Source organism: Acinetobacter pragensis (assembly GCF_001605895.1).
Taxonomy (GTDB): Bacteria; Pseudomonadota; Gammaproteobacteria; order Pseudomonadales; family Moraxellaceae; genus Acinetobacter; species Acinetobacter pragensis.
The window spans coordinates 1-57,671 of the sequence record NZ_LUAW01000015.1 but is presented as its reverse complement, the minus strand read 5'-3'; the positions used below and the strand labels follow the sequence as shown (position 1 = coordinate 57,671).

Below are 57,671 nucleotides of genomic sequence, written 5' to 3'. Positions count from 1 at the left end.
GCTGTATGAAACTATGGGTTTTGTCAAAGATGATGAATTTCAGACCTATCACTGTTTCTTAAAATAATATGCTGTGAATGAACAGCTCTCATTTCTAAATTCATCCGCCATACACCGCAACTGCACTGTTTCAACTGCGGCTATATAATTTTCATATTTTACTTTTAGAGCTGTTTTAATTTTCTCTGACTTTGGCCAATTCAATATCCTGATCGTTTAGATAACACCATTCTCCTTCGGGCAAATTCTTTAAATGCGCCAAATTCAGCTGGCCAATTTGCGCGCGGTGCAACTGATCAACCTTATTGCCGACTGCCGCCAGCATGCGCTTAACTTGATGATAGACGCCTTGGTGCACTGTCATTTGCAGCCGGCGCTCTTCGAGGCATTGCACATCTGTCGCAGCAAATATGCCTGTTTCATTACGCAGCGCTACGCCCTGCTCCAGCTGAGCCACTTGTTCTGCGGTGACAGGATCCGCTGTGTGCATTTGATAGACTTTAGCCACATGCTTTTTAGGATGCGTCAATGCCTGCAGGAATTGACCGTCATCAGTCAGCAGCAGCAAGCCTGTTGTATCTTGGTCTAAACGGCCGACACATTGCAGCCCTCTGTTCATCAATGCATCATCAAATAATTCAAATACACTGAAATGATGTGTCGCTTGGTGTGAACACTCATATCCCTTCGGTTTATTTAATGCGATATAGACTTTTTCGCGATAGGTATAGCTTTTACCATAAACTGAAAATTCCAGCGCATGCAGATCTGCTTTGTATTTTAAATTATCAATTATTTCGCCATGAATTTGAACAGCGCCGTTTTTAATAAGCTGCTGGCAGTATTTACGCGAACCAAAACCTTGCGATTGCAGCATTTTTTCCAACAGCATATTGATACATCTCAAAATATTACGAAAATTCTCAGGCCATTCTAAAGGATGCCGCTTAGAAACCCAATGTCCAGCCGCATTAATATGCATTTTCGGTAGATATCTTAGAGAGCAATATTCAGTGATTTACCAGCAATCCCGCCTAAATCGGCTATAATCCTCGTGATGATGTAAAACTTTTGATAATGCGATGACACTTTCCAGCTTAGATTTAAACCTGATTGTTTTACTGATTTTATTGGCTTGCGGCATTTTCAGCCACAATACGGCCATTACGGTAGCGGCAGGTGTTTTAATTGTTTTCCGCATTACCCCGTTAAGTGAATATTTCCCTTTTCTGCAGCAGCATGGCCTGAACATCGGCATCATCATTTTAACTATTGGCGTACTCACACCTATTGCGAGCGGAAAAATTCCAGGTGACGCAATTTTAAAGTCATTCCTCAGCTGGAAATCTTTGCTGGCCATTACTATTGGCCTTGCAGTCGCTTGGCTTGGCGGACGAGGCGTTAAGTTAATGTCAAATCAGCCTGATATTGTCGCCGGTTTGCTCATTGGCACTGTCGCCGGTGTAGCGCTTCTACGCGGTGTGCCTGTAGGGCCTTTAATTGCTGCCGGCATATTGTCCTTATTAATAGGCATTGGACAGTAATAAGGCTTTAAAACAGCTTTGAGGCAATACAGCTGTTAATTCTTTATAGAACAAAGCCTAGCAAGGAGTAAATTGAACTTTGCTCCTTGCTATTACTGCAAAGTCTGCGCAGCCTAATTAAGCTGCAAGACGTTCCTCAATCGGCACCACTTTACGCAGTTCCGGACCGGTATAGTCCGCACTCGGGCGGATGATCCGGTTGTCTGCGCGCTGCTCCATCACATGCGCGGCCCAGCCCGTAACACGGCTCATCACGAAGATTGGCGTGAACAGCTTGGTCGCAATATCCATGAAGTGATATGCCGAGGCATGGAAGAAGTCTGCATTGCAGAATAATTTCTTCTCGCGCCACATCACTTCTTCACAGCGTACAGATACCGGATAAAGTACCGTATCGCCAACATCTTTCGCCAAACGCTCAGACCAGATTTTGATGATGCCGTTGCGCGGGTCATTGTCTTTATAGATCGCATGCCCAAAGCCCATGATCTTTTCTTTGCGCTCCAGCTTGCCCAGCATTTCACGCTCAGCTTCTTCCGGTGATGTCCAGTTTTCAATCATTTCCATCGCCGCTTCATTCGCGCCGCCATGCAATGGACCGCGCAGTGAACCAATCGCGCCAGTAATGCACGAATGCATATCTGAAAGTGTTGATGCGCATACACGCGCTGTGAATGTTGACGCGTTGAATTCATGCTCTGCATACAGAATCAGCGATACATTCATCACCTGCTCATGCAGTTCATTCGGCTTTTCACCGCGAAGCAGGTGCAGGAATTGCGCGCCGATTGAATCGTCATCGGTGTTTTCTTCAATGCGCACGCCGTCATGGCTGAAACGGTACCAGTAGCAGATGATGGCAGGTAAAGTTGCCAAAATGCGGTCCGCGACGTCCTGCTGTTCATCAAATGATTTTTCTGTTTCAAGATTGCCCAGCATGGAGACGCCTGTGCGCATCACGTCCATCGGGTGTGAATCTGCAGGAATGCGTTCCAGCACTTCTTTCAGCGCTTGCGGCAATTGGCGCAGTGATTTTAATTTTGCCTTATAGGCTGTCAGCTGTTCTGCTGTCGGCAATTCGCCAAAGAAGATCAGGTATGCGACTTCTTCGAACTGGCAGTTTTCCGCCAAATCCTGCACGTCATAACCGCGGTATGTTAAGCCTGCGCCGCTTTTTCCTACAGTTGAAAGTGCTGTTTTCCCTGCCACTTGTCCGCGCAGCCCTGCGCCGGTGAGTACTTTTCCTTCAGCCATTTTAATTCTCCATTTTGAATTATTTATTTAAACAGTTTATCCAGTGTATTTTCAAAGGTATGGTAATCCAGAAATTCATACAGTTCCTTGCGCGGCTGCATGATGTCAAGAACGTTGACTTGGGTGCCGTCCTTGCGGATGGACTGCATCACCTCCAGCGCGGCTTTCTGCATGGCGCGGGTGGCTGACAGCGGGTACAGCACCATGCGGATGCCCTGCTCGCCCAGCTCATCGACGGTGTAGTACGGGGTATCGCCAAATTCGGTGATGTTCGCCAGCACAGGCACGCCGACTGCATCGCAGACAGTTTTGTACATGGTGATGTCGGTCATCGCTTCGGCAAAGATCGCATCCGCACCGGCTTCGACGCAGGCGCAGGCGCGGTCAATCACGGCCTGCAGGCCTTCTTTCTGCAAGGCGTCCGTACGCGCCATCACCACAAAGTTTGAATCTGTTTTTGCATCAACCGCGGATTTGATGCGGTCAACCATTTCCTGCTGCGTCACGATTTCTTTGTTCGGACGGTGGCCGCAGCGCTTCTGCGCAACCTGGTCTTCAATATGTACAGCAGCGGCGCCGGCGGCGATCATTTGCTTGACGCTGCGCGCGATGTTGAATGCGCCGCCCCAGCCGGTGTCGATATCGACCAGCAGCGGGGTGTCTACGCGTTCTGTGATACGGCGGACATCTTCTAAAACGTTATCCAGACTGGTCATGCCTAAATCAGGCAAGCCATAAGAGTAGTTCGCGACACCGGCACCCGAAACATAAATGGCTTTGTAACCCACCTGTTTGGCCATCATGGCTGCATAAGCGTTGACTGTACCGATGATTTGTAATGGTTTTTCCACTTCTAGAGCTTGTCTAAATCTTAAACCTGCAGACGTTTGTTCTGTCATATTCCTTTCCACAGTGGTCACTTTATTTGTTGAGGCTTGAGTATACTCATAATTATTCCGCCCGCTATGACCCATTAGAATTTTTACTCTAAAACTTTAGTCAAATATTTTTGAAATATATAATATTATTTCGTTACAGCATGATTGTCTTTTGCACTGCGATGAATGCAGAATCCTGCGCAAACTTTTGCTATAATTTCAAGAGATTTTTTATTTATAGATTATATTTCCCTCATATATGCAAGATTTAGCTCAGTTAGAACCAATCGCCCGTGACCTGCCGCAAACCAAACGCGGTCATGAACGTTGTGTTGCGCTTTTAGAAAGCGCAACAGAGCTATTTCTGAAATTTGGCTACGAATCTGTTTCTTTAGACGACATTGTGAACCATGCTGGCGGATCCAAAGCTTCTATCTATAAATATTTCGGCAGTAAAGAAGGCTTATTTAAGGCTATTTGCGATTACCGCCGCGACCAATTTTTCAAAGATATCTGTCAGCCTTTTGATCCAAAGCTTACAGATTTGCGCAACTACCTCATCAGCACCTTATTGAATTTTCAAAAAAACTTAAATCAGCCTGAAAAAGCCGCGTTTATGCGCTTGGTTTTAGAACAAAGCCAGCGCAATCCTGAGTTAGCCCGCCATATTCATGAACAGGGCCCGAAACAAATCCAGCTGGCCATTGCCAAAGCGCTCGAAAATGCGCACAGCAAAGGAATTCTGTATTGTGAAAACCCACTATTTTCAGCCCAGTTCTATTTTGGGATTTTACGGAATTTAGAATGGAAAATATTAATGGGGCTTCCAGCAGAAGAATCTGATCAAGAAAACATCAAATACATTAGCTATTGTGTAGATCACTTCTTGGATGGGCATCAAAAGCCATAGTTTTTTTGCAATTTTACGCATATTTGGTATAGAGTATTCGATTCTCCTTTTCTTAACCAACCAACAACTAATTGTTGTTTACTTTTTTGATTCAGCAATTATTGTGGAGTAATCATGGCTCTGCGTCACTTTCTTACTTTACGCGATTTATCGACTTTAGAACTTAACCAAATTGTGCAGCGCGGTATCGAGCTGAAGCGCAAACAGCACAACAATGAAGTATTCCAGCCATTCGCTGGTAAAGTGATGGGGATGATTTTTGAAAAATCGAGTACCCGTACCCGTGTATCGTTTGAAGCAGGCATGAGTCAGTTTGGCGGCAGCGCAATCTTCCTATCATCACGCGACACGCAATTAGGCCGCGGCGAACCCATTGAAGATTCTGCCCGCGTAATTTCAAGCATGCTTGATATTGTGATGATCCGTACCTTTGGTCATGACATCGTAGAACGCTTTGCATCATATTCGAAAGTGCCGGTCATCAATGCTTTAACAGATGACCACCACCCTTGCCAGCTGCTTGCGGATATTCAAACGTATGTAGAGCACCGCGGTTCAATCGAAGGCAAAACGGTCGCCTGGATTGGCGATGGCAACAATATGTGCAACTCTTATATAGAAGCGGCGCATATGTGGGACTTTAAATTAAAAATTGCGTCACCTAAAGGTTACGAGCCAAAACAGCAGTTCCTTTCTGAATTTGCCCATTGTGTGGAATTAGTTGGCTCTGCTGAAGATGCGGCGGTAAATGCAGATTTGATTGTAACTGACGTTTGGGCAAGCATGGGTCAGGAAGAAGAGCAAAAAATTCGCGAAAAAGCGTTTGCGGATTATCAGGTGAATGAACGCCTGATGGATTTAGCGCACACTGACTGCCTATTCATGCATTGCCTGCCAGCCCATCGCGGTGAAGAAATCTCAGAAAACATGCTGGACCATAAAAATGCCGTGGTTTGGGATGAAGCAGAAAATCGGCTGCATGCACAAAAAGCGCTGGTTGAATTTTTAATTAACGAAAATCTAAAAAAAGACGCATAATTTAATGCAATAAAAAAGCGCCTTCGGGTGCTTTTTTATTGCCAATCTCGATATAATAAAAACCATAATTTTTATAAGTGATTTTAAAATGGATTTAAAGCAATTGCTTCTTGGTTTCGGGTTATCCATTGTTGCGGCTCAATTAATAGCAGCGCCTACTGAGCTGGATCAATACTTACAGAAAAAGCAGATTTTAGACAGTCACTATAAAATTCAGAACAGCCAAGCCTTAAACGATGTTTTAGATGTTCTCAGCGATGAAGACTCAAGGACTTTACCTTTTCAGGTCGATCAAAACATGCTGATGGAAAAATATCAAATGAATGCCCAGCAAATTGATATTGAGGGCATCATCACAACCCCAGATTTTTCACAATTTGAGCAAAGTATCGGAACAGCTGAAGTTAAAAAATTAATGAAAAAAAATACATTGCAAAACTGCCACTTATTATTTGAAAACCAATTTCAGCGCAGCAACCCTTATGCCGTGAATATGAAGCTGGCATCAGAAAAACAAGTCTATCAATACATTATTAAAAATACAGAATGCGCATTTTGACTTGCACCATCAACTTTCAATTCGAAAAAAGCCTCTCAAAATAGAGGTTTTTTTGAATTCTCTAACCACCCGAATACCGCTCAATTTAGCGGATCAAGCCCTGAGGCTGCAAAATAATCATTAATGCGCCGCAAATTACAACTGCCCCGCCCAGTAAATCCCAGCGGCTTAAGCTGACATGATCAACAAACCGAAGCCACATCAGCGCACTAAAGATATAGATCCCGCCGTAGGCTGCATAAATCCGCCCTGATGCGGCCGGATGCAGGGTTAACAGCCAGACAAAAGCGGCCAGCGCCAAAATTGTCGGAACCCAGAGCCAATGCGATTTACCTTGATTTAATATTAAATATGGAAAATAACAGCCAAGAATTTCCATCACTGCCGTTATTAAAAATAAAACCAAGGTCATGAGAACCTTGCCAATTTGAATATCCATAATGTCTCTAAAAATTAAAATGCTTTAAGCCACGCATTCAATATCGCAATGAATAAAGCAAAGCAGCTAAAATGAATACGATACAAAAAACCCGTGTAAACACGGGTTTTTATAAAAGTGATAAGAATTAAGCGGGTTCAGCTGTTTGATCCTCAAACACTTCGAGTTTCAAACCAACAGCCTTTCCATTCTCTTTTTTCACAGAAACAGCCACATTACCGCCATGCTCTGCTAACTCACCAAACAAGATCATCTCTGCAAGCGGTTTCTTCAAATGCTCCTGAATCAAGCGCTGCATAGGACGCGCGCCCATTAAGCGGTCATAGCCATTTTCAGCCATCCATTCGCGCGCGCTTTGGTCTACTTCAAGAATGACTTTTTTATCATCCAGCTGTGCTTGAAGTTCTGTTAAGAACTTATCGACCACATTTTCAATCACTGTTACAGGCAAGGCCTTAAACTGAATCACACCATCTAAGCGGTTGCGGAATTCTGGCGAGAATGCTTTTTTCATTGCATCCTGATTATCATTGCTGTTGTCCTGTTCTTTAAAGCCAATGCTGATGCGGGAAATGCTTTCTGCACCAATATTAGTTGTTAAGACCAAAACCACATTACGGAAATCTGATTTCCGGCCATTGTTATCGGTCAAGGAACCATGATCCATAATTTGCAGCAACAAATTAAAGACGTCTGGATGCGCCTTTTCAATTTCATCCAAAAGCAATACACAGTGCGGATTTTTATGAATGGCGTCCGTCAATAAACCGCCTTGATCAAAACCGACATAACCCGGAGGCGCACCGATTAAACGCGATACTGCGTGGCGTTCCATATATTCTGACATATCGAAACGCACCAGCTCTACACCCAGCAATTTAGCCAGCTGCTTGGTGACTTCAGTTTTACCGACACCTGTAGGGCCAGCAAATACAAAACTGCCGACTGGTTTGTCAGGTGATTTCAGGCCTGCGCGTGACAATTTAATGGCTGAACCCAGCGCTTCAATGGCTTCGTCCTGACCAAAGACCACACGTTTCAAATCCCGCTCAAGATTTTCCAATACAGTCTTATCATCTTTAGATACAGTCTTCGGCGGAATCCGCGCAATTTTTGACACAATATCTTCAATGTTTTCAACTGTAATAGCCGTATCATCCTGCTCCGCTTTCAAGCGGCGCTGCGCACCGGCTTCATCAATCACGTCAATGGCTTTATCCGGTAAGAAACGGTCATTAATGAATTTTGCAGATAGTTCTACGGCTGAAACCAATGCTGAATCTTCATATTTCACATGGTGAAACTCTTCAAACTTAGATTTTAGGCCGCGCAGGATATCAATCGTTTCCGAAACAGATGGTTCACTGATGTCAATTTTTTGGAAACGGCGTGACAATGCATGATCTTTTTCAAAGACTTGACGGTATTCTTGAAAGGTTGTCGAGCCAATGCAGCGCAGGGTTCCATTTGCCAGAGCTGGTTTAATCAGATTCGAGGCATCCATGGTGCTTCCCATGCTTGAGCCAGCGCCAATGATCATGTGAATTTCGTCAATGAATAAAACAGCTTCTGGTTTTTTCTTCAAGGCATTCAGTAATTGTTTTAAACGTTTTTCAAAATCACCGCGGTATTTGGTTCCTGCCACTAATGCGCCAATATCAAGGCTGTACACTTCAGCATTTTCCAAAGGTTTAGGCGCTTTACCGTTCACAATCAGCCATGCCAAACCTTCGGCAATAGAAGTTTTCCCTACACCCGGGTCACCCACCAGCAGCGGGTTATTTTTGCGGCGACGGCATAAAATCTGGGCGGCGCGCTCAATTTCTTTTTCGCGGCCAATAAGCGGGTCTGTCTTGCCCTTTTGCGCTTCAGTATTTAAATTGGTTGTATACAGCTCGAGAGGCCCAGCATTTGCTGAAGATGCAGTTTCACCATCCAGCTCTTCAATTTCCTCTTCCTGCTGCACTTCATCTTTACGTGTGCCATGCGAAAGATACTGAGTTAAAGTCAACCTGTTGATCTGATGACGCTTCAGCAAATATACCGCAAATGAATCGCGCTCTGAGTACATAGCAACAAGAATATCCGCACCTTCAACTGTACGGTCGCTGCCGCTTGATTGAACATGAAAAATTGCACGCTGTAAAATACGGTCAAAACTTTCTGTAGGATGAGGCGCCTGATCACTGTTTTCACCAAGCTTAGGTGTATGCTGTTCTACGTACTCTTCGAGTTCTTTTCGAAGTACGATAATGTCTGCACCGCATGCTTTTAAAGCATTTACAGCAGAGTCGTTATCAAGCAAAGCCAATAATAAATGTTCTACCGTCAAAAACTCATGTCTCTTTTGACGAGCCATGCTGACAGCCAAACGTAAGGATACTTCTAATTGACGACTGAGCATGCAACCCCCTTAATCTTTGGGCTCAATCTGACAAAGCAATGGATGGCTTTGTGACCGAGCATAATTATTGACCTGGTTTGCTTTCGTCTCCGCAATATCCCGCGGATAAACCCCTGCAACACCTTTTCCTTCATAGTGTACAGTTAGCATTACTTGAGTAGCTTGGTCAAGATTCATTGCAAAGTATTGTTGTAAAATTTCTATTACAAAGTCCATTGGGGTGTAGTCGTCGTTCATTAAAATAACAGCGTACATAGGCGGGCGCTTTAATTCCGGCCGCGCAGTCATCACGGTCGTGTCTAAATCTCCATCTTCATGCGTTTCATTGCTCAAGCGCGGGCTGATGTGCCAATCCACTATTCCAGTTTCATAGAATGAGTCTTTAATGTCAGATAAACTCATTTGACGCTTATTACTTCGCATAAGATTCTTGTTTCACACTTCAGTTTGAGTTTGCTTCAGTTTGGGGAATTTCTGAAAGAAGAGAAGATTGATTCTCTACCGCAGCACCCTTAGACCAGCTGAAACGACGGATCACCTGTTTTCCAGCGCCATTTAAACGCACTTCAATAAAGTCTGGATTAAAGCCTTTCGGCAATGTCCAGCGGCCTGTCAGGCGCTCATTATTTTCAAAATTAAAGTTTTTATCTTCCATTGGAACAGTCAGCACTTCAGTGCCCTGAATTAAGCGCAATTCCGCACTGCCTGAAGCATTGCTTTTGCTTGGGCTGACTTGCATTAAGTCCAACTGATATTCAAAGGCATTGTCCGGCAGCGGTTTAATGGCCAAATGCTGAACCGCCAATGCAATGCCGCCGCGCTGACGCAGCACTTCGCGGTATAGCACGCCGATGTTCTCGGCCTGTGCCTGCGCATCGCGGGATTTATTCACTTCCAGAAATAAATCATTGGAGTTGCTGACCGCAACATCACGTTCTTGAATGGCAGTATTCAGGCTTTTATTCAATACGGCAAGCTCTAATTTTTGCTTTTTCACAACTTCAACCAGCTGCTCCGCATCTGCATCATAACCCACCACTGTCAGGCCTTGACGGTGCCCAACTGTGTAGCCCAGCAAACCGCTGCTCAAAATTAAAACAGCTGCGCCAATCGCCAATGGCATATTGGTTTGCAAAAACGGTTTTTTTTCGCTGGCATTGTGCTGTGGCGCAATCTGTGAGTCTGAATTCTGCATCATCATCTCTTGTTTTGATTTATTCAAAGCACACATTTAAATCTAAATCCAAATGTGTGTGAAGCATTTAAACGTTTCTTATGGTAATAAACCGATGCCTTGCAAGCCTGCGTTTTCTGCAAAGCCGAACATCAAGTTCATATTTTGCACAGCCTGACCAGCAGCGCCTTTTACTAAGTTATCTTGAGCAGCAAGAATCACCAGCTTTTTCGGCTGCGGCTTATACAGTGCAATACGCAATTGGTTCGCACCGCGGACTGAACGGGTTTCAGGTGAACTGCCAGCCGGCATCACGTCAACAAACTGTTCATTGGCATAAAATTCTTCATACAGGCTTTGTAAATCGGCTGCTGCGCCCGCATCCGTCAAATCAATGTAAATGGTGCTGAGCATGCCGCGGATCATTGGTACTAAATGCGGTACAAACAGAATTTCGTTAAACACACCTTTTTGACCAGAGATATTTTCCAATGCTTCTACAATTTCAGGGTGATGGCGGTGGCCTGCAACACCATAAGCTTTAAAGTTGTCTGCATTTTCAGAATAAATCATGCCGAGGCTGGCTTTACGGCCGGCGCCTGAAACACCTGATTTTGCATCAATAATAATGCTTTCAGGTTTCACTAATGCGTTAGCTTTCAAAACTGGCGCTAAGCCCAGCTGTACTGTCGTTGGGTAACAGCCGGGGTTGCCAATGACATCCGCTTGCTTAATTTGTTCACGGTTCAGTTCTGACAAGCCATAAACAGAGTCTTTTAAAATATCTGGACAAGCATGTTCTAGGCCATACCATTTTTCAAATTGTTCTAGATCCTGCAAACGGAAATCCGCTGCTAAGTCGATGACTTTGGTGTTTGCCGCTACAAGCTCTTCTGCATGTTTCATTGCTACACCATGCGGAGTCGCAAAGAATACAGCATCACATTTTTTTAATTCATCGATGTTCAAATCTGAATACTGGAGATCGGTATGCCCGCGCAAGCTTGGGAACATGTCATCGACACGGCGTCCATTTTCAGTACGCGAAGTTAATACTTTCACTTCCGCATTTGGGTGTCGCAGCAAAAGACGCAATAATTCAACGCCTGTATACCCTGTACCGCCGACAATACCTACTGAAATCACGCTCATTACCTCTATTCAAAGTATCCATTTAATGACTGCATAGTATGACAGGAAGTTGCGGTTTTCTGAACTGTTTTGCTTGGTTTAATCTTTTTATTTAGTTTTCCTTGTGTTTGAAAAATCATTCAGTATTCGCTCTTAATATTTTTATACTTGTTGAACACCAATATTTCGCACAATTCGGCACTTCTATCATCGGTAAAATATGAACTAAAGTAATTATCAGAGAATATCATTTCAATTTTTAAAAATAATCTAGCCATTGGGTCCACAATATTTTTAAGTATAATTTAGTTCATTAAACCAAATACGCACACTTAAAAACTACTATGCTTTATATCATCGGCGTAATCTTACTTATTTTTATTATCCTTCATTACAAACTATATCTTGCAGAAGCATTTACGGTTGAATATCTCTTCTTTTCAATACTTATTTTAATAATTTTTGTCTTAATCAAAAGCTACCGCATTTTGCATTAATTTTTTTCAATAAAGAATTGACCTCAGACATTAGTCCACCACCACGGCATTGGACTGTTCTTCAATGTTTTCCGATGCAGCTGAAAATTCACATCATGCTTTTCCACCTCCACCCAAAAATGTGGACTATGATCAAAATGCTTGGTATGCGCCAACTCGTGTACAGCTACATAGCGTGTGATTTCCTGCGGGAAAAGCACCAACCCACTATTCAACATAATGTCATGCTTAGCTGAGCAACTACCCCAGCGGGTTTTAGGCTGGCGAATAGTACATTCACCATAACACAAGCCAATCTCAAGACTTAACTGCTGTAAAAATACAGGTAAATACTGCTTCGCATAAGCAATGACAAAACTTTTTACATACTGTTCAGGCTGTCGATCACTGATATAAAGCTGATGGTTCTGCTCATCTAAGATAAATGAGTTTTTTTGCGTTTTATAAATAACCTTTAAAGGCTGTTCTAAATTGAACAGTTTTAATTCAGCAGGTAAACTTTTATCTCGCTGGCCTGCTTTTTCCTGCTGCTTTTGCCACGTTTCAATCATCCATTGTTCTGATTGTTTTAAAAATTCCTGTATCTGACGCTGTGTGCAAAATTGTGGCACGGTTAATTTAATTTGCGTCGGCTCTACACGCAGCCTTAAACGTGTGGCGCGTAATTTTCGGGTGATTTGGATTTCTGGAATGTTTTGGGTCATTTATTCTTTTATTAAAAGCTATCAACAATGCATAGAATTTAACTTTGAACAGTTTTCAAAAATATACTGGAAGTTCCTTCTCCCTCAGGGAGAAGGTTAGGATGAGGGAGCTTTTAAAAGAAACCTCTCCCTAACCCTCTCCTAAAAAGAGAGGGAACTTACAAAATTAAACCGCTGTACGCTCTTCAATACCGTTATCTGTCGCTACCACAGCAATATCCGCTTTGTTCAAAGCAAAAATACCGTTGCACACAACACCAGGAATATTGTTCAAGGTTTTCTCCAGTTCCAGCGCATTTAAGATGTTGAAGTTATGCACATCTAAAATTACGTTGCCATTATCTGTCACCACGCCTTCACGGTAAACTGGGTCACCGCCAAGCGCGACAATTTTACGCGCAACGGCTGAACGCGCCATTGGAATCACCTCTACAGGTAAAGGGAAATCATGGCCCAGCTGATCGACCCATTTAGAATCATCTACAATACAGACAAATTTCTTTGCAATTGAAGCCACAATTTTTTCACGTGTTAAGGCTGCGCCGCCGCCTTTAATCATGTGCATATGGCGGTCAATTTCGTCAGCGCCATCGACATAGGCGTCCAGACCGCCGACACTGTTCATATCTACAACTTCAATGCCTAATTTTTTCAAGCGCTGTGCAGTGGCTTCAGAACTGGCGACTGCCGCTTCCAGTTGCAATTCCGGCAATAATTCAATGAGGAAGTTTACTGTACTTCCTGTACCTACACCCAAAATTCCGCCCTTAGGCAAATGCTTCAATGCAGCCTTTGCGACAGCTTGTTTCTTTTCATCTTGGGTAGCATACAGACTCATAACTTGGCTCAACTATTTTTTGACATTTGCTGCTGATTTTACAGCCCAAATGTACGGGGGTTTGTTACAATGAACGCTTATTTTAAACTGTTAGATGGAAAATTAACATGCTGTCTCGTTTGGTTCGACAAATATTACAGGCAACGGTGTACGACGTTGCAATCGAAACTCCACTCGAAGCAGCGCCACGAATTAGTGAAAAGCTAAATAATAACATTCGCTTCAAACGCGAAGATTTACAGCCTGTCTTTTCTTTCAAATTGCGCGGTGCCTACAACCGTATCAGCCAATTGCCGAAATCTCAGTTGGAACGTGGCGTTATTACTGCTTCCGCAGGCAACCATGCGCAAGGCGTGGCCCTATCTGGTAAAAAGCTGGGTATTCGCGCCATTATCGTTATGCCAAAAACCACACCGGATATTAAAGTTCAAGCCGTTAAACGCTTAGGCGGTGAAGTTGTACTGCATGGCGACTCATTTGATGTTGCCAATAAATATGCGATTCAATGCGCTCAAGATGAAGGCATGACCTTTATTCCGCCGTATGATGATGAACTCGTGATGGCTGGCCAAGGCACGATCGCCAATGAGATTTTGCGCCAATGGCGTGATGTTGAATATGTCTTTGTTGCTGTCGGCGGCGGCGGTTTAATTGGCGGCGTAGCCGCGTATTTAGGTGACGTTGCGCCGCATGTCAAAGTCATTCCTGTGGAATATGATGAATCTGCCTGCTTAAAAGCAGCCTTTGAAGCTGGTGAGCGTGTGATCTTGCCTTCTGTCGGCTTATTTGCAGATGGTACAGCGGTTGCTCAGATCGGCGAAAAACCGTTTGAAGTGATTCAGCTGCAAAAATCAGATAACTCTGGCCCAATTGTTGAGCGTGACGTTGTGCTCGTCAATACTGATGAAATTTGCGCAGCCATTAAAGATACCTTTGATGAATGCCGCAGCATTGTCGAACCATCAGGCGCGATGGCATTGGCGGGCATTAAAAAATATGCCGCTGAGCATGGCTTAGAAGGCAAAAATATGGTGTCGATTGTTTGCGGCGCCAACATGAACTTTGACCGCCTGCGCTACATTGCTGAACGCACTGAATTGGGTGAACGCAAAGAAGCTATTTTTGCAGTGACCATTCCAGAAGAAAAAGGTTCTTTCTTAAAATTCTGCCGTGCATTGCAAGGCCGCAACATTACAGAATTCAACTACCGCGCCAGCAATTCCAGCGCAGCGCAAGTCTTTGTCGGCATCAGCCTGAAAGGCGGTGAAAAAGAACGTCAGGACATTTTTGAAACATTAAAATTTCAATATGACGTCGATGACTTATCTGATGATGAAGTGGCTAAACTGCATATCCGCTATTTGATTGGCGGCCATGCCGATATCGAAAATGAACGCTTATTCCGCGTGGAATTTCCAGAGCGCCCTGGCGCTTTGCTGACATTCTTAGAGCGTCTTGGCCCAACACATAACATCACTTTATTCCATTACCGTAATCACGGCGCAGCCGAAGGCCGTGTATTGGTGGGTATGGAAGCAACTGATGCCAAACAGAACCCTGACGGTTTAATTGAAACATTGGAAAGCATTACATATCCATATGCAGAAATTACCAACAACTTGGGTTATCAGCGTTTCTTGAAATAAACACTGCATTCCAATAGTTTTGAAAATAGCCTGTATATATACAGGCTATTTTTTTGTATATTCAATAACAATAAAAAATATTGATAATAAAAATGATTTTTAAATTGCATACCCGATCTTGGGAAAGATTTTTTCTCATTCCTTTTCTGCAATTATGATGCATCAGCGTACCAATTAACGTTATTAAACTCTTTATTCAAGACTTTACAGCTGTCTTTACGCTGTTGATATTGCTATGCATACTCATGGCGCGCGTTCCCTACTGTATGCTAAAGCTCGCGCCCAAACATGCATATAAAGCAACGGCTGTCTATATGCTCTTTATTTGCGGCTTGACGCAGCTGCTCATTTTTATGATCAAATACACCGATCAGCACCCTATCAGCCCAAAGGAATTGTCGGATTTTTATCATAAGCATGATTGCTATGATGATTTACCGAATATTGAATGATCCGTATGATTTAACACAGGAGAATACAGAGATATAATTTATTTAAGGTTTACGAATAAAATCCAAATGATTTGCTTAGGCTATTTTTATCAAAGCGATATATCAAATTCAAACACTGCTATATCGACTGCGAACAATCCTGCAATGCATAGATTTCAATTTTCAGTTCTTCATCTTTAAATTGCTTTTCAAATTTCTTACAGAATTTATGCATTTTTTCCACATCCTGATGTACGGCCATCCAATAATATTGTTCAGCGCAAATCAGCAATAATTTATGCTGATGCTGTTTGAGCAGTCCATACAGCTCATCCAATATAATTTCTGCAACTTGCTCTTGCAGATTATAGCATTTGCTAACCGCATTTTTTAAGCTTTCATAATGAGCAAAAACAGGCTGCGTTTGTTCCGTGATTTGCGGATAGATTTGATTAAAATCAATATTCAAGTTTTGCAGTACCGCACTGCAGGCCAAATCTTTTTCCGTAAATTTCAAAGGGTCAAGCGCCAGCAAAAAAGAACGTTCAGAAATCCCCTCTTTTTCAGCGAGCAGCCACAGCTTGAATTGCTCAAAGCTTCGCCGGTTTTTTGCTTTCGGAATTTTCCGGGTTTGCAGTTCCGGATACCACGCCTGCAACCACTGATATATTTTTTTATCGTTCATTTTTTAATTCTTCTATTGCGATTGCTCAAAAGCATTTGACACTTAAGCATCATCAGCTTAGGTCTTTAAAATAATCTAGCAAAAGGATTTGAACAAAATATGACAGTCCTTCAATAGGGCTGAATTTAGAAAAACAACATCAGAAGATTGCCGATAAAATATCGGATATATATCTAATCAATTAAGACCATAGGTTCTTCATTGCCAAAAATTTCATTAAAAGCCGTAATAATCTGATTGACCAATTCTTCATTATTCGGCACCAGCAGCCAATACGGGCTTTCCTGCTCAATCACCAGCAAAGCCAAATCATAGGGTTCAATAAATAATTTTATATTATTAAAAACAACATTATAGGTAAATTCAAAATCATAGGCATGGGCAGGTTCCGGGTCAATTTCCTGATCACTTTCTTCATACATTTCATAAAAAGCGCCCATTTCAGCATCAATCTGATTGCTTAATTCATCCAGATCTATATTTAACTGCTGCAGCCGGTGGCATTCTGCAATACCATTTTGACGATAATCCATCATATTCAGCTGCTGCAGATTCGAATAGAATTGATTAAGCCAAAGCATCAAGCTTTCAAAATTATCCTGTTCATCTGGCAATTCAGTTTCTTTGAGTTCCGGAAAAGCCACCTGCAATGCCTGATACAGTGTCTTGTGCATGCTCATACTCCTTTTGGCGCTTCCACCTCAATAAGCTTTTGTAATATATAATTTTGTAAGATAGATAGCTGGCGTGTTTATAAATAGATAAAATACATTAAGAACAGCATAGACGAATAATTGAGTGCTTTATAGCCAATAATCGTTAACAAATACGACATGAAGATAGGAAACTGATTGTATGGCGCAATTTGCAGTCATTGGGCTTGGAAGCTTTGGTGCAACCGTGGCTACAGAGTTAATTGGCCTCAAGCACGATGTCATTGGCATCGACAGCAATAAAAAATTTGTAGAGAATATTTCAGATCAATTAACCCATGCTGTCATAGCGGACGCTACAGATGAACATGTTCTTAGTGAATTGAATATTCAAAAATGTGAAGCTGTCGTTGTCGCAATTGGGGAAGATATTGAAGCCAGCATTCTGTGCGTGCTGCATCTTAAAAACCTAGGCATTGATAAGATCTGGGTCAAAGCGAAATCAAAAGCGCATCATATGATTTTGACCCATTTGGGGGTAAACAAAATCATTCATCCTGAAGAGGATATGGGCGTGCGTATTGCACAATCACTGAGCTATCCGATGGTCAGCCGCTACATGGTTCTGGAAGATGACCATTATATTGTTAAAGTTGAGCTCAAAGAAGCACAGCAAGGATTGCGCTTTAATCAGCTTATGGAACATGCGCCTGAAGTCAAAACCCTGATTCATAAGCGCGGCAAAGAGATTCTTTTCAGCATTGATCCAAATATGATCTTGCAAAAAGGTGATATTTTAGTGGTTGAGGGGTTATTGGAACCTTTACGCCGCCTATCCAAACAATTTAAATCCGTATGAAAAACCTGCACAATAAAAAACGCGGCATGATCAATCTCAGCCCGCCCAGCTTGCTGGCTTTGGGTTTTCTTGCTTTGATTATTATCGGGACATTACTGCTTAAGCTCCCCTTTGCGCATCATGGCGACCTCTCTTGGCTGAATGCGGTTTTCACTTCGACATCTGCCGTCACCATTACGGGACTTTCTGTAGTCAATGTCGGCGAAGCCTATACTGTATTCGGAAAAATCGTAATTATGTTTTTGCTGCAATGCGGCGGCTTAGGCTTTATGAGTTTCGCTATTTTGGCAGTGATGAGCCTTTCGCCCCAATTAGGCTTAAAACAGCAGATTATGGCGCAGGAAACGATTGGGCAAACCAGTCTCAAAAAAGTCACCTTCACCATTAAAGGCGTTTTTCTGTATTCGTTATTCTTTGAAGCCGTCGGCACCGTCATTTTAACCGTTGCATGGCTTCCAGACTATAACTTCGCTCAAGCTTTTTTCTACGCTGCCTTTTACAGTGTATCTGCCTTCAATAATGGCGGGTTCTCACTGTTTCCAAACAGCCTGATGAGCTTTGCAGATCAGTATGTCATTACTTTCACCATCAGCATGCTGTATATCATTGGCGGTATCGGCTTTTTGGTGCTGATGGATATAAAACAGCATAAAAGCTGGAAAAAATTAAGCCCAAACAGCAAGCTGATCTTATCGACAATTGCAGGTCTGAATATTTTTGCCTTCATTATCATCTGGTGTTTAGAAGCCAGCAATCCGCTGACCTTAGCCACGATGAGTCTAGGCGATCAAGCAGTCAATGCATGGTTTCATGCGACTGTTCCCCGATCTTCCGGCTTTAACAGCCTGCCGATGGATCAGCTTTCCGATGCATCTTCACTCATTACCATGATGCTGATGTTTATTGGCGGCGGCTCGCTCAGTACCGCTGGCGGCATTAAAGTCGGCACGTTTATTATTGTGGTGCTGAGTGTGGTCAGCTTTTTACGCCGTGAAGATGAAGTCCGTGTGTTTAATCATGCCATTCCAGAAAAAACCACATTTAAAGCTTTGGCTGTAATTATTATTACCGTCACGCTTATTTTTATCGGGTTTTTCAGCCTGCTGCTGATTGAACCTAATGAGCGCTTCCAAGATTTGCTTTTTGAGGCAGTCTCTGCAGCTTGCACCGTAGGCCTATCGCGCGGTATTACCGGAGAACTGCAGCCAGCCAGCTTGGTTATTTTAATGCTGCTGATGTTTGCAGGGCGATTAGGCCCTTTAACCCTCGCATACTTAATTGCCACACCGAAAAAGAGCCGCTTAAAGCACCCGCCGACAGAAATCCAAATTGGATAAAAAATCTGATTGAGGCATTAATTTGATAAAACCGTTAACCATAAAAAACCGTGCCTTGGCACGGTTTTTTTATCTGTACAGTTAACTCAAGTATGAATTAGAACCAATTCATCAGTGACACGCCTAAGCCGACATAGGTAGCGCGGTGGTTATAATCAATCAAGCTCTCACCATAACCATCAAACAATTGAAACTGGCCCCGCAGTTTGCCGTTAATCGGGAACGTCCAGTCGAACTGCACGGCGCCATGCGAGTCATCACCGCCTTTTAAAGAGTGACGCAGCATTAAGCTGAAATCATGTTCTTTATAGCGGTAAAATGCGGTTAAATCGCCGCGCCCCATATAATCTTTAATATCAGGGTTATTATCATCTTTTTCATTTTCTTCGATGCGGTACCAAGGGCGCAGCATTAAAGCAAAATTATCTTTTTCAAAACCCAGATTCAGGATCACGCGGTTCCAGCTGCGGGACAATGGATCAGAACGGCCGTTCGATTGATGGTTAAATGTCAAACCCAGCATCCGCCAGTTAATGCCCAGCAACTCATAATTCGTCCGAAAAACTAAACTCGCTTCCGGTTCGTAATTCGTTTCGCGGAATGGACGGGATTCATCGGCGTTATACACCTGCCAGCGCGAAGACTGCGTATAGCCCAGCCAGACATCGCCGTTATCACCGAACAGATTCTCAACTGCTTTGGTTTTCAAAGACAGCTGAAATTTCGCTTCCATCGACTTTAGATTCTGTTCTTCATCAAGCGCTACCGTATTGTTCGGGTTAGGGCTGGATGGACGTTCATTTTTATCAGACGTCCAATAACCCGGCATCAAATACACCGGCTGATAACCGCGGATATTCCATGTTCCCAATTTGCTGTCCTGTGAAAGCTCCCAGCGGCTGTCCAGTAAAGATAAATTAGGATTCAGCTGCGGCGCTTCCACAGCAAATAGGCGGTCTGAAAAAGCATGGCTGACTTTCTCTTTCAGCGTCAGCTTTTCATTGGCTTCAGGCTGCAGCTCCTGTGCGGCCTGACGCTCCGAAACCAGCAGCGGCTTTACTTCTTCCGGTATTTTAAACAAAGCATCGTAGCAAGCCAAACGTTCGGCATTTGATGCCAGCGCGACACAGGCTTCCGGGCTTGCTGGCTTAGAAGCCACTTCAGCATTTTGCGCATGCACGCCTGCAACTGTCATTGAGCTGAGTAAAACACTCAGCTTCAATGCTGTACGCTCAAATGATTTGAACGCCATACTCACCTCTTATTCTTCATCTATTGCTTATTTTAAACAGCGTCAGCCTGCAGTTTAATTGACTTGCTTGATATCAAAGCCAAGTTCAGCCAGCACATCACGTTTTGCTACAGGCGCAACCACTGCTTTTACAGGTTTTTGATCCAGCAGGTAAACTTGCGCCACACGTTTTAAATCATCCAAAGTGACTTTGAGCAAACGCTCACGCAGAACCTTGCGGAATGCTGGAGTGCGTTTATGCAGCAAGGCATAGCATGCTGTAATCGCTTCACCTGCAGGTGAGCCAGGTTTATCCATGCCGGCAATTAAGCCTAAAATCGCTTCTTCCAGCTGGTGCTCCAACTGTTCTGTATGAAACAGCCACTGAATACTGGCGTCAAAATCTTTAAATGTTTCTGCCAAACGCGGGTCACGGTAACTGTAAAAACGGAATGAACACGCATTGCCGTCATAACTTGCGCCGCCGCCATATGCGCCGCCTTTTTCACGGATTGCGCTGTGCAGGAAACCATTGCGTAAATATGCGGCCAGAACCATTAAAGGCGCTGCATCTGCATGTGAAACATCTACAGCAGGATACGCAGATGCACAGAATTGAACATTGGCCTGAATCAGCCAAGCCTCGTCTGTATCGCTGCGTTCAGGCTGAACTTGAATCAGATCCCGCTCAATATTTTCAATCGAGACTTTATCCCAGACAGTTTGCACTTCTTCGACCAGACGTTCCGATTGATGCTCTTCACACACCACCAAGAATTGTTTTGGCGCTTTCAGCAAACGGTTATGAATCAGTTTAAGCTCATCAATCAGCAGCGTGTATTCCGATTCATCTTTTTCAATTTTTGCAGTTAAATCGGTTAACCAATTTAAAGAACCTAAACCGGTATTATCATAATCACGCAAAGCTAAAGCGCTATGATTACGGCTGGCTATTTGCATCGCATAACTGTGGCCAGAACCTGAAACACGAGACTGCCAGCGGGTTTTTCTTTGCTGCAGCAGTTCGATAATGCGGTCTTTTTCGTCAAAACGCAGCTGCTCAAAAGCCAGCTTCAGCAGTTTGATCGCTTCGAAGTTATCCACTAAAGATTTTGTAGTGAGCGTCATCCAAGCGCTGATTTGGTTTTTATCATCGACTTTTGAACGCAATGATGCGCCCATGCCTAAACCGCCGCTGACCGCTGTCTGCAATTGCTGCAATTCAAGATAGCCATATTGCCCAGCTCCGACTTCACCCATCAAAATTGACAGCAAGTTAAAGTACGGTGAGTGCACGATATCATCTGGAATTTCAATCAGCACTTGCTGATAGTAAATGCCGTTCGTACCCGCGTGGTACAAATTCAGCGGCATATCCATGCTGTTTGAAATAATTTCACGCAACTGGCCTTGTACAATTTGCAATTCTGCAGGCACATCTTCCAAACCGACTTTCGGCAGAAGATTTAAATCATCCGGCGTATCTTGACGGATATTCAGCGCTTCGGTTTGCGCAATGATTTCAGCTTTTTGCTCATCTGTCAGCTTTGCGCCAATTTCAGCAAGGCGCGCTTTTTCAGCCTCAGCTTCCTTAGCAGATTTTTGCGCATCTGGAACCAGCGTCATTTGCACACGGTGCGTATTGTCAATCAAATACGTTTTGATTAAATTCGACAGCCACATCGGGTCTTTTAATTCTTCTTTGACCTGCTCAATGGCAGTATCCACATCCCAGACATGCACTGGGTCTGAATGGTGAATCACACTGCCCAAGCCATTTAAAATCAAGCTTAAGCCATATGGCATGCCGTCGCCATTAATTTCACGCTGATGCAATTCAATCTGATGCAAAATGGCATCAACCATCGCAGGGTCAACAGGCTTAGAAGCGGTATCTTCTAAAATCTTGAATACGCCATTTTTAAACTCTTCGGCATGCTCAGGGTTTGAACCCTGCACACCGCAAAAGAAGGTCATTTCAAAGTTAGAGTCATCAACACCCATAATCGGGCCAGTTGACTGCGCATAGCCGCAAGTTTCTAAATAATGGCGCAATGGTGAAGATGAATCTTCAAGCAAAATACCTTCCACCAAACGCATGCCTAAACGCAGCTTGATATCGCTGGCTTGCGGTAAAAGCCAAGAAATAATGTGGTATGTCTTATCTTTTAGGTCTTCAGCATCAACAGCATAGGTTTCTGTCACTGTCAGCGGCTGTGTCAAGCGGCGCTCAGGTTTTGAATACAGCGTCTCGCCTTGCTTAAATTTAGACAATGCCAAAGTTTCAAACTGCTCTTGCAATTTATAAGCAGGCTCATTGCCAAAAGTCATAAAGACCGCGTTGCTTGGGTGATAATGCGACTTATAAAAATTAACCAGCTCTGGATAAGTTAAATCTGGAATATCTTTAGGATCACCGCCAGAATTATAATGGTAGGTAGTTTCCGGAAATAAATGATGCGCCAATTGATGGTACAGCTGATCGGATGGTGAGCTCATCGCGCCTTTCATTTCATTGAAAACCACGCCCTTATACACTGGCTCGCCATTTTCAAGTTCAATGCGGATACCTTCCTGCGCAAAATCCAGCGGATTTAAGTTGGCAGAGAAAGCGGCATCTAAATACACTTCCAGCAAGTTCTGGAAATCTTTTTTATTCTGCGTTGCAAATGGATACGCGGTCCAATCTGCTGCGGTAAAAGCGTTCATAAACGTATTTAATGAACGGCGGATCATTAAGAAAAACGGGTCACGGACAGGGAATTTTTCAGAACCGCATAATGCTGTATGTTCTAAAATGTGCGCTTCGCCTTTGGAATCCATTGGCTGCGTACGGAACGCAACCAAGAATACATTTTCATCATGGCTCGAAGCCAAATGGTAATGCACAGCGCCTGTCGCTTTATGTTTATATTCAGACACAGCAATGTCTAAGGCTTCAACATGGTGTTGACGTACCAACTGAAACGCGGGATGAACAGTTTGTGAAATGGTTTCAGTGACATCTACAGTCATGTGATCTCCTAATTTAAAGCATTTTTAAGTCGCTTGAGTATACCTTAAAAACTTGTTCAGGATGAACACAATGACAATTTCCTAGTGAATTAGTCACCTTTAATTGCCTTTAAAACAAACCATATGAACCCGCTGTCTACCCCTCTGATTCAAACCGCATATTTACCGCTGCGATCATAAATCAGCGGCATTGCTGAGTTTATTTGACTCATTGCGCTGCGACCAATACACACACATTGTAATTGCAGCTAAAAGCACAGCGGATGCAGCAAAACGGCTTAAATCCAGACCGCCCGAACTGATCGGCTTATCTAAAAAATCACCCACAACAGCGCCCAATGGCCGAGTTAAAACAAAGGCGGACCAGAACAGCAATGTCCTTGAAATTTTCGTAAATCTATAAAGTACAAAGATCAAAATGATCAGCCCGGTGAATAAAGCTATGCCGCCGGTATAGCCCAAACCGGCAGTATCTGCCGACCAGTCTCCCAATGCTGTACCCAGCGTTTGAGAAAAAGTGATGGTTAGCCAATAAAACATCTCAGCGCGCGGATGATTCACTGCGTGCGGTGAAATACTGCCCTCTGCTTTATGCCAAACCCATAAAGACAAACACACCAAAGACAATAAAATACTGCTGCCTCCCGCATAACCGATCCCCAATGAACGATCAACAAAGTCAGCCATTGTGGTGCCCACAGTGGTACTGGCAATAATAGTGAACCAATAAAGAAAAGGATGGTAATGTTTTGACTTAATTTGGAAATAGACTGAAGCAATAAAAACTGCCGCAAAAATAAAGGTGCTGACTAAATACCCGAGATTGAGCGACATGGACAGCGCATCACCCGCTGTTTCACCAAAAGTCGTGGCCAAAATTTTTGTCAGCCAAAACATCGCTGTAATTTGCGGTACTTTAGACAGTATTTCAGCAAATTGATGATCAGATCCAGCAGTAATAGACATAATAGAAACCCTAAAATGCAAGCTGTTCTTATTATTGGCGCTTAGGCTTAAAACCAGATTAAAGCTTATGAATGCAGGCGAGTTTTTTTAATTAAACAGGAAATTTTATTGAAATTGGGAAAATATAAATAAAAATGCACCGCAGGTTTAAAGTGCAGCGCATTGTTGTCCAGCATTATAATAAAACAAAAATTATGAGATTAAATATTTGAAATAATTGTAATTTGGATGACTTTCTACAAAAACATAATTATGCTTTTGGTAGAAATGCGCAGCGCCTTTCTGATCTGTATTCAAACACAGTGCTGAGTAATACGGTTTTGCCAATTTTTCCAATTCTAAAAGCAGTGTTTTGCCGACACCGTGCTGACGGTACTGCGGATGCACATAAAAACGGCGGACACGGCCAATCCGCTCTTCTACGCCGGCATCGCCCCATTGCTGGTTCAAACCGCCGCAGCCTACCAGCGAATTGCCGTCATAAGCCATTAATAAACATTCACCGGTTTGATCAAAACGGTTTTTTCCGCTTTGAAACTCTTCGATTAAACGCTGAATAAATGCATAGCCTTCTTGATTGGCCAATGCCGCTAAGTTTTCAATCTGCTTCGGCAATTGTTCGGCCTGACGAATACTTATTTCCATATACCCACGCTTTTTAATCTATTACTTAAGTTATCATTTCTTCTGCAGCAAAATAAACAGTATCGCCGAAGAACCCCATCGGCCTATGTAAATAAAAAATGGCCCAATGTTCAATAGCAAAGAGATACAAATGTACAAAAATTGCAAATAAAAGCCAGAATTCCATGCATCTGCACCATTTTACCGTAGCAAAACCCATCATGAATTTTATTCAACAATCTACAGCAATCCTGAGCATTCGTGTAAACTTAGCACTTTCATTTTTTGATGTGACTGAAAGACATGGCGACTGTTGATCTTTTTGCAATTGGCAATGCATTAATTGACCAGGAATTTAAAGTTTCTGATGACTTCCTTATTCAGCAAAATTTGCAAAAAGGCACAATGCAGCTGACCGATGGCGAAACACAAGCCGCGCTTTACAGCAGCCTGCAAGCCAGCCAAATCTATAAAGGTCAAGCATCTGGCGGTTCAGCCGCCAATACGACTGTTGCATTCAGCGCATTGGGCGGTTCAGCATTTTACGCCTGCCGTGTCGGCAATGATGACTTAGGCAAAATTTATTTAGACGGCCTCAATGAAGCCCGCATTCAAACTGCCGCGCAATCCATCAGCGATGGCGTCACAGGCACCTGCATGGTCTTGGTCAGCCCAGATTCTGAACGCACTATGCACACTTTCTTAGGCATTACCGCTGAACTTTCAGACAGCCAAATCGACTTCCGTCCATTAGCTGCTGCAAAATGGCTCTATATCGAAGGCTACCTGTCTACCAGTGACTCTGCCCGCGCAGCAGTTAAACAAGCACGTGCAATTGCCAAGGCGAACGGCGTGCAGATTGCTTTAACTTTGTCTGATCCTGCGATGGTGCAGTATGCTCGTCAAGGCCTTGATGAATTGCTGGATGACGGTGTGGATCTGCTATTCTGCAATGAACACGAAGCAATGATGTACACTGAAACTGATACTGTTGAAGCAGCATTATCAAAGTTGCAATTACTTAGTAAGCACATTGTCATTACATTAAGCGCAAAAGGCGCCTTAATTCACAACCAAGAACAAACGTTCACTGTTCCTGGCCGCAAGGTAACTGCTGTTGATGCCAACGGCGCTGGCGACGCCTTTGCTGGGGCATTCCTATATGCATTAAATGCAGGTTTAGGCTACAAAACAGCGGCTGAATTGGCTATTTTAATTTCAAGTGAAGTTGTTTCACAATTTGGCCCACGTTTAGCCAATGAAGAATACTCGCTACTGCTGCAAAATTTTCAAAAGGAATGCGCATAATGCATAAGATCTGCATGATGGAAGATGTTCCGGAACGCGAAGCGCGTTCTTATGAAACACCAGATGGCGATACCATTTTTGTGACACAGCGTGACGGTGCATATTTTGCTTACCAAAATTTGTGCCCGCATTTGCAGGTAGAACTGGAGTTTCTGGAAAACCAGTTTTTGGACCGCGATCAGGAATATATCGAATGCTCTACGCATGGCGCATTGTTTTTGGTTGAAACCGGTGAATGCATCTCTGGCCCATGCCAAGGTCAATCACTTGAAAAAGTTGAAATTACCGTGCATTCTGATGGCGGAATCTATCTTTTAGACGAATAAAATTTGCAGGACGCTGCCATGCCCGAGTTTTTGACAGACTACAACTTAATGCCTTTTCATTTAAGTCTAATGGCTGTGGTCTTGCTGGGTATGGCAGAAATTATCGGCTATTACATTAATCTGCGTCCGACCACCTTATTCAAAAAAATTTCGCCTAAGCATTTAGATGATTTACCGCTGCTAAATGTAAAATTTTCAAAAACACTGATTATTTTTTTCCTGCTGATGAATTTCAGTTTTGCAGGCTACTTTCTTCAATTCTGCGTTTATGCGCGCGAAATGACTTTTTTTCCTGCTTATTATTTAGTGCTTCCTGCCCTGATTATTGCAATTTTCTTTACAGTATTCATGATTCACTGCTTAGATCAGGTTATTCCCACCAAACGGATTAAACAGCAAGTCAATTTGCTTGGCCGTCTCGCGACTATTTCCAGCGGCAATGCCCGCCCCGGCTTTTCAGCACAGGCGCGTGTAAGAGATGAGTTCGGGCAATTGCATTATGTTCAAGTTGAACCTGAATTCGGTGAATTAGAATTTCAATCTCAGATTATCCTGATCCGCCCTAAAAAATCACATTATATCGCTAAGCGGATTTGCCCTTCTAACCGCCTATTTAACTTAGATGTCGGCGCATAATTATTACAGCAAAAAAACTGCATTTCATTTGTACTAAAATCTTCAATTGAACCAAAACGGTTCAGATTCAGGAACAAATCCAAATACAGTTTTTACCGCGATTTTTCCTAGCGATTAAGAAACCCTGACACTAAATTTAAAACCTGCTGAATATCCGCATTGGCTTCCGTTTTACTGGTTTGTTCACCCTGAGGGGTCAAAGAATCAATAATTTGCGGCAAGACCGATGAAATAGCGCTGTAAACGTCCTGTTTAGGTACCTGTGTTTCTTGTGCCACCTGCTCAATTTCGGCATCATCAAATAAACTTTGGACTTGCTGCGGATTGACCGCGGCATTATCTCCTGGCCCTGTTGAAATCCAGTCATCTACTTGACTGCTAATGCCTTGACCGCGCAGCTTATCCAAAGCCCCTTGCAGGCCGCCCTGTTTCTGTATCCACGCCAATACCAATGGAAGCACTGCAATCAGTACTGCCGACCCATTAGAAACGCCAGCGGTATTGCTACGCGGCTGCTCTGACGTACCGCCCAACTGCCCCAATACTGAACCTAAGATACCGCCTAAACCGCCTTGCGCATTCGCAGATGACGTATTGCCGCCCAGCTGCCCCAGCACTGAACCTAAAATACCGCCCAAACCGCCTTGCTCATTTTGCTGCCCAGAATTTCCGAGTGCCTGTTTTGCCAAAATTTCAACAATATTGCTTAGATTTGTCATTGTTATCTTCCTGATTGAACCCATCTACAGCATACGTTGAAATTTTAAAATCACGGCTTTCACTTTGTTAAATTTTGCATCTAAATTTGCAAAAAACCGTTCATTACCAGCGGAATTTATTCCAGTTTTCAGGATTTGCCCAAAATTTAGAATTAAACCAATCCGGGACATGCTTATAGGTCAAAATATTAAATTGCCACAATGCAAAATCACTACCATGTGCAGTTTTATCAATCAGCTGGGTAAAACCCAATGCACGCAGCAGCTGTTCGTCCTGAAGTTTACTGACCACAACAATGCGTTTGGCCATCAGATCACGCAATTTAACCAGCAGCTGCGTTTTTTCCTGTTTTGACACATCAGCCATTTCAGCTGTATCAAATAAGACAAAACCCAAATCATAACGCTGGCTAAAAGGCAGATTTAAAAACTCAGATACGTTAAAATGTCGCCATTGAATTGATTGATTATTGCCGTATTGCGCAAGATTTTGTCCAATACATAATGCAGTTGAAACAGGCTGTTCTTTTGATAAATCGTCTAGCATTGAAGTGATGACATTTTGCTCAGCCATAACTGCATCCTTAATATTGAAGAGAGTATTTCATGGAACTACAAGGCATTTGCCATAAAATGCATGCAGGTCTTACCGACCTTAGTTTAACTGATCAACAGACTCACAAGGCAAATGTTGAATACAAATTTATTTTAGACCGCTCAGAAACTGCACTTCCTTTCAGCTTAGGGCAGGATATTGAAATTGAATGGACCGGCAATATTTATTGTGTGTCCTGCGGCAGTAAAACGCCTAAATCCTATTCACAAGGCCACTGCTTCAAATGCTTTAAAACTAAAGCCGCTTGCGATATGTGCATCATGAAGCCTGAAACTTGCCATTATCATTTAGGTACGTGCCGTGAAGATGATTTTGCTCATGAAGTTTGTTTTCAGCCGCATATTGTTTACTTAGCCAATTCCAGCGCTCTAAAAGTCGGTATTACCCGCATAGGACAAATGCCGACGCGCTGGCTGGATCAAGGCGCGACTCAAGCCCTCCCCATCCTGAAAGTCGGTTCTCGCCGCTTATCGGGGCAGCTGGAAATTATGTTCGGCACGCAGGTCGCAGATAAAACCGATTGGCGCAAGCTGCTGAAAGGCGAAGCAGAACCAATTAACCTTCTGGAAGTCCGTGAGCAATTGGTCGAAGAGTTCGCGCCGAAAATACAGACAATTCGGGATGAATTCAGTCAGAATCTAGAATTCAATGAAACTGTCGAATTGCTAGAAGATGAATTGCCCCGAGAGTTTATTTATCCGGTTGAGCAGTATCCTGAGAAAGTTAAATCCCACAACTTGGATAAAACTCCGGTAATCCGCGGCAAACTGCACGGCATTAAAGGCCAGTATTTGATTTTAGATACAGGTGTCATCAATATTCGCAAGTACACAGGCTACGAAATTAAAATCCGTACCGAATAACCCCTAGCCCGATGAGGAAGGCAACAATACATGTCCTGCCTTTCTCATCCGCAATCTTCCTTCAAGGCTTTTAATCGTTGCAGCTGAGCTGCAGAATTTCCGGCTGTGATAGATTACTTCCCTCGCTTTAAACCCACTCAATATCTTCTGATGTAACTTTTTAGTGCTTAAACCACCCCAAACACATACCTGCTGTAAAATCCTTTGAAAATTAATTCCTGCAGCATCCAACACTGCACCGCAAAATAACATCAAGCACTTATTACAGCACTGATAGAAAAGCCGCCCCGCGACCTAGCATTCCAATTTTCCATTTGCAAAGATTCTCATTATTTCATTAATAATCTAAGCACATTTACAGCTGAATACATTTGCCTATTTTCCTGCATACGGTGCAAAAAACCAACATAAAAAAACCAGCCCTGAGGCTGGTTTTCAAGCAATCCGAATAGATTACTTAATTTTTGCATGCTCTTTCAAGTAGCGTGTGTAATCATCAAACTCTTGCTGGCCGCGCAATTGCTGATACAGCTTAGACAATTCGCTCAATTGATCATCTGTTAATGCATTAGCCGCAGCTTTATTCACATTCGTCACAGCAACTACAACCAATTCATTCGGCAGCTTGGCAGTTGTTACAGACCAGAAACCATCCTTAGGAACAGGCAGGCTAAAAGCAGCGCGCTGAATATCACGCTTCAGCATGCCGTCAGCACGAGTGAACGTCCCAGCGCTGACAAAGTTGATGCCTGATTTATTCACTGCTGCCGCGGGCTTAGCTTTAAATTCACTCAATGCACTTTGAATTTTAGCCTTAGCCGCATCAAATGCTTTTTGCTCAATTAATTGCGCTTTCACTTTTTCTTTTGCTTCAGCAAAAGTTTGAACGCCTGCAGGATGATAATTACGGACTTTTACCCAAACAGCATCACCATTTGCCAATTGAATGCTGCTCGACACGTTGCGTTCGCCGTTTTTAACATCATCGTTAAACAGCTTAACTTTCACATTAGCATCGCTCAGCACAGGATGTGAAGATGCAAGCGTAAAGCCCTTAACAGACTGAACCTGAACACCTTTCAGCTCTTGCGGCACAACATCCAGAGAATCGCTGCTGACCACCAGATCATTCAGACTGTTTACCGTGTCCGAAAATAGATTGGCATTTTTCGTTTTCAGCACTTCTTGCGTTAAGCGCGCTTTTTCTGTTTCAAAAGCCGGCACTTGAACTGCAGACGCCGCTGTTTCAATTAGATGATAACCATAGTCAGTTTTAACAGGCGCCGAAACCTGACCCGCTTTCAAGCTCGCAACAGTTTGATCGAAAGCATCGCCAAATACACCCTTTTGATAAACTGCGATTGTACCGCCTTTAGCTTTAGATGCTGGATCTTCCGAATACTGTGCGGCAGCAGCTGCAAATGAAGTGCCTGCCTTAATTTTCGCAGCGACTTCTTCTGCAAGCTTCTTCGCTTCAGCATCTGTACGGCCATCAGCAGTAATTAAAATATGCTTAACTTCAGGCTGTGCTGACTGCTGCTGCTTTTGAACAAAGTCATTATACGCCTGCTGCAATTCTGCATCGCTGACCTCAGTTGAAGCGCCTTTAATATTTGCTGGTGAAATCACCACAAAATCCGCATCTACACTGGTGCCTTGCTTAAATTGAGCGGTATGTTGTTTATAAAATGCGTTAAGTTCAGCATCTGTCACTTTCACCGCTTTTTTATAGTCATCCAATTTAACGCTAGCCAGCTGCAATGTGCGCTGTTCAGTCTGCAAATTCGCAATTTGAATAATGTCGTTTTTACTGACCAATGGATAATCGATAAATGTAGACGTCAGCATTTTTAATGCATGGTCTTTACGCAGACTCTCAATGAATTCACGGTTGGTCATGCCGATAGATTTCAGGTAATTTCCAAAAAGCTCTTCAGAGAATTGACCATTTTGCTGAAAACTAGGCTGCTGCTGAATCATTTGCGCCAATTGCTGATCACTTAAGCTCATGCCTAGTTTTTCAGCTTGCTGCAGCAATAATTGACGCGCAATCAAAGTTTCCAATGCTTTATTACTAATGAAATTCTGATTCAGTAAAGTTTCATCGCCATTCGCATAAGTCAGATATTGTTCTTTCAGCGAATTCGTCAGCTGTTCTAAATCCTTTTTAGAAATATCAGAACCGTTGACTGACTTCACGGCATCTTTTGACCCGCTGCTAAAATAACCTTCAATACCTACAAGCGCTAAAGGGGTTAAAAACAAAATGAGCAATACCTTGCCCAGCCAGCCCTTAATGACTTTACGAAAAGATTCCATAAGTAATCCAATATTTTATTTGCGAAGGATTTTAACTGAAAACCAGCAATGAATGAATGCGTTAAAGCGCTAAATCATATTTATCAATAAAAAACGCGCCATGATGGCGCGTTTATAAGCTCAACAGAATTAAGCTACAGAATCTTTCAAGCCTTTACCAGCTTTAAAGCTTGGAACTTTGCTTGCTTTGATTTCTAAAGTTGCGCCAGTTTGCGGGTTGCGGCCAGTACGTGCAGCGCGTTCTTTTACGCTGAATGTACCAAAACCGACTAAAGTTACTGTATCACCGGCTTTTAAAGCCTCAGTTACAGCAGCGATAGTTGCATCTAAAGCTTTACCTGCGTCAGCCTTAGATAATCCCCCTTTGTCTGCAATAGCATCAATTAATTCTGATTTATTCATGAAAATTACGTCCTCTTAATATCGTTTATTTAAGGTTCAGAAGTTGTTTAAATTGCCCTAGCGCCTTTATAGCAATGCTTTAGGGGGAAACGCAATACTCCACAACCTCTTTTTTTGCAAAAAATTGACGAAAAAAACCTTGAAAAATGAATTATTGATCACAAAACTCTACTTTTTGGTCAATTGTTCCTGAATTTTGCGCTGCTCTTCCGCTAAGCGGTCAATTTTGACATGCAGCTGCGCTATCATTTTTTCAAGATACTGCAGGTCTTTGGCAGCAACCAAACCAATGCGGTTTAAAGAGTGATTTACGCCGTTGTCTAAAATTTTTTCGACTTTATCTTTTGTATCAACAACAGATTCTTTTGCTTTTTCAGAAACTTTATCAACAGTCTGGTCGGCAATATCGGTTGTTTTAGATTCCAGCTCTTCGCCTACTTTTACCAGTGAGTCAAAAAGCTTATTGCCTTCTTCTTCTGCGCGCGAGAATGCGCCCAGTCCAGCAAGCCAAATTTGCTTGGTATATTTACGAAAATCCAACACCGATTTACGGTCATGTGAATGCCGGATTTTGGACTTATTCTGCTTTTCTGGTGGGTTCTGCTCAGGCGTTTCCGACTCAGTTGTATTTGTTTTGTCCATACAAAGCACCGCTCCTCGTGATTTCATGTGCAAATCTATATGTCAATCTGCAAATTAACACTATAATAGCAAACTTAAGACTTGATAGATTTGCAAAACTGTTCTACAAAGCAACTTAATTCAAGTGTTTTTGGTTTAAACCTGAAATCACCCAAGAGCAGGATGCTTATTTTTATTTCAGGTAAGGATTGGTTTTTTATGAGTGACACGCAACAAAGACAAAATCAGCCGCATTTGTTGCTCACAATGACATTGATTGTTCTTGAAACAATTTTCACGTTTATTTTAAAACATGACCGTGTTGTCGCTTTGCAGGCAAAAAAATTCGTTGATGAGAAAATAGCCATAAAAATAAACAGCTATATTCCCTATTTTGACTTTTATGTGCAATTCACTGAAAACGGTATTTTATTTGACGATAAAGCGCCTGAAAAAGCTGTTGATTTAGATGTACGCACCACCTTAATGGATTTAATCAAAATATTCATTTTCGGCAACCGCCGCAGCATCAAGGTCATGCGGATTGATGGCAATGCAGTCCTCAAAGATGAATTCCGAGACTTACTGTCATTGTTCAGCCTGCCAAAAGTATTAGGCGACTGGAAACAATGGCTTTCAGAGCCTGCAGATGAACAGGATGTTACCGCCTCAAAAAAACGCATTGCGCCTTTACTGGAAAAGATCGAACAGCAGCGTTCCAAAATCAATACCCTGCAAGTTGAAGTAAAACAATATAAAAACCGCATCAAGCGCATTGAACGCCGCCAGAAGCGGTTAAATATTATATTTACAATTATTACGGTGCTTTTAATTGCGTTATTAGTGTATAATTTTTGGCTTGTATAAATATATAATTTTTATAAATTTTGCCTTTTTCATAAACAATCTCAAAAATACTTGACTATTTTAGTCAGGATTCTTAAAATCGGCACATCTAGTCTAATCATGTGTATCGAATCATGCGCTTAACAACTCGCGGTCGTTACGCAGTGACTGCTCTACTTGATCTAGCTTTGCAGCCTACTGAACAAACGATCACACTTGCAGAAATTGCGACACGTCAAACAATTTCAGTAGCCTATCTTGAGCAGTTATTTGCGAAATTAAAACGCCACGGCTTAGTTTCCAGTATTCGCGGTGCGAACGGCGGCTATCATTTAGCCCGAAGCGCTGAAGACATCACTGTTTTAGAAATCATTGAAGCTGTAAATGAAACAGTCGATGCCACCCGCTGCGACCATAAAGGCAACTGCCAAAATGGCGCAATGTGCTTGACTCACGATTTATGGCAAGAACTCTCCAATCATATTGCCGACTATCTTGGAAAAATCACTCTAGCTGATCTAGTAGCCCGTGATAACGTTCAAACCGTTGCCATCCGCCAGAATTCTCCAGCTTTTGATTCAGCCCTTTTATCGGTTACAGGTATTTGACATGAAACGTCCTATTTATCTTGATTATGCAGCAACTACTCCTGTAGATCCTCAAGTTGCGGAACGTATGATGGAGTGCCTGACTTTTGACGGTACTTTCGGCAATGCAGCATCGCGTTCACACGCTTATGGCTGGCAAGCAGAAGAAAAAGTTGAATACGCCCGTGAACAAGTTGCCAATCTAGTTAAAGCAGATCCGCGTGAAATCGTATGGACTTCTGGCGCTACAGAATCTGACAACTTAGCGCTTAAAGGCGTTGCTCAGTTCTATGCTTCAAAAGGCAAGCACATCATTACCTCTAAAATTGAACATAAAGCAATTTTAGATACATGCCGCGAGCTGGAAGAAGAAGGCTTTGAGATCACTTATATCGAGCCTCAGCCAAAAACCGGCCTAATTACTCCAGAAATGGTTGAAGCCGCAATCCGTCCGGACACTATTCTTGTTTCCCTCATGATGGTGAACAATGAAATCGGTTCGGTGACTGATGTTGCTGCAATTGGCGAAATTACCCGCGCTAAAAAAATCTTCTTCCATGTCGATGCTGCGCAAGCTGCAGGCAAAGTTGAAATCGACCTTTCAACCATGAAAGTTGATTTAATGAGCTTCTCGGCGCATAAAATTTACGGCCCTAAAGGCATGGGCGCATTATTTGTACGCCGCTCTCCGCGTGTTCGCGTAAAAGCGCAAATGCATGGCGGCGGTCATGAGCGCGGCATGCGTTCAGGTACATTGCCGACTCACCAAATTGTAGGCATGGGCGAAGCGTTTGAACTTGCAGGCAAAAACCTTGAGTCTGAACAAACCCGCATCCGTGTATTGCGTGACAAGCTTTGGAACGGCCTGCAAGGTCTTGAGCAAGTGTTCCTAAACGGCCACCCGACTCAAAACGTTGCGAACTACTTAAACGTCAGCTTCAACTTTGTTGAAGGCGAATCGTTAATGATGGCTTTAAAAGATGCCGCTGTGTCTTCTGGTTCAGCATGTACATCTGCAACACTTGAGCCGTCTTATGTGCTTCGCGCGCTCGGCTTAACTGATGAGCTTGCGCACAGCTCTATCCGCTTCAGTTTCGGTAAATACACCACTGAAGAAGATATCGACCACGTTCTTGAAATTACTAAAGCTGCTGTTGAGAAATTGCGTGACCTTTCTCCGCTTTGGGACATGTACAAAGATGGTGTCGACCTTTCTACTGTTGAATGGGCTGAACATTAATTCATCCCGCTGAGATAGCTTTCACAGTAAAGCTATCTCATTGAAAACTGTAATTTCACCCCCATATTTAATATTAGGCTGACCCCGAGGTTTGGAGAAGCATCATGGCTTATAGCGAAAAAGTAATTGACCATTACGAAAACCCTCGTAATGTTGGCGTTTTAGACAAAAATGCAGAAAATGTTGGTACAGGTATGGTCGGCGCACCCGCTTGCGGCGATGTAATGCGCCTTCAAATCCAAGTCGATGACAATGGTGTAATTGAAGAAGCACGTTTTAAAACTTATGGCTGCGGTTCTGCAATTGCATCCAGCTCTTTGGTTACAGAATGGCTTAAAGGCAAAACACTGGATCAAGCGCAAGCAATCAAAAACATTGATATCGCCACTGAACTTGCTCTTCCTCCTGTAAAAGTACACTGTTCTGTACTTGCAGAAGATGCCATTAAAGCTGCTGTTGAAGATTACCGCAGCAAAAAAACTAAAGCTTAATCGTTTCAAGTTTTTGAAGTACGAATTACGGAGTTTTCATGATCCATTTAACTGAAAATGCTGCAGCTCATATCAGCAATTATTTAAAGAATCGCGGTAAGGGTGAAGGTATTCGCGTTGGCGTGAAAACTTCAGGCTGTTCTGGTTTAGCGTATGTACTTGAGTTTGTTGATGAAGCTGATACGCATGACCAAACTTTTGAACAGTTTGGCGTTAAAGTCTTCGTCGACCCGAAAAGCTTAGTTTATCTTGAAGGTATGGAGATGGACTATGTTAAAAACGGCTTAAACGAAGGCTTCGAATTCAACAACCCCAATAAAAAAGGTGAATGTGGCTGCGGTGAATCATTCACTGTCTAATCCCACTTCAGCTTGTTTTGCATTAAAACAGTGTAAAATACACTGTTTTAATTGCATTTAAAGCATACTTTTGCACATTAATTGCGGACCACTTCTCCCATGAATCATTTTGAGCTGTTCAACCTCCCTGCAGCACTCGATATTGATTTAGCAGCTTTAAAAGACGCTTTTCTTCAGCTGCAGCAGCAATATCACCCTGATAAAGCCGAAGATAAAGATCAAGCTCTGATTAAATCAAGTGAAATCAATCAGGCATTTAAAGTTTTATCAAATGTTGACAGCCGCGCTGCATATTTGCTTAGCTTAAAAAAACAAGATTACCATCTTGATCAGTCTATTGGTGATTTCGAATTTTTACAGTCCGCTTTAGAAATTCGTGAACAGCTGGATGAAGCCGATTCTGCAGATGACCTGATCTCATTAAAAACTGAAGTTAAGCAATGGATCAACGGCCTAGTCCGTGAGTTCAAAATTGATTATGAAGATGAAGACTGGGCTGAAGCACGTGACACAGTGCGCAAACTGCGTTTCTTTGTAAAAGTCATGGCGGACATCGACAAAGCGGAAGACCGCTTTCTGGATGACGACAGCTTTGATTTAGATGATGATTTTTAATTTTACCTGTTTACAAATATTTAAGTTCTAAGGATGTAACACAATGGCTCTCTTGCAGATTGCAGAACCAGGTCAATCAAGTGCACCGCATGAACATCGCATTGCGATTGGTATCGATTTAGGCACTACCCATTCTTTGGTCGCCACTGTTCTTTCAGGTAAAGCCAAAGTGCTTCAAGACCAGCAAGGCCGTGTGTTACTCCCATCCATTGTTCATTATTCTGCACAAAGCACTGAATACGGTGATGATGCAAAACCATTTCTCACCGCAGATCCCCAAAATACAATTGTATCTGTAAAGCGTTTTATGGGACGTTCTAAAGCCGACATCAAGTTTCAGCATCCGTATGCATTGGCGGGTGAAGACAACCAGATGCCGGCATTTGAAACTGCTCAGGGGCGAAAAACACCGGTTGAAATTTCCGCTGAAATCTTAAAACAATTAAAAGACCGCGCAGAAGAAAGCTTAAGCAACCCCATTAATGGCGCGGTAATTACTGTTCCTGCCTATTTTGATGAAGCGCAGCGTCAAGCGACTCGCGATGCGGCGCAATTAGCCGGCTTAAATGTGCTTCGCCTATTGAATGAGCCGACTGCGGCAGCAGTTGCCTATGGCCTAGACCAAGACAGCGGCTTAACGCAAGACCGCAACTACGTTATCTACGACTTGGGCGGCGGCACTTTTGACGTTTCTATTTTACGTTTTTCTCAAGGCGTATTTGAAGTGCTTGCAACTGGCGGCCACACTGCGCTCGGCGGTGATGACTTAGACCGCTTGATTGTCAAATGGGCCAAAAAACAGCTGAATATCGACGCCTTAGATGATGCAGAATATGCACATTTTATTGTTGCTGCCCGCAAAGCCAAAGAAGCTTTAACAGATGCAGAGTCTACAGAACTCAAAGCGTTAGATCATGTGCTGACTTTAGACCGCGCGACATTCGAAGCAATTATTAAAGTTGCATTAGACAAAACCATCAGCGTTTGCAAGCGCGTCATGCGTGATGCCAAGCTTGAACTGAATGATATTCAAAATGTTGTTTTAGTCGGCGGCTCTACCCGCTCATATGCTGTACAGAAAACTGTCCAAGCGGTCTTTAATCAAGAGCCGCTTTGCACAATCAACCCAGATGAAGTGGTTGCTATCGGCGCATCGATTACCGCCAACCAGCTGATCGGCAATTCTAACGATGGCGCATTGCTTCTGGACGTCACCCCGCTTTCTCTTGGCTTAGAAACCATGGGCGGCTTGGTCGAGCGTTTAATTTCACGCAATACCGCTATTCCTGTCGCGCGCCGCCAAGAATTCACCACTTATCAAGATGGCCAAACCGCCATGCTGATTCATGTGGTTCAAGGTGAACGCGACCTGGTCGAACATTGCCGAAGCCTTGGCCGTTTTGTCTTACGCGGCATTCCGCCAATGACTGCTGGTCAAGCACGCATCGAAGTGACTTTTCAGGTAGATGCAGATGGCCTGCTCACTGTTTCAGCAACAGAAACCACTTCTGGTGTACATGCACACATTGATATTAAACCCTCATACGGCTTATCAGATTCAGACACTGAACGCCTGCTGCTCGATGGCTTTAAATTTGCAGAAGAAGATAAAGCGCTTCGGCACCTGCAAGAAACCAAAGTTGAAGCTAAACGCGAACTTGAAGCTTTGGAACAGGCTTTAAAAGCGGATGCCCAGTTATTGTCAGCACAGGAACTTGCTGAATTAAATACGGCACAAGCGCAGCTTGAATTTCAGCTTAAAAATGATGATATTAAAGCCATTGAAAATGCAGTGGAACAGCTAAAGGCACACAGCGATGCTTTTGCTGCCGCCCGCATGAATCAGCATATCGATGCCGCACTTAAGGGCACTAAGCTCGACGACTGGTCAAACTCAAACTAATTTATAGGTAAAGACTATGCCACGTATTAAAGTATTGCCTCACGCAACAATCTGCCCGAATGGCGCTGAGTTTGAAGTTGAGCAAAACACCAATTTATGCCAAAGCCTATTAGATAACGGCATAAAAATCGAACATGCTTGCGATATGTCTAAAGCATGCACGACTTGCCACGTTATTGTCCGCAAAGGCTTTGATGGCTTAGATGAGATGGATGATGTAGAAGCCGATCTTCTAGACCGCGCTTGGGGCTTAGAGCCAGACTCACGCCTTTCTTGCCAAGTAAAAATTGTAGATGAAGATTTGGAAGTCGAAATTCCAAAATACACCATCAACCATGCTTCAGAAAATCACTAAGCTGATAAAACCAAAAAAAAACCGCTGAGATCAGCGGTTTTTTTATGTCTTTAAGAAGCAGAGTTAGAAAGTTGCAAAACTAACAAAACATTATAATCATTTGTGTTCTTCAATAATCACTTCATCTTCCAGATTAAGCTTCACAATGCCTTCAGAGTTGGTCATCTTCTGCTGTGTCTGCAGGCGCTTGATCATTTTTTCCAACACCAGAATCAGCTCTGGATATTCAAAGTTCTGAACTTCATCCAAATTCAGCAACAAATGAAAGCCTTTATATTCATAATCGAACCAGCGCTGATAATCTGTTTTCTTTGATGAATATTTTTCCATGACCTGCCATGTACGCACAGGCCCTTTAATGCCCTTGAGATAAATTGGCGCTTTGGGAGCACACAAATAATCATTTTTTACCAGCTGATGGGTATCATCCGAAATTAAGATTTCGTCCACTTCGGCGGCGCTCTGTAAACGCGCGGCCAAGTTGGCATCACGGCCTACAATGGTATAAGCCATGCGGTGCGCTGCGCCATAGTTGCCCACGTGGCAATAACCAGTGGAAATCCCCATGCGGATATGCAATGGCGGATAACCCATTTTGATCCAGCGTTCGCGCAACAGCTTCATTTGCTGACGCATCACCATGGCCATCTCTAAACAGACTTTCGCATCCTGCTCGACACCTTGGCTGTGCGGATCTCCGAAAAAAATCAGAATCGCATCACCCATGAATTTATCGACAGTTGCTTCATATTGCTTGGCTATTTCAGTCATATGGCTTAAATAGTCATTCAGCAGAAATGCCAAATCATCAGGAATCAAAGTTTCAGATAGTTCTGTAAAGCCTTGAATATCAGAAAAGAAAATTGTCAGCTTTTTCCGTTTGTATTCAATTTTGGCTTCCGACTCACCTTTCATGATGGACTGCCACAGCTGTACGGGCGCATAACGGCTCAGCTGATTGGCAAATTCCATATAGCGGTTCATTTGATCGAAATAGTGATCTTTTTTCTTTGCCAGATAGTATGTTTGGCTACGCTGGTAAAAACTGCCCACACCAAAATAAGTAATCAGGCAAATAAAGCCTAAAATCGTTAATTCGCTGCTGGTCGGTTCAAAATAGCCATGAAAGCCGAAAATAAAGATGGTGCAAAAATAAAAAACAACAATGCCGATCAAGCTGGCCAGCGACACCATTAAAAAGGAAATCTTGCTGCTGATGGCTGTATACAGCAAAGCAAACAGCCCCAGAAAAGTCAGAACAAGACTCAAATGCACTGCGGAGAGCATCACAGAAATAATCACAATATCAATAACAAACAATACTGCACGCTTAATTCTATTGTTATATTTATAGATAAGCCAATGTGAAATTTTTGGTGTAATCAGCAATAAAAAAAGCAAAAAAAGCGGGATATAAATTTGGTATGCTGTATCCGGCTGAGTATAGTAATAAACGACTACCACCAAAGACAGCATGATATATCCCATCAGTCGATGAAAATACTCAAACTGTTTTGGTTCTTTATTGATCCAGTCGTCTAGCGGCACACACTCACTCCTAACAGACAAACACAGTCATATCCCTTGATAGACCGTTTTCCAGATCAATCCATACGCCAATCAAATGGCATATCGCCTTGACCTCGAAGAGCAAGCATTAGAGTTTGGCGCATATGTGCAAGCACATCATTGCTGTAAGGAACAGCTGGTGTGCCCCAGACCGGTTTTGGCCACGCCACATCATTTTGATAGCGAACGACATGATGAAAATGCAGCTGCGGCACCATGTTGCCTAAAGCAGCAACATTCATTTTATCCGCGCGGAAAACGCGGGCTAATTGGCTGGACAGCCAGCTCGATTCACGCAGGAACTGTTCCTGATCTGCCTGACTCAGCTCATAAAGCTCTGTAATGCCAGGTACGCGAGGAATCAAAATAAGCCACGGAAATTGCATATCATTCATTAAACGACATGTTGACAGTGGAAAGTCGCCTACATAAAACGTATCTTGAGCAAGTTGTGGATGTAAACTAAACATATCTTTATAAATGATGCAAAATTAGAATGATGGCTAATACTATCACATCCTTATGGGCGTGAATATTCTCTGCTTTGTGTTTCACAATAAATAAAATATCAATTGATTGAATTGCATCACAGACCAAACTTGAATAAATTTATGTAAAAAATCAAAGATTTCTTTAAAAAAACAGAATGCGCTCAAAATCACAGCTGCGCATTCTGAAATTTGATAATAAATCTTTACATTCAAGACAGCTCTTTGAGCAGATTATCCAGCAAATCATTTAAAAACTGAATTCGCTTATCGTAGTCTTCCAGCATGACCATCACCTTCAAACGCTGTCCGCCTTCCATCCTGAAGAAAGTCGGATGCTTCTGCATCATTTGAATAATACTCATGGCCTGCACCGGTGTATCCGGTGAAAATTCGACATAGCCGCCATGGCTGCTGATATCAATTTTGGTCATGCCGAGCTGCTCAGCTTTCAATCTGATTTGATGAACTGAAAACAGCTGCTTAACGGGCTGCGGCGGAACGCCAAAACGGTCAATCAGCTCCATGCGGATATTGTCCAGCTTTTCGATGCTGTCTGTATTGCTGATCCGTTTATAAAACATTAACCGCTGATGCACGTCACCCAGATATTCATCTGGAATTAAGGCAGGCATATGCAAATTGATTTCGGCTGTCAGCGACAATGGCGCATCAAAGTTCGGTGTTTTGCCTTTCTGAATGGCTTTCGTGGCTTTTTCCAGCATTTCCATATACAGGCTGTAACCAATCGCCTGCATTGAACCGCTTTGCTGTTCGCCCAGCAACTCACCTGCACCGCGGATTTCCAAATCTTCTGTCGCCAGCATAAAGCCCGCACCAAGTGTCGATGCTCGGCTGATCGCATCTAAACGTTTTTCTGCATCACCTTTCAGGCCATTAATTGAAGGAACCAGCAAATATGCATAAGCTTGATGATGCGATCTGCCCACCCGGCCGCGCAGCTGATGCAGCTGGGCTAATCCCAGCTTGTCGGCCCGTTCGATTATAATCGTGTTGGCGTTCGGGACATCAATACCGGTTTCAATAATTGTAGAACACACCAGAACATTATGCTCTTTGTGATAAAACTGCTGCATGACCTGTTCCAGTTCACGTTCGCGCATTTGACCATGCGCAACCGCAACACGGGCTTCTGGAACAAGATTCCGGATATTTTCTGCAGCGCGTTCAATGGTGTCGACTTCATTATGCAGGAAATACACCTGACCGCCGCGCAGCAATTCACGCAGAATCGCTTCTTTTACAGATTCACCGGTATGCTCCTGCACAAAAGTTTTTACCGCCAAACGGCGCGCTGGCGGAGTTGCAATAATTGACAAGTCGCGCATGCCGCTAAATGCCATATTTAAAGTCCGTGGAATTGGTGTTGCGGTAAGAGTCAGCATATCGACATCCGCGCGCATTGCCTTAATGCGTTCTTTGTCACGTACGCCAAAGCGGTGCTCTTCATCGACAATCATTAAGCCCAAATTTTTAAACTGGACGTTTTCCTGCAGGATTTTATGCGTGCCGATGACAATATCCACTTTGCCGTCAGCCAAATCTTCAATAATTTTGCTATGCGATTTTGACGTACCAAAACGCGATAAAACCTCAATCCGTACCGGCCAATCTGCAAAACGGTCTTTAAAAGACTCATAATGCTGCTGCGCCAGCAATGTTGTCGGCACCAGCACGGCAACTTGCTTATTGTTTTGCACAGCAACAAAAGCCGCCCGCATCGCCACTTCGGTCTTGCCGAATCCGACATCGCCGCATACTAGGCGGTCCATTGGCTTAGCCAACTGCATATCGTGCAGCGTGGCTTCAATTGCATTGGCTTGATCAAGTGTTTCTTCATAAGCAAAACCGCTGGCAAACTGCATATATAAGCTTTGATCCAATTCAAAACCATAGCCCGGCTTGGCTTGACGGCGCGCCTGTATATGCAGAAGTTCAGCAGCCACATCATGTATTTGCTCCAGCGCTTTGCGTTTGGCTTTATTCCATGCATCTGTGCCCAGTTTATGCAAAGGCGCTAAATCAGGATCACCGCCGCTATAGCGGCTGATTAAATGTAAATTAGCAACAGGCACATAGACCTTGGCTGCATCGGCATAATCCAGCTGCAAGAATTCATAATCCTGATCATCAATGCTTAATGTGATTAATCCTGCGTAGCGCCCTACACCATAATCGATATGCACCACAGGCGCGCCGATATTCAGTTCGGTCAGGCTGCGGATCAAGAACTCTTCAGAAACTTCTTGCTGGCGTTTACGGCGGCGCTGAACAACACGGTGCTCGTACAGCTGATTTTCCGATATGACTGTAATTTTATCGGGCAGCAGCAAACCACGTTCTAACGGCGCATTGGTGATGGCAACGGCATGCAGGGATGCCACAAAATCATTGAAATTCGCGACATAAGGAATATCGCCCAAAGCCGGACGTAAAGCATCTTTTAACGTTTCACGGCGGCCCGCGCTTTCCGCCACCAGTAAAACCGGATGATTGGCTTGATCAATATAACGCTTAACCTCAGCAAACGGCTTTTCCCGTTTTGGATCGACAGGCAGCCTTGGCGGCAATTCTGCATTGACATTCAATACACCTGTTTTTTCTTCAAAACGCTCATCCGATGCAATCACTCGTCCAAAAAGGTTCAACTGCTCCAGAACATCTTTGGGCTGTAAAAACAGCTGGTCAGGCGCTAAAAGCGGGTGATCAATATTGTGACGGCGGTCTTCGTAACGGCGCACAGCTTCCGTCCAGAATTGCGTTAAACTCTCATCTACATTTTTATCTGTAATGACAATGCCATTCTTAGGTAAGTATGCCATTAAGGTACTTTGAGTCTGCATTGCTTCCGCACTAAAAAAAAGCGGGAGATAGAATTCGATGCCCGGAGATGCTATGCCTTCTAAAACATCTTGATAAATTGGATTTTTCTTTGGATTTGCTGTGGGAAACATATCCGCATAACGGTCACGGAAAACAGACCGGCCTTCCTTTAAAGGAAATTCCTTGGCTGGCAGCACGGTAAAATTTTGCAAGGTTTCAGTAGTGCGCTGAGTTTCTGGATCAAAAAACTTCAGTGTTTCTATTTCATCATCAAATAAGTCAATACGGATCGGTGCAGACTGACCCGAGGCATAAATATCCATGATACTGCCGCGTACTGCAAATTCACCATGGTCATACACGGTATCAACCAAAAGGTAGCCGGCTTGAATCAGCTTTAATTTTTGCTGTTCCAAATCAAATTTTTGCCCGACTTTAATATCAAAATGCTCGCCCAGCACCCAAGATGCCGGCGCTATGCGCTGCGCTAAAGTTGATGCCGAAATCAACAGCACGCCGGCCTTAGGCATATGAGACAATATTGCTAAACGTTCTGAAACGATATCTTGATGCGGAGAAAGCCGGTCATAAGGCAAAATTTCCCAATCAGGAAAAATCGTGGGCTTAATGCCGTAAAATTCCAGCTCACTTTCCAACTGGCCCAAGTGCTGGCTATTGCGCGCGACAATAACGAACAGCTGCTGGTTTTGCGCTGCAATTTCTTTGAACAGCAGTCCGGTCGCTGAACCCTGTAAATTTCCGATCCAGCGCTTTTCGCCCGCTTTCAGCTGGCTTAATTTCAGTTGTGATATTTCTTGTTGGAACATGTATATAGCTTTAAAGTCTAAACAACATGCAGATTATTTTAGCACGTTGTTTTTATTCCTCATGCGCTTTTTACTTCCTGCAAGAAAGTTTCAGCATGTATGGACTTAATATGTTCTTTGTCATTGCTCCAAAAAAATTAAACAATCCTTTTATTTTTGATCGCGCATGAAATTGCGGTAATAGCCATTCAATATGCCAATAAAGCGCTTCAATTCCTGAAGATTTTCTTCTGTATTGCCTAGGCTGGCATTAAAGCGCCCGCTGGCGATTTCCAAGTCTATTTTTTCATTAATAATCATTGCAGCATTATATAAAGCCTTTAAATCATCAAATGCCGCTACACGCCGATTAGACAGCAGCTCCAGTCTTGCCGCATGCACTTCGTTCAGTACCACATCCTCTATAATGTAGCCCTGAACGCTGGAGTGCTCCATCTGATGCTCTTCTTGATAAAGCTGTGCTGGTGAAGGCTTGCTGCTTTTAAAAATAGATGTGATTTTATTGAACATAAGAATCTGGGTACAGGAAAAGAGTTTCACTATTTTAAAATGATTCTGCCTGTGTATCTAACTGTTTTCAGCTTTCATCAATTTTTCACCTCAAAAAAAATGGCAGTCATTACGGCCGCCATTTTAACTATCCTTTCTGCATTGCAATATTTTGCCTGCTATGCATCTGCATCTATTGGCATTATGAAACTTGAGCCAAGTTCTCTTGAGCAGACTGTACTTCTGAAACTAAATTTTCAAAAGCGAAAATATGATCCAGCTGCTGCTGCGTCAGCAAGCCTTGCTCCAAAACCACCTGCTGAATGGTTTTATTTTCTGCAATACACTGCTTGCCTATCTCATCGCATTTCGCATGCCCTAGAATTGGGTCTAACAGGGTGATGATACCCACACTGCGCATTACCGCATCATAGCAAGCCTGCTCGTTGGCCTGAACACCCTGAATACATTTCACATCTAAAGCTTTAATCGCCTGGCACAGCAAACTGATGGATTCATTAATAGAAACAGCAATCACGGGCTCCATTACATTCAGCTGCAGCTGCCCTGCTTCTGCGGCCATTGTGACAGTTAAATCATTGCCAATCACTTTAAATGCAATCTGGTTCACCACTTCTGGAATTACTGGGTTAACTTTTGCCGGCATAATGGAAGAACCCGCCTGCAGCTCCGGCAAACAGATTTCCGCCAAACCTGTTCTTGGCCCAGAACTTAACAAACGCAAGTCATTGCTGATTTTGGACAGCTTCACTGCAAGCCGTTTTAAAGTACTTGATAGAATAATGAATACACCGCAATCACTGGTGGCTTCGACGTAGTCTTCTGCACCAGACAGTGCAAGTCCAGTAACGCCTTTTAAGGATTTGACCGCCTGCTCTGCATAGCCTGCTGGCGTGTTAACACCTGTACCAATAGCTGTTGCGCCCAGATTAATTTCCAACAGCAGCTGACGCGTTGAATCAATCAGCTTTAAGTCTTCTTTCAATAAGGTTGCAAAAGCTCTGAACTCTTGGCCAAGCGTCATCGGCACAGCATCCTGCAGCTGGGTGCGCCCCATTTTAATGACATATTGAAATTCTGCAGCTTTGGCATAAATACTGTCAATAATATTGCGCAATTCCGTCAGGAGCTGATCTAAACTGTAATACACCGCTAAACGCAAAGCTGTAGGATAAACATCATTGGTCGATTGAGATTTATTTACGTGATCATTGGGATGAACATGTGAATAGCTGCCTTTATTCAAGCCCAGCTGTTCCAAGGCAATATTGGCAATCACTTCATTGCAGTTCATGTTGATTGACGTTCCCGCGCCGCCCTGATAGACATCCAGCGGGAAAGCATGGCTCCACTGCTCAGGAGCATCAATTAAACAGTCACATGCATGCTGAATGGCATCACTCACCTCAGTGCTGATTTTTTCAAACTTTAAATTGGTTTGTGCAGAGGCTTTTTTTACCTGCGCTAAAGCCCGGATAAATGCTAAGTTCTCACCGACTTTTTGTGAGGAAATTTGGAAATTTTCCAAAGCGCGCAGCGTATGAATGCCGTAATAGCTCTCTGCCGGAACTTCTTTTGCCCCAAGCAAATCGCGCTCTATTCTTGTTTTGTCCAATTGAACCGTAGCCACGTTAAGTACTCACTGTCTATGCACCATAGTTGTGCAACTACCATCGTATATTTGCCTATAACATAAGCCACAGTTTTTTTATTTCTTTATGAAATAAATTATTACAAGTAACGCCTTTGCGTAAGTAGTGTGACTTTAGGTAAACATGCGCCTATTTCATCCCTTCATTTATACAGGAATCTAAAACTTTTAAAATTGCAGATTACATCAACCGCACTGATGGGCATTCTATGCTTTATGCATAAAACTTACACAAATTACTTAAATGCTAAAAATCAATGATTTTCTTTTCTTTGTAACCAAATTTACAATAGGTTTCACAAAACGATAATAAATAGCACTCAAATGTAACAGAGCGTAATTTTTAAATTGTGGTTGAATCTGCACCTCGGTCATATCGAACAATAATTCATCTTTGGAAAGATGGTCAATTGAACAGACAATGGATGGAATAGTTATGAGCCAAATGAATCCCACGCTCGTCACATTTATTTTTTATATCGTGGCCATGATTGGCATCGGACTATATGCCTATAAGGCAACAACAAATTTTGACGATTATATTTTAGGCGGACGCAGCTTAGGCAGTGTCGTCACTGCTCTTTCTGCCGGTGCATCAGACATGAGCGGCTGGCTGCTGATGGGCCTGCCCGGCGCAATTTATTTATCAGGCCTGTCAGAAGCGTGGATTGCAATTGGCTTAATTATCGGGGCTTGGCTCAACTGGCTGCTGGTGGCCGGACGCCTGCGCGTTCATACCGAAATACAGCATAATGCATTAACATTGCCAGATTATTTCACCAGCCGCTTTGGCGATACCAAGAAAATTCTGCGCATCATTTCCGCTTTCGTAATTCTTATCTTTTTCGCTATTTACTGCGCGTCCGGCATGGTTGCAGGCGCGCGTTTGTTTGAAAGCTTATTTGGCTGGAATTACACTTCCGCACTCTGGATTGGCGCAATCGCCACCATTAGCTATGTCTGCATTGGCGGATTCCTTGCAATCAGCTGGACAGACACCTTTCAAGCAGGCCTAATGATTTTTGCCCTGCTGCTGGCGCCAATCATGACCTATATGGCAATAGGCGACAATCTTGAACAAGTTACCGCTGTTGTCGAATCTGTACGCCCTTTAGCAAATCATATGGTTTCCGATTTAGGAACCGTCGCCATTTTATCCTCCATGGCATGGGGCTTAGGCTATTTTGGCCAGCCGCATATCTTGGTGCGCTTCATGGCTGCAGATTCAGTGAAATCCATCCCCGCTGCGCGCAAAATCGGCATGACATGGATGATTCTTTGCCTTGGCGGCGCTGTCGCTGTCGGCTATTTCGGCATTGCGTATTTTGAAGTGCATCCTGAATTTGCCGCTGCTGTTTCGGCAAACCCTGAAACAGTTTTTATGGAATTGACTAAAATTTTATTCAATCCATGGATTGCCGGCATTGTCTTAGCCGCCATTTTAGCCGCAGTCATGAGCACGCTCAGCTGCCAGCTGCTGGTCTGTTCAAGTACATTAACGGAAGACTTATACAAGGCCTTTGTCCGCAAAAATGCCTCGCAAAAAGAATTGGTTTGGGTTGGCCGTTTAATGGTCATTCTTATTGCCGTACTTGCCATTTTTCTGGCTTTAAATCCGCAGAGCAAAGTGCTGGGACTGGTGGCCTATGCATGGGCTGGTTTTGGCGCAGCTTTTGGCCCATTAATCATCCTATCTTTATTCTGGAAACGCATGACGCTTAGCGGCGCAATCTCGGGCATGATTGTCGGCGCAGTGACCGTCATTTTGTGGAAAAATATGATGGCTGATACAGGCATTTATGAAATCATTCCCGGCTTTATCCTTTCATTAATCAGTATCGTGATTTTCAGCTTAATCAGCAAAGCGCCATCAAAAGAAGTTATTGCGCGCTTTGACCAAGCCAATGCACTTTATGAAAAAGAAATGCAGGAGCTGCGGGCCAAAAAATAATTATTCAACCCCATCATTCAAATGTAAAAAAAGGAGCGATGCGCTCCTTTTTTACTGTTATTTTTAAGCGCATCGGATAGCGCTGAATTGCCGCCTATTATTTTTTGACAGGCTGCTTGATATTGATCTGGCTCGATTCCTTAATAACTTCCATGACGGGATAGCTGCGGGTTTCTTTCACCCCCGGAAGCTGCCAAAGCACTTGTCCGGATATTTTCCTGAATTCTTCCATGTTGGCGCAGCGGATTTTTACAACAAAATCAAAACCGCCGCTAATCATGTGGCATTCCACAATTTCAGAATACTGAATAACCGCATCAGTAAACTCTTCCAATACATTGGGCGTCGTTTTGTCCAAAAGTATCTCTACAAACACCACAAAGCTCTTGTTCAGCAAATCAGGATTCAGCTTGGCTTCATACCCTAAAATGAAGCCGTCTTTGGTTAATTTCTGCACCCGCGCCAGCGCAGCTGTGGGTGATAAATTCACCATTTCCGCAAGTTTAATATTTGAAAGCCGGCCATCTTTTTGCAGGATATCCAATATCCTGATGTCTGTACGGTCCAACGTCATAATTGGGCTCGTCATTTGAATTTTTCCCTAAAAATTAAGCAAAATATAGTGAGTTGTACGTCATATTTTCTGTGATCATAAATTAAATAAACCCAAATACTCAATTTAAATTTTCACTGTCACAGGATGTCGGCGTAAAAATGATGGAAGCAAAATCTCAATTCAGCGAAGCTCAAGCGCAATCCGGTTACATCACTCCCTTTGATGCAAAAACCGATTATGAAATTGAAATTAACCGCGCGTGGCGCCGCGATGAAAGCGAAAGCGTTGAAAATCTGCTGGCGCACAGCAAAATTGATGCAGATATTTCTGACCGTATTTACCAGCTGGCATTTGATCTTGCGCACAGCTTGCGTGAACGCAAAAGTGATTCAGGCAAAGCTGGAATTGTACAAGGATTGCTTCAGGAATTCTCATTGTCCTCTCAAGAAGGCATTGCGCTGATGTGCCTAGCGGAAGCCCTGCTCCGTATTCCAGATAAAGCCACCCGTGATTTATTGATTAAAGACAAAATCAACCAAGGCAATTGGAAAGAACACTTAGGCCAAAGCAGCCTGATGTTTGTCAATGCCGCCACATGGGGTTTAATGCTGACTGGCAAACTGATGGAAACGCCAAAGTCCAACAGCTTGTCCAGCCTGCTGACTGGCCTGCTGGCGCGCAGCGGACGCGGGATTATCCGTAAAGCTGTAGACGCGGCAATGCGCATGATGGGCGAACAGTTTGTCACTGGAGAAACCATTGCCGAAGCTTTAAACCATGCTGAAATATTAGAAGACAAAGGATTCCGCTATTCATACGACATGCTGGGTGAAGCCGCTTTAACGGATCACGATGCTGAGCGCTATTATGATGACTATACACATGCCATCCATGCTATTGGTCAAGCCTCTTCAGAGAAAGATGTATACGATGGCCCCGGCATCTCCATTAAGCTTTCCGCATTGCATCCGCGTTATCAGCGGGCGCAAATTGAACGCGTGCAGGATGAACTGTATGAAAAAGTGCTGAAACTTGCTGTATTGGCAAAACAGTACAATATTGGCTTGAACATTGATGCAGAAGAATCTGAACGTCTGGAAATTTCCCTGCAGCTGCTTGAGCGCCTCTGCTTTGAACCGCAGCTCAATGACTGGAAAGGCATTGGCTTTGTGATTCAGGCTTATCAAAAACGCTGCTTCTATGTGGTCGACTATGTGGTCGATTTAGCCAAACGCAGCCAAAAGCGGTTAATGATCCGCTTAGTCAAAGGCGCATATTGGGACAGTGAAATCAAGAAAGCGCAAATTGACGGCATGACCGACTACCCTGTTTTCACCCGCAAAGTGCATACCGATTTATCTTATATTGCCTGTGCCAAAAAGTTGCTGGACGCGCCTGAATTTATTTATCCGCAATTTGCAACCCATAATGCGCAGACACTAGCAACCATCTATCATCTAGCGGATCCTGCAAAATACTATGCAGGCCAGTATGAATTCCAATGCCTGCATGGCATGGGCGAACCGCTGTATCAGCAAGTGGTCGGCGATCAAAAAGATCATAAATTAGGTGTGCCTTGCCGGATCTATGCGCCTGTCGGCAACCACGAAACTTTATTGGCATATTTAGTGCGCCGCTTATTGGAAAATGGCGCAAATACATCATTTGTAAACCGTATTGCAGACAAAACTTTAAAGATTGATGACTTAATTGAAAATCCGCAGCAAACCATAGAACAGGCAGCCAAACTTGAAGGAAAGGCTGGCTTAAAGCATCCCGCTATTCCTTATCCTGTCAATTTATACGGCGATAAACGCCATAATTCAGCAGGCTTAGACTTGGCCAATGATCAGGACTTGTCCGAGTTGAACCGCACTGCATATGAATTGCGCCAGCAGCAATGGCAAGCGGCGCCAATGGGTGACAACCTGCAGATTGAAGCGGCCGAGGCCACAACGATTGTTGTGCTGAATCCTGCAGATCATCTGGATATTGTCGGCCATGTGACAGAAGCGTCTTTAGACCAAGTGGACTTGGCCTTAGCCAATGCAGAACACGCACAGCCCGCATGGCAGAATTTGCATAAAAATGAACGCGCAGCCTGCTTACAGCATGCAGCGGACAGCATGGAAAATAGCCTGCAGACGCTGCTGGTGCTGCTGTGCCGTGAAAGCGGCAAGACCTATGCCAATGCAATCGCTGAAGTGCGTGAAGCCGTAGATTTCCTGCGCTATTATGCAGCTCAAATTATTGATTTGGATGATACGGCGCAGATTGAGCCTTTAGGCACTGTGCTGTGTATTAGCCCATGGAATTTTCCATTGGCCATCTTTACTGGGCAAATTGCCGCGGCGCTTGTGGCGGGCAATACGGTCATTGCCAAACCGGCTGAACAGACGCCGCTGATTGCAGCTCAAGCCGTACAAATGCTGTGGGATGCTGGCGTGCCAAAATCGGCAGTTCAGCTGGTTCCGGGCCGCGGTGAAACCGTTGGCGCTAAGCTAAGCGCTGACGAACGTGTGCAAGGCATCATGTTTACCGGTTCTACAGAAGTCGCCAAAATTTTGCAAAAGACCGTTGCGCAGCGCCTGAACCATTCAGGTCAATCTATACCGCTGATTGCAGAAACTGGCGGTCAAAATGCCATGATTGTAGATTCATCGGCATTAACGGAACAGGTAATTTTAGATGTTGTCAATTCTGCCTATGACAGTGCTGGTCAGCGCTGTTCTGCCCTGCGCATATTATGCGTACAGGAAGACAACGCCGCCAGCGTGATTGCCATGTTAAAAGGCGCCATGCTGCAGCTGAATGTCGGTAAACCACATTTATTGAATACAGATATTGGACCTGTGATTGATCTGGAGGCAAAAGGCCTGATCGATAAGCACATCGAGAAAATGCGCGCCAAAGGCCACACAATCCATCAGCTGATGCGCAATACTGACAGTTCAGCGCTTAGCCAAGGTACTTTCGTTGTGCCTGCATTGATTGAATTGCCGAATTTAAATGATTTAGAACGCGAAGTTTTTGGTCCAGTCCTGCACCTCATCACTTATAAATATGGTGAATTGAATCAGCTGCTCGATCAAATCAATGCCAAGGGCTATGGCCTGACCATGGGGCTGCATACCCGCATTGACGAGACCATTCAAACCGTGATTGCTAAAGCGGAAGTCGGCAACTTATACATTAACCGCAATATTGTGGGTGCCGTAGTGGGCGTTCAGCCCTTTGGCGGCGAAGGCCTTTCCGGGACAGGCCCCAAAGCTGGCGGGCCGTTGTATGCTTACCGCCTGATGCAGCAATGCAGCCATAAAAAATTGGCTCAGCCTTTTGCTGCAGGCAAAGCAGAACCACTGCCAAACCATCAAATGCTGTACGAACAATTTAAGCAATGGGCAGAAAAGACCTTCCCGCAGCATAAACTGCAATTGCCCCAAGCATTCTGTGCAGGCAGCAGCTTTGAACTTCCAGGTCCAACAGGTGAAAGCAACCAATATGCGGTACTGCCTCGCCACCGCGTGCTGTTGCTGGCAGATCAGGATGCCGATCATATTCACCAATTGCTTGCGGTGTTAAGCGTCGGCGCACAGCCCGCAGTCCTTGCCGAAAATACATTTATGCTTAAATATTTGCAGACCATGCCGAAAGAAATCATAGATCGAATCGCGGTGATTTCTAAAATTGAAACTGGCAAATTTGATGCTGTGCTGCTGCATGGCACCAAAAATCAATTGCTGCAGCTGCAGAAACAGATTGCTTCACGTGACGGCTTAATTATCGGCATTACCCGCCTAGAACCAGGCCAATACGATATACCGCTTGAGCGCTTTGTCATAGAACGCGCAATCAGCATCAATACCGCTGCTGCTGGCGGCAATGCCAGCCTGATGACCATGAGCTAAACAGTCCTCTATTCCTCAGAGGAAGCAGACCTGTATCCGTACGGGTCTGCTTTTTTCATTGCTGAAAAAAAGCAAGCTTTGGCTGGGTATTTTTTAAGATTTTTAGAATATTTTGACCGTTGAAGTTCAAACTTTGCTACCATCCCTGCTTTGAATATGTTTGTGATTTTTTCTGTATATGACTTCATCTTATCAGCAACAACTTGATGCAAAAGTTGAGCGTATTTCAGCGCAATTTGCCGAATTTAATCCTCCCTCATTAGAAGTTTTCAACTCGCCAGAGCAAAACTTCCGCATGCGTGCAGAATTCCGCATTTGGCATACTGATGATGATATGTTTTATGCCATGTTTGAGCGTGATGCAGACGACCAAAAGAAAGTCGTCGAAATCAAAGATTTCCCTATCGCAGATAAAAGCATAAATACATTAATGCCGATATTGCTTAATGAATTAAAAGCCCAGAAAATTCTATCGAACCGCTTATTTGAAGTTCACTTTTTAGCAACGCTAAAAGGCGAAATGCTGGTGTCTTTGGTCTATCGCTGCCCACTGAATGCAGAATGGGAAACAGCGGCAAAGGCATTATCCGAACAGCTGAATATTAAAATTTTCGGCCGCAGCCGCGGTCAAAAAGTCATTTTGACCGATGATTATGTCGTAGAAGAATTGCAGGTTTTTGACCGAAAATATCAATACAAGCAAATTGAAAGCAGCTTTACCCAGCCAAACGCGCAAGTCTGCCAAAAAATGCTGGAATGGGCGTGCAATGCAGCGCAGCGCTCCACTAAAGATCTGCTGGAACTTTATTGCGGCAACGGCAACTTTACACTGCCTTTATCTACCCGCTTCAACCGTGTTTTAGCCACTGAGTTGGCAAAATCTTCAGTTTATGCAGCGCAATGGAATATTGAAAAAAACGCTATTGAAAATATTCAAGTCGCGCGCCTTTCTGCAGAAGAGTTTACCCAAGCCTATAATGGCGAACGTGAATTCCGCCGTTTAGAAGAAGCCGGTATTGACATGCGCAGCTACGATTTTGATACTGTTTTTGTCGATCCGCCGCGTGCCGGCATTGATGACGAAACACTGAAATTGCTGCAGCGTTTTGAACGTGTTATCTACATTTCATGCAATCCGGATACCTTGCATAACAATTTGAATACTTTAACGCAGACGCATAAAATTACCCAGTTTGCGCTGTTTGATCAATTTCCTTATACCCACCATGTAGAGTCAGGCATTTTGCTCGAAAAAATTTAAACAATTTATTTCCAGTCATCTTACTGTCATATAAAGGGCGTTTTAACACGCCCTTTTTTATTGCCTTTTAAATGAATAACTTAAGAGTTTTTGTATATGCAGTATCCCAAAACCTTACTCACCGGCAATCTGTCAATCGGAAAAACCCGCATTTGATTGATGCTTTTATCACTTGGTCGGGCTTGCTTTATTTGCTGGTTTGGATATATTTCGTCCTATGTTAGGCTGCAGATGAAGGCTCTATGAGTTTTTGGCAAAAACTGTTCTCGAATGAACAGGAAAACGAGCATAAAAATCAAATTGCTTGTGTTGAAAATGATTGTTCTTGTAAGACCAATGAACAGCTGCTTGAGGCGTTAGCAAAAGCGACTGATGAAGATGTGATCATTGGAATTAAAAAGGTGTTGGCTTCTCGAGGCTTCAGCCGTAAAGAGCTGAATGAGCTTCAGCACTTACCGCTTCAATAGCAGAACTGAATTTCTAAAAAGGCATTTAGCAGACTAAGTGCCTTTTTTATGCAATGAATTCCATAAATTTAATTTTTAGTTTATCTTTATTAAACCGTAATTTTATTCAGCAGTTTCTGCTGCAGAAGAAAGAAAAATATATAAATCTCCATCAGCATTTCACGATACGTTCCAACCCTAAAGCATAAAAAGCCATTCAATAATTATAGGCCAAGCATGAAATCAATAAGCATCATTACAAGTACCCTATTTATTCTCAACCTGAACGCATGCAGTCAAGTACCCAAGGAATGCGCGGAGTCGTGGAAAAAAATGGAATCCCTCTCTAAGCAGATGGGAATGCCCGAAGAGCAAATTAAAGCGCATAAAAAAGAGTTTGAAGACAACATTCAGAGCTTAAGCAAAGAAGACGCCATTCAAGCCTGCAATATGCAAAGCGCATTTCTGAATATGGCTTCGCAAAAGCCATAAATTCGGCTTGGATCAGGCCAGCATCAGTCGTCCATCATTTGCAAGTCAGCGGCTCGCTATAAGCAACCATCGGGCCTAAATCTCGTGCGGCGTCATTCATGTTTAAGTCAGCCGCATACATGCTGGAAATTGAACCATCCAGATACAAGGCATTGCCGGTCTTTAATGTATCTTTAAAATAAGCTGCAAACTGATAAAAGGTCACAGGTTCAAGACTAATGACAAAATATAACTTATGATTTTGAATGCCGGCACCGTTACGGATCTTATATGAGCTGGCATCGGGCAGAAACTTATCATTGATTTTTCCATCAATTACCAGCATCGGTCCGGACTGCGTTGCATATTTGGCTTTAAATGAGCTGAGGCGATAATGATCTGTTGTTTGAATGACGGCTTGGCTGCTATTCCAAGCCAATACTCCATTTGGCTGAATCAGGAAATTGCCAAAACCGCGTTTAGCCGTATTTAAAGGGCGCTGCTGTATTCCATTTTCAATATACAAACCCACAGGAGAATAATCTGCTTGAAACATCCCCGCATTCATCGCAAATTGCATGCTCCTGCATTTTTTCCGCAGCGCCGCATTTAACTGCGTAAATGACAAATAAGGTGAATGCTTTTTATCATACAGATATAAACCTAAATTTTTCAGATCGCGGACTTCTACCACAGCAGCTTGTATCGGCTTTTCTGAACGCCAGCTCTGTATTTTAGGATGGGCCTGCGCGAATGAAATACTGAAAATCAAGAGGCTGCCCAATATTGGCCTACAGTATTGGTTTAATAATTTCACTACAGAATACCCTTTTTCATCAAATCCAAATTAGTCGATTAATTCACATAAAAGAAGTACACTAGACCGTAAAAATACATTTGCAGCTTTATTGGTACGCGTCTACATGCAACAGCAGATACCACGGATTCCTTTAGGGGCGCATTTAATCATTAAGCATTTTGGTTATAGCCATCATGGAATCTACGCAGGCCGAGGCAGAGTAATCCATTACTCAGGTTTCGCCCACCTATTTAAAAAGCATCCAATTGAAATAACGTCTTTGGAGACTTTTTGCCGCGGTAAAAAATTTAAAATACAGCAGTACAGCGCGCCGAAGTTTACTGGTCGGAAAGTTGTGCGCCGTATGCGTTCACGCATGCATGAAAACAACTATCACTTGATTATGAACAACTGCGAGCATTTGTGCACCTGGGCCATTACTGGCGTAGAAAGCAGCCCGCAAGTCGTCCGCATGATGAACAGGCTGACCACAATTGGCTATGTCAGCTCTGTAATGACCTATATGAGCAGCATGATGCTGACCGTGACAACAACATGCTTTGCCCTAGTCTTTTACATAAAACGAAAACTGCGGGAAAAAGCGAAGACACAGATGCCTGTTTATACCTATTTAAAACAGCAGCATCATAAAAACCGCTGATTTCTCGACTCAACTTTCACCTTTCATCAAAAGCCGACGCATTACGGGTGCTTATTTTCAGCGATTATTTAAAGGGCGGGAATTTGTCCTGCACCAAGTTAGGCTGAATATCATGTTCTAAGTGAATTTTGGCCGCATCCAGTACCGTTGTAAATCCGCCTGTACTGTCTATCACAAAGTTGATTAAGGCTTCTCCTTCAAGCGGGATATCATAATTTTTAATTACGACATAAGTTTCCATAGCAGATATTTTTTCAAACTTAAAATCGGCCTTGGTCCGAGGCTCTCCCCATTCAATCCGAATCAATTCATGCTCTTTGGACTGCCACCACTCTCCTAGACAAATATGGTCTATTCTTTTTGCATAGGAGAACACATTATGAGTGGACAACGTTATACCCCAGAATTTAAAGATGAAGCTGTAAAATTGATTACTGAACGAGGATATTCTGTCACTGATGTTGCAGAGCGTTTAGGTGTATCCCAGCACAGTATTTATAAATGGCTAAGGTACAGCCTTTAGGCAACAATTCTGATGAACATGAACTGCTCGAAGCAAAGAAAGAAATCCTTCGCCTTAAAAGTCAGCTTAAACAGCTTTGGGCCTTATCGGCTTCACCATTATCGGCTGTCAAATTGCTTTGCAAATGGGACAGGGCTTTGTCGTTTCCGCGGTTGCGGGAGTGCTGACCGGCGTGTCTGGCGG

54 protein-coding genes and 3 pseudogenes (1 of these 57 running past the window's edge) are annotated in these 57,671 nt (G+C 43.4%); 28 read left to right on the top strand and 29 right to left on the bottom strand.

What is annotated here, in order from left to right:
- Positions 1–67 carry the 3' portion of a GNAT family N-acetyltransferase gene (locus AZH43_RS06550; protein WP_067667840.1) on the top strand. 377 nt of this gene lie to the left of the window's left edge, so the window shows 67 of its 444 coding nt (coding positions 378–444); the start codon falls outside the window, past its left edge; it ends in the stop codon at positions 65–67.
- Positions 68–175: 108 nt separating this feature from the next.
- Here AZH43_RS06550 and AZH43_RS06545 read toward each other — a convergent pair whose 3' ends face one another.
- Positions 176–892, bottom strand: a complete 717-nt coding sequence (locus AZH43_RS06545) for a pseudouridine synthase (RefSeq protein WP_067667837.1) — start codon at positions 890–892, stop codon at positions 176–178.
- 190 nt (positions 893–1,082) lie between these two features.
- Here AZH43_RS06545 and AZH43_RS06540 point away from each other — a divergent pair, with 190 nt between their 5' ends.
- Positions 1,083–1,544, top strand: coding sequence for a DUF441 domain-containing protein (locus AZH43_RS06540; protein ID WP_067667834.1), 462 nt, complete (start codon positions 1,083–1,085; stop codon positions 1,542–1,544).
- 117 nt (positions 1,545–1,661) lie between these two features.
- On the opposite strand, the gene prpC is transcribed toward AZH43_RS06540, so the two are convergent.
- Both prpC and prpB read right to left on the bottom strand, forming a co-directional pair.
- The gene (prpC, locus tag AZH43_RS06535; protein ID WP_067667831.1) at positions 1,662–2,798 is read right to left on the bottom strand and encodes a bifunctional 2-methylcitrate synthase/citrate synthase; all 1,137 of its coding nucleotides are present in this window, start codon (positions 2,796–2,798) and stop codon (positions 1,662–1,664) included.
- A gap of 23 nt (positions 2,799–2,821) precedes the next feature.
- Positions 2,822–3,697 (bottom strand): methylisocitrate lyase, encoded by an 876-nt coding sequence (prpB, locus tag AZH43_RS06530; RefSeq protein WP_067667828.1) that lies wholly within the window; start codon positions 3,695–3,697, stop codon positions 2,822–2,824.
- 238 nt (positions 3,698–3,935) lie between these two features.
- Here prpB and AZH43_RS06525 point away from each other — a divergent pair, with 238 nt between their 5' ends.
- From AZH43_RS06525 to AZH43_RS06515, 3 genes are all read left to right on the top strand, one after another.
- Positions 3,936–4,586, top strand: coding sequence for a TetR/AcrR family transcriptional regulator (locus AZH43_RS06525; RefSeq protein ID WP_067667825.1), 651 nt, complete (start codon positions 3,936–3,938; stop codon positions 4,584–4,586).
- 114 nt (positions 4,587–4,700) lie between these two features.
- Positions 4,701–5,624, top strand: a complete 924-nt coding sequence (argF, locus tag AZH43_RS06520; protein WP_067667822.1) for an ornithine carbamoyltransferase — start codon at positions 4,701–4,703, stop codon at positions 5,622–5,624.
- 88 nt (positions 5,625–5,712) lie between these two features.
- Complete coding sequence (locus tag AZH43_RS06515; protein ID WP_067667819.1) at positions 5,713–6,183, top strand: hypothetical protein; 471 nt, start codon at positions 5,713–5,715, stop codon at positions 6,181–6,183.
- An 85-nt stretch (positions 6,184–6,268) separates the two neighbouring features.
- Here the strand turns inward: AZH43_RS06515 and AZH43_RS06510 are convergent, their stop codons facing one another.
- The 7 genes from AZH43_RS06510 to rpiA form a co-directional block, all read right to left on the bottom strand.
- Positions 6,269–6,622, bottom strand: coding sequence for a YnfA family protein (locus tag AZH43_RS06510; protein WP_067667816.1), 354 nt, complete (start codon positions 6,620–6,622; stop codon positions 6,269–6,271).
- Between the two features lie 127 nt (positions 6,623–6,749).
- Positions 6,750–9,026, bottom strand: a complete 2,277-nt coding sequence (clpA, locus tag AZH43_RS06505) for an ATP-dependent Clp protease ATP-binding subunit ClpA (protein WP_067667813.1) — start codon at positions 9,024–9,026, stop codon at positions 6,750–6,752.
- Positions 9,027–9,035: 9 nt separating this feature from the next.
- Positions 9,036–9,449 carry an ATP-dependent Clp protease adapter ClpS gene (gene clpS / locus AZH43_RS06500; protein WP_067667810.1) on the bottom strand — a complete coding sequence of 138 codons (414 nt, stop codon included), beginning with the start codon at positions 9,447–9,449 and terminating at the stop codon, positions 9,036–9,038.
- Positions 9,450–9,468: 19 nt separating this feature from the next.
- The gene (locus AZH43_RS06495) at positions 9,469–10,221 is read right to left on the bottom strand and encodes a DUF6776 family protein (protein WP_067668114.1); all 753 of its coding nucleotides are present in this window, start codon (positions 10,219–10,221) and stop codon (positions 9,469–9,471) included.
- A 78-nt stretch (positions 10,222–10,299) separates the two neighbouring features.
- Complete coding sequence (gene argC / locus AZH43_RS06490; RefSeq protein ID WP_171254436.1) at positions 10,300–11,352, bottom strand: N-acetyl-gamma-glutamyl-phosphate reductase; 1,053 nt, start codon at positions 11,350–11,352, stop codon at positions 10,300–10,302.
- Positions 11,353–11,851: 499 nt separating this feature from the next.
- Positions 11,852–12,532, bottom strand: a complete 681-nt coding sequence (locus AZH43_RS06485; protein WP_067667807.1) for a YgjP family zinc-dependent metalloprotease — start codon at positions 12,530–12,532, stop codon at positions 11,852–11,854.
- 166 nt (positions 12,533–12,698) lie between these two features.
- Complete coding sequence (gene rpiA / locus AZH43_RS06480) at positions 12,699–13,370, bottom strand: ribose-5-phosphate isomerase RpiA (protein ID WP_067667804.1); 672 nt, start codon at positions 13,368–13,370, stop codon at positions 12,699–12,701.
- Positions 13,371–13,477: 107 nt separating this feature from the next.
- Here rpiA and ilvA point away from each other — a divergent pair, with 107 nt between their 5' ends.
- Positions 13,478–15,016, top strand: coding sequence for a threonine ammonia-lyase, biosynthetic (gene ilvA / locus AZH43_RS06475; RefSeq protein WP_067667801.1), 1,539 nt, complete (start codon positions 13,478–13,480; stop codon positions 15,014–15,016).
- Positions 15,017–15,586: 570 nt separating this feature from the next.
- On the opposite strand, the gene AZH43_RS06465 is transcribed toward ilvA, so the two are convergent.
- Both AZH43_RS06465 and AZH43_RS06460 read right to left on the bottom strand, forming a co-directional pair.
- A complete protein-coding gene (locus AZH43_RS06465) occupies positions 15,587–16,132 on the bottom strand; it encodes a hypothetical protein (RefSeq protein WP_067667795.1) in 546 nt (181 codons plus the stop codon).
- A 173-nt stretch (positions 16,133–16,305) separates the two neighbouring features.
- The gene (locus AZH43_RS06460; RefSeq protein WP_067667791.1) at positions 16,306–16,806 is read right to left on the bottom strand and encodes a hypothetical protein; all 501 of its coding nucleotides are present in this window, start codon (positions 16,804–16,806) and stop codon (positions 16,306–16,308) included.
- A gap of 181 nt (positions 16,807–16,987) precedes the next feature.
- Between AZH43_RS06460 and AZH43_RS06455 the strand changes: the two genes are divergently transcribed.
- Both AZH43_RS06455 and AZH43_RS06450 read left to right on the top strand, forming a co-directional pair.
- On the top strand, positions 16,988–17,644 hold the full coding sequence (locus tag AZH43_RS06455) for a potassium channel family protein (protein ID WP_067667788.1): 657 nt from the start codon (positions 16,988–16,990) through the stop codon (positions 17,642–17,644).
- Positions 17,641–18,981 (top strand): TrkH family potassium uptake protein, encoded by a 1,341-nt coding sequence (locus AZH43_RS06450; protein WP_067667785.1) that lies wholly within the window; start codon positions 17,641–17,643, stop codon positions 18,979–18,981. The genes AZH43_RS06455 and AZH43_RS06450 overlap by 4 nt, the downstream gene beginning before the upstream one ends.
- A 97-nt stretch (positions 18,982–19,078) precedes the next feature.
- Here the strand turns inward: AZH43_RS06450 and AZH43_RS06445 are convergent, their stop codons facing one another.
- From AZH43_RS06445 to AZH43_RS06430, 4 genes are all read right to left on the bottom strand, one after another.
- A complete protein-coding gene (locus AZH43_RS06445) occupies positions 19,079–20,233 on the bottom strand; it encodes a phospholipase A (RefSeq protein WP_067667782.1) in 1,155 nt (384 codons plus the stop codon).
- A gap of 54 nt (positions 20,234–20,287) precedes the next feature.
- Entirely contained in the window at positions 20,288–23,227 is a 2,940-nt protein-coding gene (locus AZH43_RS06440) for an insulinase family protein (protein ID WP_067667780.1), read from the bottom strand.
- A 174-nt stretch (positions 23,228–23,401) separates the two neighbouring features.
- A complete protein-coding gene (locus tag AZH43_RS06435) occupies positions 23,402–24,193 on the bottom strand; it encodes a COG4705 family protein (RefSeq protein WP_067667778.1) in 792 nt (263 codons plus the stop codon).
- Positions 24,194–24,385: 192 nt separating this feature from the next.
- Positions 24,386–24,838, bottom strand: a complete 453-nt coding sequence (locus AZH43_RS06430; RefSeq protein WP_067667775.1) for a GNAT family N-acetyltransferase — start codon at positions 24,836–24,838, stop codon at positions 24,386–24,388.
- A 282-nt stretch (positions 24,839–25,120) separates the two neighbouring features.
- On the opposite strand from AZH43_RS06430, the gene AZH43_RS06425 reads away from it, so the two are divergent.
- The 3 genes from AZH43_RS06425 to AZH43_RS06415 are packed head-to-tail and all read left to right on the top strand — an operon-like array spanning position 25,121 to position 27,087.
- On the top strand, positions 25,121–26,125 hold the full coding sequence (locus AZH43_RS06425) for an adenosine kinase (protein ID WP_067667773.1): 1,005 nt from the start codon (positions 25,121–25,123) through the stop codon (positions 26,123–26,125).
- Positions 26,126–26,139: 14 nt separating this feature from the next.
- Complete coding sequence (locus tag AZH43_RS06420) at positions 26,140–26,451, top strand: Rieske (2Fe-2S) protein (RefSeq protein WP_171254438.1); 312 nt, start codon at positions 26,140–26,142, stop codon at positions 26,449–26,451.
- Positions 26,452–26,469: 18 nt separating this feature from the next.
- A complete protein-coding gene (locus AZH43_RS06415; RefSeq protein ID WP_067667770.1) occupies positions 26,470–27,087 on the top strand; it encodes an OB-fold-containig protein in 618 nt (205 codons plus the stop codon).
- Between the two features lie 107 nt (positions 27,088–27,194).
- Here the strand turns inward: AZH43_RS06415 and AZH43_RS06410 are convergent, their stop codons facing one another.
- Together AZH43_RS06410 and AZH43_RS06405 are read right to left on the bottom strand one after the other, a co-directional pair.
- Positions 27,195–27,806: a YidB family protein gene (locus AZH43_RS06410; RefSeq protein WP_067667768.1), complete on the bottom strand. Its 612-nt coding sequence runs from the start codon at positions 27,804–27,806 to the stop codon at positions 27,195–27,197.
- Positions 27,807–27,909: 103 nt separating this feature from the next.
- Complete coding sequence (locus AZH43_RS06405; protein ID WP_067667766.1) at positions 27,910–28,380, bottom strand: DUF6231 family protein; 471 nt, start codon at positions 28,378–28,380, stop codon at positions 27,910–27,912.
- Positions 28,381–28,412: 32 nt separating this feature from the next.
- Here AZH43_RS06405 and AZH43_RS06400 point away from each other — a divergent pair, with 32 nt between their 5' ends.
- Positions 28,413–29,285, top strand: a complete 873-nt coding sequence (locus AZH43_RS06400; protein WP_067667764.1) for a DUF2797 domain-containing protein — start codon at positions 28,413–28,415, stop codon at positions 29,283–29,285.
- Positions 29,286–29,738: 453 nt separating this feature from the next.
- Here the strand turns inward: AZH43_RS06400 and AZH43_RS06395 are convergent, their stop codons facing one another.
- The 3 genes from AZH43_RS06395 to AZH43_RS06385 form a co-directional block, all read right to left on the bottom strand.
- Complete coding sequence (locus AZH43_RS06395) at positions 29,739–31,604, bottom strand: SurA N-terminal domain-containing protein (protein ID WP_067667762.1); 1,866 nt, start codon at positions 31,602–31,604, stop codon at positions 29,739–29,741.
- A gap of 129 nt (positions 31,605–31,733) precedes the next feature.
- The gene (locus AZH43_RS06390; RefSeq protein WP_067667760.1) at positions 31,734–32,006 is read right to left on the bottom strand and encodes an HU family DNA-binding protein; all 273 of its coding nucleotides are present in this window, start codon (positions 32,004–32,006) and stop codon (positions 31,734–31,736) included.
- 168 nt (positions 32,007–32,174) lie between these two features.
- Positions 32,175–32,648 carry a phasin family protein gene (locus AZH43_RS06385; RefSeq protein ID WP_067667758.1) on the bottom strand — a complete coding sequence of 158 codons (474 nt, stop codon included), beginning with the start codon at positions 32,646–32,648 and terminating at the stop codon, positions 32,175–32,177.
- A gap of 198 nt (positions 32,649–32,846) precedes the next feature.
- On the opposite strand from AZH43_RS06385, the gene AZH43_RS06380 reads away from it, so the two are divergent.
- The 8 genes from AZH43_RS06380 (at position 32,847) to fdx (ending at position 39,023) form a co-directional block, all read left to right on the top strand.
- Entirely contained in the window at positions 32,847–33,494 is a 648-nt protein-coding gene (locus AZH43_RS06380) for a hypothetical protein (protein WP_067667756.1), read from the top strand.
- A gap of 113 nt (positions 33,495–33,607) precedes the next feature.
- Positions 33,608–34,081 (top strand): Rrf2 family transcriptional regulator, encoded by a 474-nt coding sequence (locus AZH43_RS06375; protein WP_067667754.1) that lies wholly within the window; start codon positions 33,608–33,610, stop codon positions 34,079–34,081.
- Position 34,082: 1 nt separating this feature from the next.
- On the top strand, positions 34,083–35,300 hold the full coding sequence (locus AZH43_RS06370; protein WP_067667752.1) for an IscS subfamily cysteine desulfurase: 1,218 nt from the start codon (positions 34,083–34,085) through the stop codon (positions 35,298–35,300).
- A 104-nt stretch (positions 35,301–35,404) separates the two neighbouring features.
- Complete coding sequence (gene iscU / locus AZH43_RS06365) at positions 35,405–35,791, top strand: Fe-S cluster assembly scaffold IscU (RefSeq protein ID WP_067667749.1); 387 nt, start codon at positions 35,405–35,407, stop codon at positions 35,789–35,791.
- A gap of 38 nt (positions 35,792–35,829) precedes the next feature.
- Entirely contained in the window at positions 35,830–36,150 is a 321-nt protein-coding gene (gene iscA / locus AZH43_RS06360) for an iron-sulfur cluster assembly protein IscA (RefSeq protein WP_067667747.1), read from the top strand.
- A 99-nt stretch (positions 36,151–36,249) separates the two neighbouring features.
- On the top strand, positions 36,250–36,765 hold the full coding sequence (gene hscB, locus AZH43_RS06355; protein ID WP_067667745.1) for a Fe-S protein assembly co-chaperone HscB: 516 nt from the start codon (positions 36,250–36,252) through the stop codon (positions 36,763–36,765).
- A gap of 43 nt (positions 36,766–36,808) precedes the next feature.
- Entirely contained in the window at positions 36,809–38,668 is a 1,860-nt protein-coding gene (gene hscA, locus AZH43_RS06350; RefSeq protein ID WP_067667743.1) for a Fe-S protein assembly chaperone HscA, read from the top strand.
- A gap of 16 nt (positions 38,669–38,684) precedes the next feature.
- A complete protein-coding gene (gene fdx, locus AZH43_RS06345) occupies positions 38,685–39,023 on the top strand; it encodes an ISC system 2Fe-2S type ferredoxin (RefSeq protein ID WP_067667741.1) in 339 nt (112 codons plus the stop codon).
- 96 nt (positions 39,024–39,119) lie between these two features.
- Here the strand turns inward: fdx and AZH43_RS06340 are convergent, their stop codons facing one another.
- The 5 genes from AZH43_RS06340 to aspA all read right to left on the bottom strand — a co-directional run bounded on the left by AZH43_RS06340 (position 39,120) and on the right by aspA (position 46,891).
- A complete protein-coding gene (locus tag AZH43_RS06340) occupies positions 39,120–40,571 on the bottom strand; it encodes an adenylate/guanylate cyclase domain-containing protein (RefSeq protein WP_067667739.1) in 1,452 nt (483 codons plus the stop codon).
- A gap of 56 nt (positions 40,572–40,627) precedes the next feature.
- Complete coding sequence (locus AZH43_RS06335; RefSeq protein WP_067667737.1) at positions 40,628–41,062, bottom strand: HIT domain-containing protein; 435 nt, start codon at positions 41,060–41,062, stop codon at positions 40,628–40,630.
- Positions 41,063–41,292: 230 nt separating this feature from the next.
- Complete coding sequence (gene mfd, locus AZH43_RS06330; protein ID WP_067667735.1) at positions 41,293–44,751, bottom strand: transcription-repair coupling factor; 3,459 nt, start codon at positions 44,749–44,751, stop codon at positions 41,293–41,295.
- Between the two features lie 150 nt (positions 44,752–44,901).
- On the bottom strand, positions 44,902–45,261 hold the full coding sequence (locus AZH43_RS06325; protein WP_067667733.1) for a hypothetical protein: 360 nt from the start codon (positions 45,259–45,261) through the stop codon (positions 44,902–44,904).
- A 181-nt stretch (positions 45,262–45,442) separates the two neighbouring features.
- The gene (aspA, locus tag AZH43_RS06320) at positions 45,443–46,891 is read right to left on the bottom strand and encodes an aspartate ammonia-lyase (protein ID WP_067667731.1); all 1,449 of its coding nucleotides are present in this window, start codon (positions 46,889–46,891) and stop codon (positions 45,443–45,445) included.
- Positions 46,892–47,348: 457 nt separating this feature from the next.
- On the opposite strand from aspA, the gene putP reads away from it, so the two are divergent.
- Positions 47,349–48,863: a sodium/proline symporter PutP gene (gene putP / locus AZH43_RS06315; protein WP_067667729.1), complete on the top strand. Its 1,515-nt coding sequence runs from the start codon at positions 47,349–47,351 to the stop codon at positions 48,861–48,863.
- A 97-nt stretch (positions 48,864–48,960) separates the two neighbouring features.
- Here the strand turns inward: putP and AZH43_RS06310 are convergent, their stop codons facing one another.
- Positions 48,961–49,452, bottom strand: a complete 492-nt coding sequence (locus tag AZH43_RS06310; RefSeq protein ID WP_067667727.1) for an Lrp/AsnC ligand binding domain-containing protein — start codon at positions 49,450–49,452, stop codon at positions 48,961–48,963.
- Positions 49,453–49,577: 125 nt separating this feature from the next.
- On the opposite strand from AZH43_RS06310, the gene putA reads away from it, so the two are divergent.
- From putA to AZH43_RS18865, 4 genes are all read left to right on the top strand, one after another.
- Entirely contained in the window at positions 49,578–53,327 is a 3,750-nt protein-coding gene (putA, locus tag AZH43_RS06305) for a trifunctional transcriptional regulator/proline dehydrogenase/L-glutamate gamma-semialdehyde dehydrogenase (protein WP_067667725.1), read from the top strand.
- A gap of 178 nt (positions 53,328–53,505) precedes the next feature.
- Complete coding sequence (trmA, locus tag AZH43_RS06295) at positions 53,506–54,588, top strand: tRNA (uridine(54)-C5)-methyltransferase TrmA (RefSeq protein WP_067667721.1); 1,083 nt, start codon at positions 53,506–53,508, stop codon at positions 54,586–54,588.
- A 242-nt stretch (positions 54,589–54,830) separates the two neighbouring features.
- Positions 54,831–55,055, top strand: coding sequence for a hypothetical protein (locus tag AZH43_RS06290; RefSeq protein ID WP_067667719.1), 225 nt, complete (start codon positions 54,831–54,833; stop codon positions 55,053–55,055).
- Positions 55,056–55,367: 312 nt separating this feature from the next.
- On the top strand, positions 55,368–55,526 hold the full coding sequence (locus tag AZH43_RS18865; protein ID WP_227509792.1) for a hypothetical protein: 159 nt from the start codon (positions 55,368–55,370) through the stop codon (positions 55,524–55,526).
- 34 nt (positions 55,527–55,560) lie between these two features.
- Here AZH43_RS18865 and AZH43_RS06280 read toward each other — a convergent pair whose 3' ends face one another.
- Positions 55,561–56,322, bottom strand: a complete 762-nt coding sequence (locus AZH43_RS06280; protein WP_067667715.1) for a phosphodiester glycosidase family protein — start codon at positions 56,320–56,322, stop codon at positions 55,561–55,563.
- Positions 56,323–56,428: 106 nt separating this feature from the next.
- Between AZH43_RS06280 and AZH43_RS06275 the strand changes: the two genes are divergently transcribed.
- Positions 56,429–56,965, top strand: a complete 537-nt coding sequence (locus AZH43_RS06275; protein WP_067667713.1) for a lecithin retinol acyltransferase family protein — start codon at positions 56,429–56,431, stop codon at positions 56,963–56,965.
- Positions 56,966–57,029: 64 nt separating this feature from the next.
- Here the strand turns inward: AZH43_RS06275 and AZH43_RS06270 are convergent.
- Positions 57,030–57,278, bottom strand: a pseudogene (locus tag AZH43_RS06270) (polyketide cyclase); the annotation flags it as partial.
- 66 nt (positions 57,279–57,344) lie between these two features.
- Here AZH43_RS06270 and AZH43_RS18075 point away from each other — a divergent pair.
- Together AZH43_RS18075 and AZH43_RS18435 are read left to right on the top strand one after the other, a co-directional pair.
- Positions 57,345–57,562 (top strand): annotated as a pseudogene (locus tag AZH43_RS18075) (transposase); the annotation flags it as partial.
- Positions 57,562–57,671 (top strand): annotated as a pseudogene (locus AZH43_RS18435) (TRIC cation channel family protein); the annotation flags it as partial. The pseudogenes AZH43_RS18075 and AZH43_RS18435, both read left to right, overlap by 1 nt.

Excerpts from the sequence above, each read along its gene's own strand:
- AZH43_RS06545 (WP_067667837.1), bottom strand. The coding sequence starts at position 892 with ATGCTGTTGGAAAAAATGCTGCAATCGCAAGGTTTTGGTTCGCGTAAA.
- AZH43_RS06540 (WP_067667834.1), top strand. The coding sequence starts at position 1,083 with ATGACACTTTCCAGCTTAGATTTAAACCTGATTGTTTTACTGATTTTA.
- prpC (WP_067667831.1), bottom strand. The coding sequence starts at position 2,798 with ATGGCTGAAGGAAAAGTACTCACCGGCGCAGGGCTGCGCGGACAAGTG.
- prpB (WP_067667828.1), bottom strand. The coding sequence starts at position 3,697 with ATGACAGAACAAACGTCTGCAGGTTTAAGATTTAGACAAGCTCTAGAA.
- AZH43_RS06525 (WP_067667825.1), top strand. The coding sequence starts at position 3,936 with ATGCAAGATTTAGCTCAGTTAGAACCAATCGCCCGTGACCTGCCGCAA.
- argF (WP_067667822.1), top strand. The coding sequence starts at position 4,701 with ATGGCTCTGCGTCACTTTCTTACTTTACGCGATTTATCGACTTTAGAA.
- AZH43_RS06515 (WP_067667819.1), top strand. The coding sequence starts at position 5,713 with ATGGATTTAAAGCAATTGCTTCTTGGTTTCGGGTTATCCATTGTTGCG.
- AZH43_RS06510 (WP_067667816.1), bottom strand. The coding sequence starts at position 6,622 with ATGGATATTCAAATTGGCAAGGTTCTCATGACCTTGGTTTTATTTTTA.
- clpA (WP_067667813.1), bottom strand. The coding sequence starts at position 9,026 with ATGCTCAGTCGTCAATTAGAAGTATCCTTACGTTTGGCTGTCAGCATG.
- clpS (WP_067667810.1), bottom strand. The coding sequence starts at position 9,449 with ATGCGAAGTAATAAGCGTCAAATGAGTTTATCTGACATTAAAGACTCA.
- AZH43_RS06495 (WP_067668114.1), bottom strand. The coding sequence starts at position 10,221 with ATGCAGAATTCAGACTCACAGATTGCGCCACAGCACAATGCCAGCGAA.
- argC (WP_171254436.1), bottom strand. The coding sequence starts at position 11,352 with ATGAGCGTGATTTCAGTAGGTATTGTCGGCGGTACAGGGTATACAGGC.
- AZH43_RS06485 (WP_067667807.1), bottom strand. The coding sequence starts at position 12,532 with ATGACCCAAAACATTCCAGAAATCCAAATCACCCGAAAATTACGCGCC.
- rpiA (WP_067667804.1), bottom strand. The coding sequence starts at position 13,370 with ATGAGTCTGTATGCTACCCAAGATGAAAAGAAACAAGCTGTCGCAAAG.
- ilvA (WP_067667801.1), top strand. The coding sequence starts at position 13,478 with ATGCTGTCTCGTTTGGTTCGACAAATATTACAGGCAACGGTGTACGAC.
- AZH43_RS06465 (WP_067667795.1), bottom strand. The coding sequence starts at position 16,132 with ATGAACGATAAAAAAATATATCAGTGGTTGCAGGCGTGGTATCCGGAA.
- AZH43_RS06460 (WP_067667791.1), bottom strand. The coding sequence starts at position 16,806 with ATGCACAAGACACTGTATCAGGCATTGCAGGTGGCTTTTCCGGAACTC.
- AZH43_RS06455 (WP_067667788.1), top strand. The coding sequence starts at position 16,988 with ATGGCGCAATTTGCAGTCATTGGGCTTGGAAGCTTTGGTGCAACCGTG.
- AZH43_RS06450 (WP_067667785.1), top strand. The coding sequence starts at position 17,641 with ATGAAAAACCTGCACAATAAAAAACGCGGCATGATCAATCTCAGCCCG.
- AZH43_RS06445 (WP_067667782.1), bottom strand. The coding sequence starts at position 20,233 with ATGGCGTTCAAATCATTTGAGCGTACAGCATTGAAGCTGAGTGTTTTA.
- AZH43_RS06440 (WP_067667780.1), bottom strand. The coding sequence starts at position 23,227 with ATGACTGTAGATGTCACTGAAACCATTTCACAAACTGTTCATCCCGCG.
- AZH43_RS06435 (WP_067667778.1), bottom strand. The coding sequence starts at position 24,193 with ATGTCTATTACTGCTGGATCTGATCATCAATTTGCTGAAATACTGTCT.
- AZH43_RS06430 (WP_067667775.1), bottom strand. The coding sequence starts at position 24,838 with ATGGAAATAAGTATTCGTCAGGCCGAACAATTGCCGAAGCAGATTGAA.
- AZH43_RS06425 (WP_067667773.1), top strand. The coding sequence starts at position 25,121 with ATGGCGACTGTTGATCTTTTTGCAATTGGCAATGCATTAATTGACCAG.
- AZH43_RS06420 (WP_171254438.1), top strand. The coding sequence starts at position 26,140 with ATGATGGAAGATGTTCCGGAACGCGAAGCGCGTTCTTATGAAACACCA.
- AZH43_RS06415 (WP_067667770.1), top strand. The coding sequence starts at position 26,470 with ATGCCCGAGTTTTTGACAGACTACAACTTAATGCCTTTTCATTTAAGT.
- AZH43_RS06410 (WP_067667768.1), bottom strand. The coding sequence starts at position 27,806 with ATGACAAATCTAAGCAATATTGTTGAAATTTTGGCAAAACAGGCACTC.
- AZH43_RS06405 (WP_067667766.1), bottom strand. The coding sequence starts at position 28,380 with ATGGCTGAGCAAAATGTCATCACTTCAATGCTAGACGATTTATCAAAA.
- AZH43_RS06400 (WP_067667764.1), top strand. The coding sequence starts at position 28,413 with ATGGAACTACAAGGCATTTGCCATAAAATGCATGCAGGTCTTACCGAC.
- AZH43_RS06395 (WP_067667762.1), bottom strand. The coding sequence starts at position 31,604 with ATGGAATCTTTTCGTAAAGTCATTAAGGGCTGGCTGGGCAAGGTATTG.
- AZH43_RS06390 (WP_067667760.1), bottom strand. The coding sequence starts at position 32,006 with ATGAATAAATCAGAATTAATTGATGCTATTGCAGACAAAGGGGGATTA.
- AZH43_RS06385 (WP_067667758.1), bottom strand. The coding sequence starts at position 32,648 with ATGGACAAAACAAATACAACTGAGTCGGAAACGCCTGAGCAGAACCCA.
- AZH43_RS06380 (WP_067667756.1), top strand. The coding sequence starts at position 32,847 with ATGAGTGACACGCAACAAAGACAAAATCAGCCGCATTTGTTGCTCACA.
- AZH43_RS06375 (WP_067667754.1), top strand. The coding sequence starts at position 33,608 with ATGCGCTTAACAACTCGCGGTCGTTACGCAGTGACTGCTCTACTTGAT.
- AZH43_RS06370 (WP_067667752.1), top strand. The coding sequence starts at position 34,083 with ATGAAACGTCCTATTTATCTTGATTATGCAGCAACTACTCCTGTAGAT.
- iscU (WP_067667749.1), top strand. The coding sequence starts at position 35,405 with ATGGCTTATAGCGAAAAAGTAATTGACCATTACGAAAACCCTCGTAAT.
- iscA (WP_067667747.1), top strand. The coding sequence starts at position 35,830 with ATGATCCATTTAACTGAAAATGCTGCAGCTCATATCAGCAATTATTTA.
- hscB (WP_067667745.1), top strand. The coding sequence starts at position 36,250 with ATGAATCATTTTGAGCTGTTCAACCTCCCTGCAGCACTCGATATTGAT.
- hscA (WP_067667743.1), top strand. The coding sequence starts at position 36,809 with ATGGCTCTCTTGCAGATTGCAGAACCAGGTCAATCAAGTGCACCGCAT.
- fdx (WP_067667741.1), top strand. The coding sequence starts at position 38,685 with ATGCCACGTATTAAAGTATTGCCTCACGCAACAATCTGCCCGAATGGC.
- AZH43_RS06335 (WP_067667737.1), bottom strand. The coding sequence starts at position 41,062 with ATGTTTAGTTTACATCCACAACTTGCTCAAGATACGTTTTATGTAGGC.
- mfd (WP_067667735.1), bottom strand. The coding sequence starts at position 44,751 with ATGTTCCAACAAGAAATATCACAACTGAAATTAAGCCAGCTGAAAGCG.
- AZH43_RS06325 (WP_067667733.1), bottom strand. The coding sequence starts at position 45,261 with ATGTTCAATAAAATCACATCTATTTTTAAAAGCAGCAAGCCTTCACCA.
- putP (WP_067667729.1), top strand. The coding sequence starts at position 47,349 with ATGAGCCAAATGAATCCCACGCTCGTCACATTTATTTTTTATATCGTG.
- AZH43_RS06310 (WP_067667727.1), bottom strand. The coding sequence starts at position 49,452 with ATGACGAGCCCAATTATGACGTTGGACCGTACAGACATCAGGATATTG.
- putA (WP_067667725.1), top strand. The coding sequence starts at position 49,578 with ATGATGGAAGCAAAATCTCAATTCAGCGAAGCTCAAGCGCAATCCGGT.
- trmA (WP_067667721.1), top strand. The coding sequence starts at position 53,506 with ATGACTTCATCTTATCAGCAACAACTTGATGCAAAAGTTGAGCGTATT.
- AZH43_RS06290 (WP_067667719.1), top strand. The coding sequence starts at position 54,831 with ATGAGTTTTTGGCAAAAACTGTTCTCGAATGAACAGGAAAACGAGCAT.
- AZH43_RS18865 (WP_227509792.1), top strand. The coding sequence starts at position 55,368 with ATGGAATCCCTCTCTAAGCAGATGGGAATGCCCGAAGAGCAAATTAAA.
- AZH43_RS06275 (WP_067667713.1), top strand. The coding sequence starts at position 56,429 with ATGCAACAGCAGATACCACGGATTCCTTTAGGGGCGCATTTAATCATT.